Source organism: Azohydromonas lata, assembly GCF_034427735.1.
GTDB lineage: Bacteria > Pseudomonadota > Gammaproteobacteria > Burkholderiales > Burkholderiaceae_C > Azohydromonas > Azohydromonas lata.
The window spans coordinates 1-57,256 of sequence record NZ_JAXOJX010000015.1; the positions used below are offsets into that span (position 1 = coordinate 1).

The window sequence follows — 57,256 nt, forward strand, 5'->3', positions numbered from 1 at the left end:
TGGAGCTGGCCGGCGCGCCGGTGTTCACGGTCACGGGCGGCACCTTCGTGCCGGCCGCGCCCACGTGCACCGCCGGCGGCGGCAGCGTCACTTGCGACCTCACCACCATGCCGGCCAGCGGCACGGCCACGGTGCGCATCCCGGTGCGGCTTGCGGGCGATGTGGCCGGCGCGGCGGTGTTCACCAACACCGCCAGCCTGGTGACCACGGGTTCCGTGGACACCAACGGCGGCAGCAACCCGGGCGCGGGCAACAACTTCAGCAGCGGCAGCGTCAGCGCCGCGTCCCAGGCCGACGTGCAGGTTGCCAGCAAGACGGCCGTCGCCTCGGGGACATCCGTGTCCAAGGCCACCGCCGTCGCCGGCGAGGCGTTCGACTGGCTGGTGGCGGTGAGCAACAACGGCCCGCAGGCGGCGCAGGCGGTGCAGTTCGCCGACGTGCTGCCCAGCGGCATGGTGCTGGCCGGCGCGCCGGTGTTCACGGTGACGGCGGGCACCTTCGTGCCGGCGGCGCCCACGTGCACGGGCGCGGCCGGCGGCGCGGCCGTGGCTTGCGGCATCACGAGCATGCCCTCCGGCGGCACGGCCACGGTGCGCATTCCCGTGCGCCTGACGGGCACGCCGGCGGCGGGCACCGTGTTCGCCAACACGGCCAGCATCGTCACCACCGGCACGCTGGACACCAGCGGCGGCGCCGATCCGCGCGCGGGCAACAACTACGGCACCGGCCGCGTCACCGTCACCACCACGCCCAAGGCGGACGTGCAGGTGCTCAGCAAGGTGGCGGTTGCTCCCGGCACGACCACGGCCAAGGCCACGGCCTTGCCTGAGGAAAGATTTGAGTTCCTCGTGCGCCTTGCCAACAACGGGCCCGAAACCGCTGTGCGCGTGCGCTTCAGCGACACGCTGCCCGCGGGCATGGTGCTCACCGGCACGCCGGTGTTCAAGGTCACCCAGGGCAGCTTCCTGCCCGCGGCACCCACGTGCTCCGGCGTCAGCGGTGGCACCGCCGTGCTCTGCGAAATCTCGCAGATGCCCGCCGGCGGCACGGCCGACGTGCGCATCCCCGTGATGCTCACAGGCGACCTCAACGTGGGCGACAAGCTCACCAACACCGCCACGCTGGTGACCCTGGACACGACGGACACCAACGGCGGTACCGACCCCTTGGGCGGCAACAACTTCGGCCGCGGCAGCGTCACGCTGCAGTACCCCTTCCCGTACTCGTCGGTGAGTGGCCGCGTCTGGTTCGATGCCGATCACAACCGCAGCTACAACCCGTCCTCGGCCAACGCCAGCGAGATCGCCATCCCCGGCTGGACGGTGGAGCTGGCCAACTGTCCGCCCGCACCCACGCAGTGCACGACGGACAACGCCACGGTGGTGCTCACCACCACCAGCGGCAGCCAGGGCGAATACGTCTTCAACGACGTGCCGGCCGGACGCCACGTGGTGCGCTTCCGCAACCTGCAAGGCCACCTCGTGGGCGGCGTGTGGCCCACCGACCCGGCGCTCAACCGCAGCGGCGGCCTGCTGCCGACCCAGACGGGCAGCCTCAACGCCGACTCCATCAAGCTCTACGCCGGCCTCACGCAAGCCGTCGTCCACCAGGACCTGCCGCTGGATCCGGGCGGCGTGGTCTACGACAGCCTGTCCGCCGCCCCCGTGGCCGGCGCCACGGTGCGCATCACCGGTCCCGCGGGCTTCAACCCCGCGGTGCACCTGCTGGAAGGCACCAACACGGTGGTGACGCCGGCGTCGGGCGAGTACCGCTTCATGCTGATGCCCAGCGCGCCGGCGGGCGTTTACACGCTGACGGTCACGCCGCCGGCGGGCTACCGCGTCTCCTCGCTCATCCCGCCCGCGGAAGGCACGTTGAGCATGCAGGACTGCACCGCGCCAGGCGTCACGCTGCAGGACCAGGACCACATCGACCCCTGCACCGTCTCGCCGCAGAGCAGGCCGGCGCTTCCCATCACGGCGCCGTACTTCCTGAGCACGTTCTATCCGGGCACGGGCCGCTCGGCGCAGAGCATCGTCAACAACCACCTGCCGCTGGACCCCGACGGCTCCGCCACGCACCTCATCGAGCTGCGCAAGACCTCGCCCAAGCTCACGGTGAAGAAGGGCGAGCCCGTGCCCTACAGCATCACCGCGCGCTACACCGGCACCGCGTCCATGGGCGGCGTGCTGGTGCTGGACGCGCTGCCGCCGGGCTTCAAGTTCATGGACGGATCGCTGACGGTGCAGTCGCTGCCCAACGGGCCGGTGCAGCCCGCGCGCGCACTGCTGCAGGGTCGCCAGCTCACGCTGGAAGGCGTGCACTTCAACGCGGGGGAAACCAAGCGGATCCAGATGGTGCTGGCCGTGGGTATCGGCGTGAGCGAGGGCGACTACGTCAACAGCGTGGTGGCCCAGCGCGCCGGAGCCGTCGTCTCCAACAACGCCACGGCCTCCGTGCGCGTGGTGCCGGACGCGCTGCTGGACTGCACCGACGTCATCGGCAAGGTCTACGACGACCGCAACGCCAACGGCTGGCAGGACGAGGGCGAGCCCGGCCTGCCCAACGTGCGCATCGCCACCGTCAACGGCCTGCTGGTGAACACCGACGCGCTTGGGCGCTACCACATCGCCTGCGCCGCGGTGCCCAAGGACGGCACGGGCTCCAACCTCGTGCTCAAGCTCGACGAGCGCACGCTGCCCTCGGGCTACCGCGTCACCACCGAGAACCCGGCGGCCGAGCGCATCACGCGCGGCAAGGCGGTGAAGGTCAACTTCGGCGCCACCGTGCACCGCGTGGTGCAGCTGGCGCTGCAGTCCGCCGCCTTCGACGACGGCGCGCTCACGCTCAAGGCCGAGCACGCGCCGCGCCTGGAGCAGGCCCTGGCGGCGCTGCGCGAGCGGCCCTCGATCCTGCGCCTGGCCTACGAGGCCGGCGCCGGCGAGGACGCCGCGCTGGCCGACGCCCGCCTGGCCGCCGTGCGCGAGCTGCTGCTGCAGCGCTGGCGCGCCGAGGGCCAGGCCCAAGGCCAGGCGCTGTTCAACCTGGACATCGAGGTCGAGCGCGTGTCGGCCTCCACCCCGCCCACGCGGCGCTGAGCGGTGGAGGCCCCTGCGATGAAACCCCTGTTCGGTTCCCGTCCCCGTTCCCGTCCCGTCCCCGGCATGACCTCTGTACTCCTGCGCCGCGCGGCGCTGCCCCTGGCCGTGGCCGGCGCCTGCCTGGCCATGGGCCTGGCGGCCCAGGCCGCCCAAGGCGGCCCCTCAGAAGCAAGCTGCGACGCGCAGGAGCGCGGGCGCTTCAGCGACCGCTGCGCCGCCGACCCGCGGGCCCGCGAGATCGACGGCGTGGACCACCTGCCGGCCACTGCCGAGCGTGAGCTGCCCAAGCTCACCGTGCTGCTGGGCGACGAGCGCGCCCCGCGCGTGGAGCGCATCGAGCGCAGCGCCACCGAGCCCGGCGCGGCCGTCACGCGCAGCGACCGCCACACGCCGCGCTTTGCCAGCGGCGAGGACGCGCTGGCCGAGGGCGACCGCGCGCGGCTGGACGCCGTCGTGGCCCAGGTGCGCGGCCGAGCGGGGCTGCGCTTCGAGATCGTCGGCCACACCGACCCGCAGCCCATCGCGCCGGCATTGCGAGCGCGCTTCCCCGACAACCAGGCGCTGGGCCTGGCGCGCGCGCAGCGCGTGGGCCGCTACCTGGTGCAGCAGCTGGGCCTGGACGACGGCGCCTTCCAGGCCACGTCCCGGGGCCCGGACGAGCCCGCGGCCGCGCCGGCCGCCGACCGCGCCAACTGGCCCACGAACCGCCGCGTCGAAGTGCGCGTGTACTGGCAGGAGCAGGCGCCGCCGCGCACCGTCGCGCTGCCGGCCGAAGAGAAGCGCGTGGACCCCACGGTGTGCGCCGCGCTCACGCCGGCGGACCCCGCCGACGTGCCCGTGCGCATCACCGTGGACGGCCAGCCGCTGGAGAACGCCGGCATGTCCAGCGCCGACCACCAGCGCTGCACCGACGTGCGCCTGGAGCACGACCGGCTGCGGCTGCAGTACGACGGCCTCTCGGCCCAGCGCCGGCTCAACGCCACCGCCTGGCCCGCCGCGGCCGTGCCGGGCCAGACGGTGAGCTTTGCCGGCTACAGCAACTACCGGCTGTACCTGGTGCGCGCGGAGCTGCGCATCTTCCGCGCCGACGGCGCGATGCAGCCGCAACTGCTGGAGACCGTGCCGCTGGACGCCGCGCTGCGCGCGCAGTGGCGCGTGCCCGCGGAGCTGGCCGAATTGGCCGGTGCCACGGCGGCGCAGCCGCGGCTGTTCTACCGGCTGCGCGTCTACGACCGCGCCGGCCGCTTCGACGAGACCGACGACATCGTGCTGGGCCTGGCCGAGCGCCGCCGAGCGCAGGACGAGGAGAGCCCGGCCGCGCTGGCCAAGCGCCTGATGGAGGCCTACGGCAGCTCGCGGCTGGCCGTGGCCAACATCGCCGTGCGCGGCGGCACCGTCACCGCCAGCGGGCAGGGCATCGCCAAGGACCAGCGCGTGCGCGCGCTGGGCTTCGAGGTGCCGGTGGACGACAACGGCCGCTTCGCGCTGCAGGAGCTGGTGCCGCGCCAGGTCAGCAGCGGCGAGATCGCCGTCATCGACGCCGACGGCCGCGAGCAGGTCTACCGCCGCGTCTTCGAGTTGCCCAAGCAGGACTTCTTCCTCGTCGGCCAGGCCGACCTCACGCTGGGGCGCAACCACATCAGCGGGCCGACGGCGCTGGTGGCGGCCGACAAGAACCGCTACCAGAACGACGTCTGGAGCGAAGGCCGCATCGCCTTTTACGGCAAGGGCCAGCTCGACGAGCGCTGGACGCTCACCGCCAGCGTCGACACCGAGGAGCGCGCGCTCAAGGACATGCTGCGCAACCTCGACCGCAAGGACCCCGCCTCGCTGTTCCGCCGCATCGACCCGGTGGACAGCTGGGGCACCTTCGGCGACGACTCCACCACCGTCGAGGACGCACCCACCCAGGGCCGCATGTACGTGCGCGTGGACGACGGCCGCTCCCACGCCCTGTGGGGCAACTACAAGCTCACGCTGGGCCAGGACACGACGCTGTCGCAGGTCAACCGCGGCCTCTACGGGCTGCACGCCCGCCACGTGGGCGACGAGACCACGGCCTTCGGCGACGCGCGGCTGCGCGTGGACCTCTACGCCGCCGAGCCCGGCACGCTGGCCGCGCGCGAGGAGTTCCGCGGCACGGGCGGCTCGCTGTACTACCTGCGCCACCAGGACGTGAGCCGCGGCGCGGAGAAGGCCTATGTGGAGATCCGCGACCGCGACTCCGGCATGGTGCTGCAGCGCCGCGCGCTCATCCCGGGCTCGGACTACGAGGTGGACTACCTGCAGGGCCGGCTGCTGCTGACCTCGCCGCTGGCCAGCACGGCCGACGCCAGCGCGCTGCTGGCCACCCTGAGCGGCTACGCCGGCCAGCCCGTGTACCTGGTGGTGGACTACGAGTACCTGGCGGCCAGCAGCGCCTCGCTGGACACGCTGGCCACCGGCGGGCGCGTGGCCTGGTGGGCCAGCGAGGGCGTGCGCCTGGGCGTGACGGCCTCGCGCCAGCGCCAGACCGGCGGCGACCAGCGCCTGGCCGGCGTGGACCTGCTGCTGCGCAAGAGCGAGCTCAGCTACGTCAAGGCCGAGGCCGCGCGCAGCGACGGGCCGGGCACCCTGACGCTGCAGTCGCTGGACGGGGGCTTCAACTTCGGCGGCGCGGCGCTGGGCGAGGGCGTTGCGGCCAACGCCTGGCGCGTGGAAGGGCAGGCCGAGCTCTCGGAGTTCGAGCTGGCCGACCACGGCCGCGTGGCGGCCTACGCGCAGCAGCGCGGCGCGGGCTTCTCCGCGCCGGGGCAGCTGGCCACCAACGAGACGCGCCAGGCCGGCGCCTCGGCCACCTTCCCCGTGGGCGAGGCCACCGAGGTGCGCCTGAAGGCCGACCACAAGGACGAGGTGCACGGCTACAACACCGACGCCGCCGAGGCCCACGCCGCCCGCCGCCTGGACGAGCACTGGAGCGTGAGCGCCGGGCTGCGCGTGGACCGCAAGGGCACGGACGCCGTCAACACCTCGCCGCTGCTGCCCACCACGGGCGTGGTGCTGGGCGAGCGCACCGACGCCGTCGCGCGGCTGGAGCACGACAGCGGCGAGGGCTGGGGCCTCTACGGCTTCGTGCAGAAGACGCTCAACCGCAGCGGCACGCGCCAGGAGAACGACCGCGTGGGCCTGGGCGGGCGCTACCAGGTCAGCGACCGGCTGGCCCTGCGCGGGGAAGTCTCCGCGGGCGACGGCGGGGCCGGGGGCAAGGCGGGCGCGGACTTCCAGTACGACGACCGCACCAACCTGTACATGACCTACGCGCGCGACACCGGGCGCACCGACGAGACGCTCAACGCCCGCGGCGCGGCGCTGGTAGGCGGCGTGAAGTCGCGCGTCACCGACCACCTCAACGTCTACTCCGAGCAGCGCCAGAGCTCCGGCGTGCAAAGCGGGCTGGTGAGCGCCTACGGGCTGCAGTGGGCCGTGGACGACCGCTGGACGCTGGGCGCCTCGGCGGAGCAGGGGCGCATCGAGTACGAGAACGCCGGCGCGCTCAAGCGCGAGGCGCTGGGCCTGACCGTGGGCTACGTGCACGACGGGCTGCGCTGGGCCGGCGGCGCCGAGACCCGGCACGACGCCTCGGCGCTGGAGACGCGGCGCAGCTGGCTGCTCAAGAACTCCGCGAGCCTGCAGGACGGCCCCGACGGCCGCTGGCTGGGGCGGCTCAACTGGGCCGACAGCAACAGCAGCTCCGGCGCGCTGGCCGGGGCCAAGTACACCGAGGCGGTGCTGGGCTACGCCTGGCGCCCGGTGGCCAACGACAGGCTCAACCTGCTGTTCAAGTACACGTGGCTGTACGACCTGTCCTCGCCGGGGCAGCTGGCCGCGGGCCAGAGCGGCAGCGGCCTCACGGGCACCACGGTGGCGGGCACGCTGCCCGTGGTCAGCGGCACGGGGGTGGACTTCCAGCAGCGCAGCCAGGTGCTGGCCGTGGACGCGATGCTCGACCTCAACGCGCGCTGGAGCGTGGGCGGCAAGCTCGCGCGCCGCGTGGGCGAGCTGCGCCCCAGCCGCGACGACAGCGCCGCGTGGTTCAAGAGCACGGCCGACCTGGCCGTGGTGCGCGTGGACTGGAAGCTCGTGCGCCAGTGGGACTGGCTGCTGGAGCTGCGCAGCTTGCGTGCGGCCGAGCTCTCCGAGCGCAAGAGCGGGCTGCTCACCGCAGCCTACTACCACGTCAACGAGAACGTGAAGGTGGGCCTGGGCTACAACTTCACCGACTTCTCCGACAACCTCACGGACCTGAGCTACCGCAGCCGCGGCCTGTTCCTCAACGTGCTGGGCAAGTTCTGAGACCGCTGGCCAAGGGCGGTGGCGCCAGCCGCCGCCCTGAAGCCTAAAGGCCAGACGCTGCAAGTGGGCATTACGCCGCGCCTGCGCGCTTGCCGTGAGGGCCACGGGGCCAAGGCGCATGAATCCATCGGTTACGCTTTTCTTCCGGGCTCAAGTCCTGAGCCATGCTGTTTCATCGGAGTGTTCATGAAGCGAATCATTGCCCTGGCCGCCGCCGCTTTGCTTGGCGTCAGTGCCCAGGCCGCCACCAGCCACCACGCCGCCCACGGCGCTGCCCTGTCGGCCAAGAGCGCCAAGACCGCCAAGGCCCAAAAGGCCGCCCACGCGCACAAGAGCGGCAAGGCCGTCATGGCCCACAAGCACGGTGCGCAAAAGCACCTGGCCAAGACCCAGCGCAAGGGCGCTCACAAGCACGCCTGACGTCCAGGCCGCGCCGCGGGCCCTGCCTGCGGCGCCTTGTACGGCGGCCCGCTGAAGGTGGCCGCCTTGCCCGCGCCGGTTCTTGGGCGGTCGCTGCCCGCTGCCACGGCGCGCACCTTCGCCCCTATAGGGATATAGGGATGCTCATGCCGGCCAGAGGGCGCACAGCCCGGCCGTGGCGGCGCAGGCGGGCATGATCGGCCCTTTGGCCGCCATCGCCCTGGGCGTACTGCTTCCGGGCAAGCCCTTTTCCATGTGTTCCATGGGGCGGGTGGCCGGTACGGCGCGGATGCCGCTGGTCATCGCGCCGCTGGACAAGCGGAGGTAAGGGCACATGGATCTGGGAATTCAAGGCCGCTGGGCACTGGTGTGCGCGGCCAGCAAGGGTTTGGGCAAGGGCTGCGCGCGCGCGCTGGTGCAGGAGGGCGTGAACGTCGTCATCACCGCACGCGGCGAGGAGGCGCTGCAGCGCACGGCCGAGGAGCTGCGCGCCCTGGCGCCGCCGGGCGTGCAGGTGCTGGCCGTGGCCGGCGACATCGCCACGGCCGAGGGCCGCGCCGCCGCGCTGGCGGCCTGCCCGCAGGTGGACATCCTGGTGAACAACGCCGGCGGGCCGCCGCCGGGCGATTTCCGCGACTGGGACCGCGAGGCCTGGATACGCGCGCTGGACGCCAACATGCTCACGCCCATCGAGCTGATGAAGGCGGTGGTGGACCCGATGATGGCGCGCGGCTGGGGCCGCGTGGTCAACATCACGTCCGCGGCGGTGAAGGCGCCCATAGACATCCTGGGCCTGTCCAATGGCGCGCGCAGCGGGCTCACCGGCTTCGTCGCGGGCCTGTCGCGCAAGACGGTGGCGCGCGGCGTGACCATCAACAACCTGCTGCCCGGGCCCTTCGACACCGACCGCATCCGGCAGACCCTGCAGGGTGCCGCCGCCAAGAGCGGCCGCCCGGTGGAGGAGATTGCCGAGGAGCGCCGTGCGCAGAACCCGGCCGGGCGCTTCGGCACTGCCGACGAGTTCGGCGCCGCCTGCGCCTTCCTGTGCAGCGTGCACGCGGGCTACATCACTGGGCAGAACCTGCTCATGGATGGCGGGGCGTATCCGGGCACGTTCTGAGCACGGACGTTGCGGGCGGAAACCTTGCGGGCGGGAGCCGTCTGAAGCCGGTTTCCTTGGCTTTGACGGCCGCAGCGCGTCCTTGGCGTGAACTCTGGCGCCTTTCCCGGCGCGCTCTTGTTGCGCGGCAAGCTGCTTGAAATTACCGACGTTTACACTCGCCGCGCCCTGAGGTGACCGGAGGCTGGTCCGGCCCTCGCGATCTCGCGCGGCCGGGGTTGGCCTGATGCGCCGGCCGCTTCATTTCCACCATTGGTTCTCAGTTCGTGCTGCCGCCCGCTGGCCGGGCCGGCGGTGCCGCCGCGGTTTTCGGCTTCCATGCGCCTGCTGTTCATTCACCAGAATTTCCCCGGCCAGTTCAAGCTGTTGAGCGCCGCGCTGGCCGCGCGCGGCGATTGCGAGGTCGTGGCCCTGGGCTCGGCCGAGCGCGTGCGCGGGCGCACCTATGCGCGCGGCGTGAAGGTGCTGGGCTACCCCGACCGCGCCCCCGGCCCGGAAGACGGCCGCCACACCCACCATTACCTGCGCGAGCACGAGCGCGCCGTGCGCCGCGGGCAGGACGTGGCCCGCGCCCTGTTGGAGCTGCATCGCAAGGGCTTCACGCCGGACGTGGTGGTGGCCCACCCCGGCTGGGGCGAGAGCCTGTTCGTCAAGGACGTGTTCCCGCGCGCGCGGCTCATCAACCTGTTCGAGTTCTTCTATGCCGGCAACGGCGCCGACGTGGGCTTCGACGCGGAGTTCCCGGTCAACGAGGACGACAGGCTGCGCCTGCGCATCAAGAACAACACCCAGCTCCAGGCGCTGGCCTACTGCGACCAGGGCCTGAGCCCGACGCAGTGGCAGCGCTCGCGCTTTCCCGAGCGCTTTCATCCGCTCATCGAGGTGCTGCACGAGGGGCTGGACCTGACCCACCTGCGCCCAAACCCCGACGCGCGCTTCACGCTGCCCAATGGCCGCGTGCTCAGCCGCGGCGACCGGGTGCTGACCTACGTGGCGCGCAACCTGGAGCCGTACCGGGGCTTCCACGTCTTCATGCGCGCCTTGCCGCAGCTGCTGGCGCGCGAGCCTGATCTGCAGGTGGTGGTGGCCGGCGCCACGGGCGTGAGCTACGGCTCGGCGCCGCCCAAGCCGCACGCCACGCACCTGGACTGGCTCGTGGCCGAAGGCGGCCGGCCCGACCCCGAGCGCGTGCACTTCACCGGGCCGCTGCCCTATGGCGAGTACGTGAAGCTGCTGCAGGTCTCCAGCGTGCACTGCTACCTCACGTACCCCTTCGTGCTGTCGTGGTCCATGCTCGAAGCCATGGCCTGCGGCTGCGCGGTGCTGGGCTCGGCCACGCCGCCGGTGCAGGAGTTCATCGAGGACGGCGTCAATGGCCGGCTCCTCGACTTCTTCGACCAGGCCGCGCTGCGCGACGGCGTGAGCCGCCTGCTGCGCGAAGACACCCGCGCGCTGCGCGAGCGTGCCCGCGCCACCGTGGCCGAGCGCATCGATTTCCACCGCCACGTGCTGCCGCGAGCCCTGCAGCTGCTGGGCCTGACCTGAGCCACTTTCCATGACCCGACCCGCGACCCCCCAACCGCCTTCCGCGGCCGCCGCAGCTTCCACCGGCGAGATCGCGCAGGTGCTGCGCGGCCTGCGCGCCAGCATGCTGGCCACGGGCAGCTTCAGCTTCGTGCTCAGCGCGCTGCTGCTGGTGCCTTCCGTCTACATGATGCAGGTCTACGACCGCGTGCTGGGCAGCCGCAACGAGATGACGCTGGCCATGCTCACGCTGCTGGCCGCGGGGCTCTACGCCGTCTATGCCGCGCTGGAGTACTTGCGCTCGGCCGTGCTGCAGCAGGTCAGCCACGCCATAGACAACAAGCTGTCCTCGCGCGTGTTCGAGGCCGCCTTCAGCGACGCCGCGCGCTCGCGCGGCGGCAACCCCAGCCTGGCGATGAACGACCTCACCACGGTGCGGCAGTTCGTGGCCGGCACGGGGCTGATCCTGCTCTTCGACGGCCCCTTCGCGCTGGTGTTCATGGCCGCGGGCTTCATGATCGACCTGTGGCTGGGCCTGTTCCTGGTGGGCTCGTGCATCGTGCTGCTGCTGCTGCTGTGGTGGAGCGAGAAGCGCACGCACGCCCCGCTGCAGGAGGCCAACAAGCTCAACGCCCGCGCCTCCGGCTACATGAACAACAGCTTCCGCAACGCGGAGGTGATCCAGGCCATGGGCATGTTGCCGGCCGTGCAGCGGCGCTGGCAGAAGATGGGCGACCAGGCGCTGGACCTGCAGGCCGAGACCAGCGCCGCGGCCGCGCGCATCACGGCCGTGACCAAGTTCGTGCGCATCTTTTCGCAGTCGCTGGCCTTGGGGCTGGGCGCGCTGCTGGTGCTCGAAGGCCGCATGACGGGCGGGATGATGATTGCCGCCTCCATCCTGCTGGGCCGCGCGCTGTCGCCGCTGGAGATGCTCATCGGCGCCTGGCGCCAGATCGTGGCCGCGCGCGACGCGCAGCAGCGCCTGGAGCAGTTGCTGGCCGTGTCGCCGCCACCCGCGCAGCGCATGACGCTGCCGGCGCCCGCGGGCAAGCTGACGGTGGAAAACGTCTCCGTGGCCGCGCCGGGCTCGCAACTGGCGCTGCTGCGGCAGGTGAGCTTCAGTGCCGAGCCGGGCGAACTGCTGGCCATCATCGGCCCAAGCGGCGCGGGCAAGTCCACCGTGGCGCGCGTGCTGGTGGGCGTGTGGACGCCGCAGGCCGGCAAGGTGCGGCTGGACGGCGCGGACCTCGCCACCTGGCCGCGCGAGCAGCTCGCGCCGCACATCGGCTTCCTGCCGCAGGACGTGGAGCTGTTCGAGGGCACGGTGGCCGAGAACATCGCCCGCCTGGCCGAGCCCGACAGCCAGGAGGTGGTGGCTGCCGCCCAGGCCGCGGGCATTCACGACATGGTGCTGCGCCTGCCCCAGGGCTACGACACGCCGGTGGGCCCGGGCGGCGCGGCGCTCTCCGGCGGCCAGCGCCAGCGCGTGGGCCTGGCGCGCGCGCTGTACGGCAAGCCGCAACTGCTGATCCTGGACGAGCCCAACGCCAACCTCGACGACGTGGGCGAGAACGCGCTGGCCGCGGCGCTGGCCGGCTGCAAGGCCCGCGGCGCCACGGTGGTGGTGGTGTCGCACCGCACCACGCTGCTGCGGCTGACCGACAAGATCCTGCTGATGCGCGACGGCCAGGTCGCCGCCTTCGGCCCGCGCGACAAGGTGCTGCAGGCGCTCAACGCGCAGCAGCCGCAGGGCGGGGGAGCTGTGCAGGCGCCGCCGCAGGGCGCGGCGCCGGCCGCCCCGGTGGCCCCGCAGGGCGCGCCGTCGAGCTTCGTTGTCGTACAGGGCGCGCAGGGTGCGGCCGTTGTCCCGGCCCCCGTGGCCGCCGGCCCGCGCCTGGGCTCTCCCGTTTGAAGGCAGTCCCCAGATGCTGAACCGATTCATTGACGCGCTGTCGCGCGATCCGCAATCGCGCCGCGACGGCAATCCCTGGCCGGCGATCCGCCTGGGCCTGGGCGTGGGCGTGCTGGGCTTTGGCGGCTTCCTGGCTTGGGCGGCGCTGGCGCCGCTGGACCAGGCGGTGCCGGGCATGGGCATGGTGGCCGTGGCCGACCAGCGCAAGGTGGTGCAGCACGTCAGCGGCGGGCGCATCGATTCGCTGCACGTGGCCGAGGGCGACAACGTGCAGGCCGGGCAACTGCTGCTCAAGCTGGACGTGCGCCAGATCCAGGCCGAGCTGGACGCCGCGCAGGCGCAGCAGGCGCTGGCGCGCGCGGCGCTGGGCCGGCTCGAAGCCGCCGCCGGTGGGCGCGACCGGCTGCCCGCCTCGGCGCTGCCCGCGGACGCCCGTTTCCAGGCCATAGGCGTGGCGCAGCAGTCGCTGCTGCAGGCGCAGCAGGGTGCGCGCCATGCCGAGCTGCAGCAGTTGCAGGCCAGCAAGGCGCAGCTCGAAGCCGAGCTGGAGGGCCACCGCCGCCTGGCCGCGGGCTACCGCGACCAGCTCGCCATCCTGCAGCAGCAGCGCGACGCGCTGGTGGAGCTGGTGGCGGAGGGCAACTATCCCAAGCTGCGGCTGCTAGACCTGGACCGCTCCATCTCCGAGCTCAAGACCAACATCGCGCACAGCGAGTCCGACGCGCTGCGCACGCAGCGCGGCATCGAGGAGTCGGCGGCCGCACTGTCGCGGCGCCAGCGCGAGCAGGTGCGCGACCTGGAAACCGAGCGTGCCACGCTGGTGCACGACGAGGCCGCGCTGCAGGCGCGCGTGGTGTCGCTCACCACGGGGCTGCAGCAGGCCGAGCTGCGCGCGCCCGTGGCGGGCCAGGTGGTTGGGCTGGCGGTGCACACCGTGGGCGGCGTGGTGGCGCCGGGCGAGCGGCTGCTGGAGATCGTGCCGCAGGACAACGCGCTGCTGGTGGAAGCCAAGCTGCCGGTGAACATGGCCAACAAGCTCAAGGTGGGCCAGTCGGCGCAACTGCATTTCTCCAGCAGCGACCGGGTGAGGTTGCCCGACCTCAACGGCGAGCTGCTCACCGTGTCGGCCGACAAGCTGGAGGACCAGCGGTCGGGCACGCCCTACCTGCTGGCGCGCATCACCATCCCCGACGGCGAACGCGCCAAGCTGCCCACCGTGAACTCCCCGCTGCGCGCGGGCATGCCGGTGGACGTCCTCGTGCGCGTGGGCGAGCGCAGCTTCCTGGACTACGTGCTGGAGCCGCTGAGGGCGCGGTGGAGGCAGTCGCTCACGGAGTGAGCGCGGCGGCACGCGAAGCGTGCCGGGCAGGTGTCGGGAAATCGGAAAGCTGTTTCCTGATTGATTTTGAAGAATCCCTCATGAGTATTTCATGGGGGATTTTGTTCTTGGGGCTTGTATTTAAATAAGTTTTTGCGGTGGTGGGCGGGACGCAATAGGGAGGCCGCAAATGAAAGGCGTCACCGGGTTGGTCGCTTCGTTGCTTTACGGCATAGGCATGCGTCCGCCTAAAAATGCGAGAGCTTTTGTGTGGCTAATAATTCAAGAAAACCTGCCGTTATAGGATCCGAGGAATTTCAATGAAAAATCCTGAAAAAATAATATTCCTCCCCGGTGCCACCGGCCGCGCCGATTTCTGGCAGCCCATGTCTGATCACGTGAACCATCCCGCGCAAAGGAAGCTGCTCGGTTGGCCGGGCTTCGGCGACGTGCCGGCGCGCTCGGACGTGCAAGGTTTCGACGGCCTGGTGGACTTGGTGCTGGCGGAAATCGACCGCCCCTGCGCGCTGGTGGCGCAGTCCATGGGCGGGGCGGTAGCGCTGCGCGCCGCTCTGGCGCGGCCGGCGCTGGTGACGCACCTGGTGCTGTGCGTGACCTCCGGCGGCGTGGACATGGCCGGCGTCGGCGCGCAGGACTGGCGCCCGGACTTCTTCGCCGCCAACCCATCGCTGCCGCGCTGGTTCGAAAGCTATGCCGAAGACCTGGCGCCGCGCCTGGGCGCGGTCACGGCCCCGGCGCTGCTGCTGTGGGGCGACAACGACCCCATCAGCCCCGTAGCCGTGGGCCAGCGGCTGCAGGGGCTGCTGCCCAACGCGCGGCTACACATGCATCCCGGCGGCGGGCACGACCTGGCGCATCGGCACGCGCAGGTGCTGGCGCCGCTGGTGGACGCGCACCTGCGCGGCTGAGCGGCGCGCTCGCGCGACGGGCTCAGGCCCGGCGCGGTTGCGGCATCAGGCCAGCCACAGGCCGGCGGCGCTCAGGCTGCTCACGCCGGTGAGCTTGAGCACGAATTCGGCGTCGCGGTCGGTGTCGGTGTTGGCGGTGAGCAGGTGCGCTGCGGCATCGAAGTGCAGTTGCCCCGGCGCGCTGAAGGCCACGCTCAATGCGACGAGGCCGCTGAAGTGCTGCACGCCCGCGATGGAAGCGTTGGCGTCCACGTCGCGCAGGTCGATGCGGTCGCCCTGCGCGAGGCTGAAGTCGGAGATGACGTCGCAGGTCGTGGCCGTCGCGCCGCTGTCGGCCAGGGCGTTGAAATCGAACGTGTCGGCGCCCGCGCCGCCGGTGAGCGTGTCCAGCCCGGCGCCGCCGGCCAGGGTGTCGATGCCCGCGTCGCCCAGCAGCACGTCGTTGCCGCCGCCGCCCTGCAGCAGGTTGGCGCCCGCGGTGCCGGTGAGCCTGTCGTTGAAGGCCGAGCCGGTGAGGTTCTCGATGGCGGTGAGGGTGTCGGTGCCCGCGCCGCCGGTGTTCTGGGCAAGGGCCGTCAGCAGGCTCACGGTGACGGCGGCGGTGGCCGCGGCGTAGCTGGCCGTGTCGGCGTCGGCGCCGCCGTCCAGCGCGTCGTTGCCGGCGCCACCGTCCAGGGTGTCGTTGGCCGCGCCGCCCAACAGCGTGTCGTTGCCGGCGCCGCCCTGCAGCAGGTTGGCGCCGGCGGTGCCGGTGAGCTTGTCGTTGAAGGCCGAGCCGGTGAGGTTCTCGATCGCGGTGAGGGTGTCGGTGCCCGCGCCGCCGGTGTTCTGCGCGGTGCCCGGCAGTAGGTTCAAGGTGACGGTGACGGCGGCGGTGGCCGCGGCGTAGCTGGCCGTGTCGATGTCGGCACCGCCGTCCAGCGCGTCGTTGCCGGCGCCACCGTCCAGGGTGTCGGCGCCCGCGCCGCCCAACAGCGTGTCGTTGCCCGCGGCGCCGGAGAGCACGTTGGCGGCGGCGTTGCCGGTGATGCGGTTGGCCAGGGTGTTGCCGGTGCCGTTGATGGCGGCCGAGCCCGTGAGGGTCAGCCACTCCAGGTTGGCGCCCAGGGTCCAGGTCACGGAAGACTGCACCGTGTCGATCTCGGTGGCGGCGGTGGCGGTCTCGGTCACGGTGTCGCCGGTTGAATCCACGGTGTAGACGTCGTTGCCGCTGCCGCCGGTGAGCCGGTCGCTGCCGGCGCCGCCGTCCAGCGTGTCGTTGCCCGCGCCGCCCTGCAGGCTGTCGTTGCCGGCACCGCCCAACAGCAGGTTGGCGGCGTCGTTGCCGATGATCTCGTCGGCCCCGCTGCCGCCGGTGGCGTTCTCGATGACCGTGCCGTAGGCGATCCAGACGTTCTTCACGCCGGTTTGCAGCACGCCGCTGTAGCTCTCGATGTTGACGGCCTGGCCCAGGCGGCTGGCCTGGCCCTCGCGCAGGTCCAGCAGGCCGCCGAGGGTGCTGTCGTAGCGCAGCGTGTCGGTGCCGCCGCCGTCCCAGATCGTCTGGTGGTAGGTGGCCATGCCGGAGAAGGCATAGGTGGTGTTGGCGGCGTTGTACTGGCGGTTGGCGCCGTACAGCGTCTGGATGGCCGCGACGTCCAGCAGCATGGGCGTGGTCGGCTCGAAGGAGTACCAGGTGTCGGTGCGGCCGGGCAGCGCGGAGTAGCTCATGACGGTGAGCGAGCGCGTGTTTTGCGAGGCGGCAATGAGCTGGGCGTTGCTGCTGCCGGCTTCGAAGGGGTGCTTGAGGCCGATCGCGTGGCCGATTTCGTGGATGGCGGTCTGGTATTCGTAGCTGCCCGGCGTCCAGGGGTCGGTGCGCGACGTGCCCTGGGTGTCGAACCAGACGTCGCCGGCGGCGGCGGAGTCGGAGGGCCCGTAGGCCCAGGCCTGCGCGTCGCTCAGGTTGGAGAAGGCGAAGCGCAGGTCGCCCACGGCGGAGGCGGTTTCCGTCACTTCGTTGAAGCGCAGCCCGCTGACGTTGGTCCAGGCGGCCAGCGCCGTGCGCACCGCGGCGCGGTTGTCGGTGGACAGCGCGGCATAGCCCGGGCTCCAGGGCTCCGCGGTGGTGTTGCTGCGCGGGCCATAGCCGCTGTTGGGGTCGGTGGACCACGCGGAGCCCGACCCCGCAAAGCTGTAGGAGAGGTTGGCGGTGGCCCAGCGCTGCCCGTCGATGAGGCTGTTGACGTCGGTGCGGCTGGACAGCGGCGCGCTGTTGTTCGCGGACCAGCCGGTGGGGGTGGGCATCTGTGGGCTTCCGGGTCTCGTTGTTCCATCCCGCGGCGGGACGGGCTGGACCTCTATTCGACCGGCGGGCCCGCGGCTTGAGGCCGCGGCGTGCTGCCGGCGTCAAAAAGCCGCCGCACACGCCGGGCCGGCCTGCGCGGCAGCGATAGGCGCGTCAAAGCACGAAGTTGGCGGTGCTCAGCGAGGCCACGCCGGTGAGGCGGATGGCGAACTCGCTGGTCGCGAAGTTCAGGTCGGTGTTGCCGTAGAGCACGCCGCCCACGAGCTTGAGCTGCGCGGGCGCCGTGAAGTTGGCCGTGGCGGCGATGACGGCGGTGAAGGCGTCGTTGCTGCCCGCGGCGTTGGCGGTGTTGGCGTCCAGCGCGGAGAGGTCGATGAGGTCCTGGCCGGCGACGAAGTCCGTGATCACGTCGCACGTGGCGCTGGTGTTGCCGTTGACGTCGGCCAGCAAGGCGAAGACGAAGCGGTCGTTGCCTGCGCCACCGGTGAGCGAGTCCTGGCCGGCGCCGCCGTTGAGGGTGTCGTTGCCCGTGCCGCCTTCGAGCGTGTCCGTGCCCGCGCCGCCGAGCAGCACGTCGTTGCCGAAGTCGCCGCGCAGCAGGTCGTTGCCGGCGCCGCCGTCGAGGCGGTCGTCGTCGGTGTAGGCGGTGGTGGGGTTGGTCAGCACCGTGGTGGAACCGGTGTAGCCATAGAGACGGTCGTTGCCGTCGCCACCCGACAGGGTGTCGTTGCCGTAGTAGCCGCGCAGTTCCTGGAAGCCGGCACCGCCGGTGAGCGAGTCGTTGCCCAGGCCGCCCTGCACGCCGTAGACGCCGCTGAAGGTCACGGTGCCCAGGCCACCGTCGGTCATGCCGTAGGCGGCGGTGCCGGCCGAGGCGCTGGTGAAGGTGGCGATGACGGACGGCGTGCTGCCGGTGAGCTTTTCCACGCCCATGGAGGCGAAATTCACGCGCGTGGCGCCGTTGCCGATGACGGTGTCGTTGCCGCCCGTGGGCCGGTACTCGTTGAACGCGGTGGAGGCCAGCGTCTCGCCGCTGGGCGCGCCCACGATGCAGTCGCCGTAGTTGGCCGAACGGCCCGTGGTGGCATTGCTCAGCGTGAAGCCGCGGGCGTCGAACACGTCGTCGAGATAGGTGCCGCTGACGGCTTCGATGCCGCGCAGCGTGTCGGTGCCCACCACGATGGCGTCGCCGGTGACGATGCCGCTGGCCAGGTTCACCGTGACGCCTTCGGACATGGGCTGGCCGGTGTTGTATTCGGCACGGTCCAGGCCGGTCTTGCCGTCGATGAGATCGTCGCCGCCGTTGCCCCGGAAGCGCTCGGCGCTGGCGTCGCCCCCCACGGTGGACGTGGCCGCGAAGCCCAGCGTGTTGACGTGGCCGCCGCCGACCAGGGTGTCGTTGAAGTTGCCTCCGCGGATGCCGCTCACGCCCGAGGCCTGGGTACCGGTACTGACACCGTAGCCGCTGGCGCCCGTGGAGGCGGTGTAGGCCAGCACCACGGCCCCCTTGGTGCCGCCCAACGCCTGCTGCGACGCCAAGCTCAGGCTCAGCGAGCCCGCCGCGTTGCTGTAGTTGAGCACCGTCTCGCCGTTGCCCGTGATGACGTCGGCGCCGTTTTGCGTCGTCAGCAGGTTGAAGCCGTCGCCCTCGGAGTTGCGGTTGACGCTGGTGGCGCCGAAGCCGGTGGCGTCAATCGTGTCGACGCCGTTGGTGCCCACGATGATTTCCACCTGGCGCAGCGTGTCCACGCCGCCGGCGCTGCCGTCGACCTTGACCTTGGTGGCCGTGCCGGCGGCCAGGCTCACGTTGACGCGGCCAAAGTCGCCGTAGTTGGCGCTGTCCAGGCCGCCCATGCCGTTGATGGTGTCGTTGCCCAGGCTGGCGCGGAACTCCTCGGAATCGCCCCAGCGCTCGCGTCCGGTGATGGAGTCGTTGCCTGCCGTGCCGACGATGGTGTCCACGCCCACCAGCGTGTCCGTGCCCAGCAGCGTGCCGGCGGCGTTGTACTTGGCCACCGTGCCGGCCTGCAGGTTGGCCACGATGCGGCCCACGCTGCTGTAGTTGACGGTGTCGTAGTCGTTGTAGCCGTAGCGCCAGTAGGCGGCCGATGCGGCGAAGCCGGCATTGATGAGGTCGCTGCCGCCGCTGGCGAAGATGGTGTCGCTGCCGTTGCCGGTGCTGATGGTGTCGTTGCTGGCGGTGACGCGCGAGGCATCAATCATGTCGCCAAAGGCGGTACCCAGAATCTTTGCCACGGTGCTTCCCTCGAATCTGCTGTTGGTGGGCTGGACGCCGTCGCGCAGCACGCGTCAAAACGGCGGGCACTGGGTTTCCTTGGGCAGGAAACCAGCGTTTTCAGTGTATCCAGAGGTTTTGAGCGCAGGCATGGGGCGTCGGCGTGCGCCGATGCATGTAGCGCAGCGTGTGGGCTCGTGAAGTTGCCTCAGCCGCGCCGCCCCGACACCGCGATGCCCGCCAGGATCAGGACGAAGGCCGCCCCGTGGTACCAGCGCGGGGGCTCGCCCAGCACGGCCGCCGACATCAGCGCGGCGAACAGCGGCGTGAGGTTGCTGAAGAAGGCCGCCAGCGCCGGCCCGGCCGTGGCCACGCCCAGGCCCCAGCAGCGGTAGGCCAGCACGGCCGGCCCAACGGCCACGTAGGCCAGCGCCGCCCAGGTCCAGCCGCGGTCCCAGCGTATGGCGTAGGTGCCCGCGGCCTGCTCCAGGGCGGCGGCGGCACCCGCGCCCAACAGGCCGAACAGCACCTGCAGCAGCAGCGCCTCGGCCCAATGCCAGGCAGGCTTGTGGTCGCCGCGCATGGCGCCCGGCGGGCGCGCCAGCAGCCAGCTGTAGAAGGCCCAGGCGATGATGGCCACGATCACGTACAGGTCGCCGCGCACGAAGCGCACGGAGAGCAGCGCGTGGGGGTCGCCCCGCGCGATCACGAACAGCACGCCCGTGAGCGACAGCAGCGCGCCCAGGATCTGCTTGGGTCCCGGGTGCTCGCGGTAGAAGAGGGCACCCACGGCCAGCATCCACACCGGCATGCTGGAGGCGATGAGCGTGACGTTGATGGGCGTGGAGCTCACCAGCGCCAGGTACTGCAGCGCGTTGTACATGCCCACGCCCAGCGTGCCGGTGAGCAGCAGGTAGGGCCAGCGTGTGCGCAGGTCGCCCGGCGCGCGCAGCACGCGCCAGCCCAGCGGCAGCAGCAGCAGCGCGGCCAGCACCCAGCGCAGGAAGTTCATGGTCAGCGGCGGCACGCTGCCCACCACCAGGCGGCCCACCACGGCGTTGCCGGCCCACAGCAGGGGCGGCAGCGTCAGCAGCAAGGCGGTGCGGGGGGACAGCCGCGTCACAGTGCGTCTCCCTGCGGGCGCAGCGCGCCGCAGTTCCAGCACTGGCCGAAGGGGCCGTCCACCTGCTCGCCGCAGGCGGCGCAGCGCCAGTGCTGGGCGGGCAGGTTCTGCTGCGCCCGCAGCAGCGCGCGGGCCTCCTCCAGGCGGTCGTCGTCCATCACCCAGACCTCCGGCAGCGCCTGGTCCGGCGGGATCTCGCCGGCGATGCTGCCGGCCCAGGCGCGCTGCACTTGGGCGTCCACGCCGCACTGCGTCAGCAGCTCGGCCCACAGGGTGGCGATGGCGAGGTTGGGGGCGGTGGTGAGGCGGCGCATGGAGCAGCCGCGTGAAGCGGCCGGTACGTCAGGGCATGGCACCATAACCGGCTGCCGGCGCGCATGCCGGCCGGCGCCCGCCGCGTGGCAAGGCCCAGGCCCGCCCTTTGGGTTGTGCAGGGCTGCATTGGGCCGCGTGGGGCCGCGGCGCCGGGCGCAGCCCGGCGGCACGCCGACCAACCGGAGACTTCCCTGTGACCCATCCCAACGAGAAAGCCATTCTCTTTGCCCGCGCGGGCGGCCCCGAGGTGCTGGAGCTGCAGCCCGTGGCCGTGGGCGAGCCCGGCCCGGGCGAGGTGCGCATCCGCCACCACGCCTGCGGGCTCAACTACATCGACGTGTACTTCCGCCTGGGCACCTACCCGCAGCCGCTGCCCGGCGGCCTGGGCATGGAGGGCGCGGGCGTCATCGAGGCCGTGGGCCCCGGCGTGACGCACCTGCAGCCCGGCGACCGCGCCGCCTACGCCAGCCAGCCGCCCGGCGCCTACTGCACGGCGCGCGTGATGTCGGCCACGCACGTGGTGAGGCTGCCCGACGGCATCGACTTCGAGACGGGCGCGGCCATGATGCTCAAGGGCCTGACGGTGCAGTACCTGCTGCGCCGCACGCTGCCCGCGCAAGGCCTGCAGCCCGGCGACCACGTGCTCTTCCATGCCGCGGCGGGCGGCGTGGGCCTGATCGCCTGCCAATGGGCCAAGGCGCTGGGCCTGCAGCTTATAGGCACGGCCGGCTCCCAGGCCAAGTGCGAGCTGGCGCTGGCCAACGGCGCGGCACACGCCATCGACTACTCCAAGGAGGACTTCGTCGCGCGCGTCAACGAGATCACCGGCGGCGCGGGCGTGAAGGTGGTGTACGACTCCGTGGGCCGCGACACCTTCGAGCGCTCGCTGCAGTGCCTGCGGCCCTTCGGCCTGATGGCGCTGTTCGGCGCCTCCTCCGGCCCCGTGCCGCCGGTGGACATCGGCCTGCTGGCGAAAAAATCGCTGTACCTGACGCGGCCGACGCTGTTCACCCACCTGGCCAGCCGCGAAGCCACGCAGGCCATGGCCGACGAGCTGTTCGAAGTGGTCGGCTCCGGCGCCGTGGCCATTCCCGTGGAGCGCCGCTACGCGCTGGCCGACGCGGCCCAAGCGCACCGTGACCTGGAAGCGCGGCTGACCACCGGCTGCAGCGTGCTCCTGCCATGAGCGCCGTGGCCGACGTGACTCCAGCCCAGGCGCAGGCCCAGCGGTTGCGCTGGCGCTGCGAGCCCTTTGAGGCGCTGGACGTGGCTTCGCTCTACGCGCTGCTGCAACTGCGCTCGCAGATCTTCGTGGTGGAGCAGAACTGCGTGTACCTGGACCCCGATGGGGCCGACCTGCACTGCCACCACCTGCTGGGCTTTGACGGGGAGGGCCGGCTGCAGGCGGCGCTGCGCCTGGTGCCGCCGGGGCTGAAGTACGGCGAGGCCTCCATGGGCCGCGTCGTCACCTCAGCCGCGGTGCGCGGCAGCGGCGTGGGCCACGCGCTGGTGGCGCAAGGCCTGCGCGAGAGTGCGCGCATCCACCCGGGGCATGGCCTGCGCATCTCGGCGCAGGCCCATTTGCAGCGCTTCTACGAGGCGCACGGCTTCCGGGCGGAGGGGGAGACTTACCTGGAGGACGACATCCCTCACATCGAGATGTCGCGCGGCGCGCCGTCGGCGGCCTGAGGCGCATCCGCCGCGGCGTCGGTTGTCGGCTGCTCGGCCGCCACCGCGCCGCGGTAGGCGTGCCAGGAGGCGTGGCCCAGCCAGGGGCCGACCACCAGCAGCCCGGCGAAGAAGGGCAGCATGGCGGCGACCACCAGCAGCGTGATGAGCGCGCCCCAGAACAGCATCACGCCGGGCTGCGTCAGGCACAGCCGCAAGCTGGTGAGGCCGGCGGTGATGGCGTCGGTCTGGCGGTCCAGGATCATGGGGATGGAGACGACGCTGACGGCGTAGATCAGCCCCGCGAACACCGCGCCCACGGCCAGGTAGGTGATGGTGAAGGCGAGGTTCTCCGGCTCGGCCAGCATGGTCAGCGAGCCCTTGAAGTCCGGCATGCCGTCAAAGCTCACGGCAAAGACGATCATGGCCGCGCGGCCCCAGATCATCTCCAGCACCAGCAGCACGCCGCCGAACAGGGCCAGCGTGCCGGTGCGCGTGTCCCAGGCCAGCAGCGAGTCGCCCAAGTCGGGCTGCTCGCCGCGCTCCAGGTGGCGGCTGGCCTGGTACAGGCCCAGGCACAGGAAGGGGCCCACGAGCAGGAAGCCGGCCGAGAGCGCCAGCACGTAGGCCGGCGCTTCCTCGAACACCTTCATGAGCGCGTAGCCCATGGCGACGAAGGCCGCGCCGTAGAACAGCCCCAGGCCCGGGCAGCGCGTGAAATCGCGCCAGCCCAGGGCCAGCCAGCGCAGCGGGTCGGACCAGCGCAGCGTGCGCAGCTCGATGGAGAGGGCCGAGGGTGGCTGCGCGGCGGCGCCGGCAGCGCCTGTTGTTGCCGGCACGGAGCCGCTGTGGAACGGTTCGGACGCCATGAATGCTTCCTCCACGTGATGCTGGTGCGTGGCAGGGTAGGGGACATGGGAAACCCCAGTGCATGGGGTTAGTCCTGGGGGCGCTGCCAATTGCGTCACGCCCACCATGCGCGGCTTGCAGGAGGTTTCAATGGCTTTGCGTTTGTCGTTCGAGCGCGTCTTTCGCGGCACCTGCCGCGCCGCCGGGTGGGCGGTTTTCTCCATGGCGGCCGTGGCCGCGTCGGCCCAGGAGCTGCCCATTGCTGGGCAGGAGCCCGTGCTTGGGCTGCGTTTTCCCGTTGGGCGGGTGCAGTTCGAGCCGCTGCCGGCGGACGTGCTCAAGGCCTGCCCGGCGGCGCTGGCCGTGGAGGGGCGCGAGCGCAGCGGCTGGCTGCTGGCGCAGGCGCAGGAGGGCGGGCACCGCTACGTGGCGTTGGGCGGGTTTCTGGTGCCGCGTGGGGGCGGCGGCGCGGCGCAGGTGGAAGCCGACCTGCGCGGCGCGGTGGTGGACATGACTTCAGCCGGTTGCGAGCTGCTGGGCCCGGCGCGCCGGGTGTTCGACGCGCCGCCGCCGGCGCTACCCGCCGCGGCGCTGGAGCAGCTTGCCGCCGACCTGGCCCGGCGCTACGCCCAGGCCTTCGGCAGCGCCGACGGGCTGCAGGCCGTGATGCGCCGCCAGCGCCTCACGCCTGCGGCCGACGCCAGCCCCGTGCTGCACAAGGCGCTGGGCGTGGTGGACGGGGGCATGGTGCCGGTGCGCTGAAAGCGCGCCGGCCGCTGGGCGGCGCGGGGTGCCGCTACTTGGCCCCGCGCACGCGCCGCAGCTCGTCCACGATCAGGCAGATCGCCCCGAGCGTGATGGCGCTGTCGGCCAGGTTGAAGGCCGGGAAGTGCCGGCCGGCGAGGTGGAAGTCCAGCATGTCCACCACGTAGCCGTGCATGAGGCGGTCGATCACGTTGCCCAGCGCGCCGCCCATGATCATGGTGATGGCGAAGCAGAAGAGCTTCTGCCCCGGGTGCTTCTTGAGCATCCACACGATGAAGGCCGAAGCCGCCAGCGCCAGCGCGGTGAAGAACCAGCGCTGCCAGCCGCCCGCATGCGCCAGGAAGCTGAAGGCCGCGCCCGTGTTGTGCGCGCGCACGAGGTTGAAGAAGCTCGTGATGGCACGGCCCTCGCCGTACTGGAACCAGCCCAGGATCAGCGTCTTGCTGAGCTGGTCGATCACGACCACCAGCACCGCCAGCCCAAGCCACAGCAGCAGCCCCGGCGCGCCGGACGCGCTGGGGGCCGCAGGGCTCTTGACCAGCTTGGGCTTCGCAGCCGCCTTGCCGCCGGCCACGGTCAGGCCACCACGCGCGGCTCGCCCGCGCCGAAGAGGTTGCTCACGCAGCGGCCGCACAGCGTCGGGTGCGCTTCGTCCGCGCCCACGTCGGCCCGCCAGTGCCAGCAGCGCTCGCACTTCTGGTCGGACGAGGGCGTGACCTCGATGGCCAGCTCCGCGCCGCGCACCAGCTCGACCACCGACACGATGAGCACGAACTTCAGGTCGTCGCCCAGCGAGGACAGCAGCGCGAAGTCCTCCTCGTTGACCGTGAGCTTCACGTTGGCCTGCAGGGAGGAGCCCACGCCGCCGGCGCTGCGCACGGCTTCGATGGCCTTGTTCACCGCGTCGCGGATCTCGCGCACGCGCTGCCAGCGCGCCAGCAGCGCCTCGTTGGCCTGGGTGAAGGGCCAGTAGGTCTCGGTGAAGATGGTTTGTCCGCCGCCGAAGTGCTTCCACGCCTCCTCGGCCGTGAAGCTCAGGAAGGGCGCCATCCAGCGCAGCATGGCGTGCGTGATGTGCCACAGCGCCGTCTGCGCGCTGCGCCGCGCGTGCGACTTGGGCGCGGTGGTGTAGAGCCGGTCCTTGAGCACGTCCAGGTAGAAGGCGCCCAGGTCTTCCGAGCAGTACACCTGCAGCTTGGACACCACGGGGTGGAACTCGTAGCGGTCGAAGTGCGCCAGGATCTCGCTTTGCATCTGCGAGGCGCGGCTCAAGGCGTAGCGGTCCACCTCCAGCAGCTCCTCCAGCGGCACGGCGTCGGCCTTGGGGTCGAAGTCCGAGGCGTTGGCCATCAGGAAGCGCAGCGTGTTGCGGATGCGGCGGTAGGCATCGACGACGCGGGCGAGGATCTTGTCGTCGATGTTGAGGTCGCCCGAGTAGTCGGTGGAGGCGCACCAGAGGCGGATGATTTCCGCGCCCAGCTTGTTGCTCACCGACTGCGGCTCGACGATGTTCCCGAGGCTCTTGGACATCTTGCGGCCCTGGCCGTCGGTCGCGAAGCCGTGCGTGAGCAGCCCCTTGTAGGGCGCGCGGCCCTCCAGCGCGCAGGCGATCAGCAGCGAGCTGTGGAACCAGCCGCGGTGCTGGTCGTGGCCTTCAAGGTACAGGTCGGCCTCGGGGCCGCTGGCGTGGCCCTGGCCGGCGTGGCTGCCGCGCAGCACGTGGAAGAAGGTGGAGCCGGAGTCGAACCACACGTCCAGGATGTCGGTGCTCTTGGCGTAGTCGGCGGCCTCGTCGCCCAGCCATTCGGCCGGGTCCAGCTTGCTCCAGGCCTCGATGTTGCCGGCCTCCACCAGTTGCGCCGCGCGCTCCACGAACTCCAGCGTGCGCGGGTGCAGCTCGCCCGTGACCTTGTGCAGGAAGAAGGGCAGCGGCACGCCCCAGCTGCGCTGGCGGCTGATGCACCAGTCGGGGCGGTTGGCGATCATGTCGCGCAGCCGCGCGCGGCCGTTCTCGGGGTAGAAGCTCGTCGCGTCGATGGCCTGCAGCGCGATCTGGCGCAGCGTGCCCGGGGCCTTGTTGACGGTGCACACGCCTTCGCCCTCGTCCATGCGCACGAACCACTGTGCCGCGGCGCGGTAGATCACCGGCGTCTTGTGGCGCCAGCAGTGCGGGTAGCTGTGCTGCAGCTGCGAGGTGGCCATGAGGCGCCCGGCGTCCTGCAGCGCCTGGACGATGTGGGGGTTGGCCTTCCAGATGAACTGGCCACCGAACAGGGGCAGGTCGGCCGCGTACACGCCGTTGCCCTGCACGGGGTTGAGGATGTCGGTGGACTTCATCCCGTGCGCGAGGCAGGAGTTGAAGTCGTCCACGCCGTAGGCGGGCGCGGAGTGGACGATGCCGGTGCCGTCCTCGGCCGTGGCGTAGTCGGCCAGGATGACGGTGGCCGTGCGCGCGAAGCCCGGGTCCACGTCCGCGAACGGATGGTGGAACTGCAGCCCCTCCAGGTTGCGGCCGGCGGTGGTGGCGAGCACCTCGCCTTCCAGGCCGTAGCGCGCGAGGCACTTCTCCACCAGCGCCTCGGCCAGTACCAGCAGCCCACGCGGCGTGCGCACCAGGGCGTAGGGCAGCTCGGGGTTGAGGTTGAGCGCCTGGTTGGCCGGGATGGTCCAGGGCGTGGTGGTCCAGATGACGATGAAGGCGTCCTGCGCCAGCGCGGGCAGGTCGGGGTCGGCCAGGCCGAAGGCGGCGGCCAGCCGGGCCGGGTCGGCGGCCTTGAAGGCCACGTCGATGGTCGGCGACGTTTTATCCGCGTACTCGATCTCGAACTCGGCCAGCGAGCTGCCGCAGTCGAAGCACCAGTACACGGGCTTGAGGCCGCGGTAGACGTAGCCGCGCTCCATGAGCCTGCCCAGCACGCGGATCTCGCCGGCCTCGTTGCCGCGGTCCATGGTGCGGTAGGGGTGCTCCCAGTCGCCGATGACGCCCAGGCGCTTGAAGTCGGCCATCTGCTGCGCGATCTGCTCGCCGGCGTAGGCGCGGCTCTTGGCCTGCACCTCGTCGCGGGGCAGGCCGCGGCCGTGGGTCTTCTCGATCTGGTTCTCGATGGGCAGGCCGTGGCAGTCCCAGCCCGGCACGTACAGCGCGTCGAAGCCGCCCAGCTGCTTGGACTTGACGATCATGTCCTTGAGGATCTTGTTGACCGCGTGGCCGATGTGCAGCTTGCCGTTGGCGTAGGGCGGGCCGTCGTGCAGGACGAAGCGCGGGGCGCCGCAGCGCGCCTCGCGCAGCCGCTTGTAGAGGCCCTGGCTTTCCCACTCCTTCACCCAGCCCGGCTCCCGCTTGGGCAGGTCGCCCCGCATCGGGAAGCTCGTATCGGGCAAGTTCAGCGTGGCGCGGTAGTCCGTGGCGGGGGCCGTGGAGGTGTCGGGAGCAGCGGCGGTGGAGTCGTTCATGGCGGTGGCGCGGTCGCGGCCGGCGTGTCTGGGTGGCTTTGGGCGGGCGCGCACAAGAGGAAGGCGCTCCCGCCGCGGGCGGTGTTCAGCGGTGCGGCGCGTGCGTGTTGCCCTGGGGGCAGGGCCGACGCGCCGATGGGCGGCCGGCTTTTAAATTCGGTCGCGCGTGGCCTGGCGCCGGGTGCAGGCGTGCCAGCGGCGCAGTTGCGTCAGGAAGAGGCAAGAGGGCATCCCCTGATTTTAAGGGCTGCCCCGGTGGCGCGCCGGGTGCGCGGCGGTCAGAAGGAATCGAAGCCCGGGAAGTCCGGCTGGTTCAGCCGCCGACGCTCGGCTTTGAGCATGCGCTTGACCGCGGCCTTGTCCTGCAGCCGCATCAGGTCACGGGCCGCCTGCGCCATGCTGGCCTGCAGCTCGTGGCGCTGGCCCTCCAGCAGCGGGCCAAGCTGGCGAGGGTGGGTGACCTGTCCGGGCAGGAGGCCGAACTCCACGCCGAACCCGGCCTCGACGTGCAGCAGCTCGGCCTGCAATTCGTCGAGCTGCTCTGCCAGCACCTTGTTGTAGTGCTTCAGGCGCTGCGGGTCGGCGCGGGCGACGTGGTCGTCGTCTATCTGCTCGATCTGCAACTGCAGCTCCAGCAGCGTGAGCAGGTCGCCGGCCTCGTGCGCCTGGTTGACCTTCTGCATGAGGGCGGTTTTCTCCGCGCGCCGCTCGGGGTCGGCCTCGCGGTCCGGGTGCAGCGCGCTGGCGAGCTTGCGGTAGATCTCGCGCACGGACTGCGTGGCCTGCTGCGCCTCGGTCTCGCGCTTGAGCTGCGCGGCCGTCTTGCGCTTGGCCGGGCGGGCGGCGCGCGCGGCTTCCTGCTCGTCCTGACGGACCGCCTCTTCGGCCGCCTGCTGCTGCAGGCGCTGGCGCATGCGCTCGATCAGATCCTCCTGGCTGCGGATGTCGTCGCCGTCGCCCAGGTCCAGCCCCGTCATGTGCTCGGCCATTGCCTTCAGGGCGTGCACCGACTCTTGCTGTTCGTCGTCGAAGCTCAGGTCCGCATGCTTGTCGAACAAAGCCTTGATCTCGTCGTCGCCCTCATCCATGTCGAGCAGGCCACCGGCGGCTTCGCAGATCAGCTCGGCCATCGTTTCGCGCTCCACCTTGGTCCAGCCGCGCTGTTCCAGCAGGGCGTCCAGCGCGAAGGCCCATTGCCGCTGGGTGCCGCTGAGCGAGTCCAGCAGCGGGCGCAACACCTGCTCGCGCGAGCCCCGGTACGCGGCAATGGCCTGCGGCCAGTCCTGCAGCGTCTTGCGCGCCTCGGCGATGCGCCGCACCAGGCTGTTGAAGCGCTTGTGCTGCGCAGACAGCGGCGCGCCAGCCTGGCCTTCCCGTACTTGCAGACCCGTTGCACGTGCCATGGGTCGTACCTCCGATGAAGGCGGTGAGCCTGCCGGCTCAGGGCGCCGGATGCGCCGCGAACCACGCGCGCGCGTCGGTCTCGTCCTGGGCTATGGCCGCGCGCAGCGCGTCCAGCGAGGGGTAGCGGCGCTCGTCGTGCAGCTTGTGCAGCAGCTCCACGCGGATGCACTTGCCGTAGCCTGCCTCCAGCCCAAGCGGCCACTCCAGGCAGTGCGTTTCCAGCAGCACGCGCCCGGCGTCCTCCACCGTTGGGCGCACGCCCAGGCTGGCCACGCCGGGCAGCGGCTGGTCGGTGAGGCCGTGCACGCGGACCACGAAGATGCCCATGGCTGCCGGCTTGGGATGGTCGAAGCGCAGGTTGAGCGTTCTGAAGCCCAGGTCGCGGCCGAGCTTGCGCCCGTGCATCACGTGGCCGCTGATGCTGTAGGGGCGCCCCAGCAGCACGGCCGCCTGCTCCATGTTCCCCTGCGCCAGCGCCTCGCGCACCGCGGAGCTGGACACGCGCAGCCCATGCACCTCGTAGCTGAGCATGCGCGCCACGTCGAAGCCGGCGGCGTCGCCCGCGGCGTCCAGCGTGGCGTAGTCGCCGGCGCGCCTGGCGCCGTAGCAGAAGTCGTCGCCCACCAGCACGTAGCGCGCGTGCAGGCCCTGCACCAGCACCTCGTCCACGAAGGCCTGCGGCGAGAGGGCGGCAAAGCGCTGGTCGAAGCGCAGGATCACCACCTGGTCTATGCCGCAGCGCTCCAGCTCGGTGAGCTTGTCGCGCAGGTTGGCGATGCGCGCCGGCGCCAGTTGCGGCTGCCCCGTGCGCTGCGCGAAGAAGTCGCGCGGATGCGGCTCGAAGCTCAGCACGCAACTGGGCACGCCGCGATGGCGGGCCTCGTTGGTGAGCAGCGCCAGCATGGCCTGGTGGCCGCGGTGGACGCCGTCGAAGTTGCCGATGGTGAGCGCGCAGGCGCTCGCTATGCCGGGATGGTGAAAACCGCGGAAGACGCGCATGGGGGCGATTATCGCGGTCCGCCACGGCCTGCCCGCGCGGCCGCAGGGCCATACCGGCCGGGACACGCCCGCCACGGGGCCTGGAGCGGGTCGCCATGCCTTCCGAATTGGGCCGCAATGGCGCCGCAGCGCCCGCACCGGGGCGGTGCGCACGGCGCTTAAGCTTATGCGCCATGGCTTTGAACACCCCGCTTGCCGCTGCCGCCGCCGATGCGCCCGTGCCGCGGCGCATCCTGCCCGTGATCACCGTGTCGCAGTTCGCCAGCACCTCGCTGTGGTTCGCCGTCAACGCCGTGATGCCGGACCTGCAGCGCGAGCTGGGCTTGCCCGCGCAGGCCGTGGGCAGCCTGACCTCCGTGGTGCAGATGGGCTTCATCGCCGGCACGCTGGTGTTCGCGCTGCTGGCGATCGCGGACCGCTGGTCGGCGCGGTTGGTGTTCCTGCTGTGCGCCCTGGCCGGCGCGGCCTGCATGGTGGCCGCGGCGCTGCTGCCGCCGTCGTGGACGCTGCTGCTGGCACTGCGCGGCCTGACCGGCTTCTTCCTGGCCGGCATCTACCCCGTGGGCATGAAGATCGCGGCGAGTTGGTGGACGCGCGGCCTGGGCAACGCGCTGGGCCTGATGGTGGGGGCGCTCATGCTGGGCACGGCCGCGCCGCACGCCATGCGCGCCCTGGGCACGCACTGGCCGTGGCAGCAGGTGATGCTTTGCGTCGCCGCGCTGGCCGCCGCTGGCGGGCTGCTGCTCTATGCGCTGGTGCCGGACAAGCCCCGGCCGCCGCGCCCGGCCGGCCTGCACTTCACCGGACTGTCGTGCATCTGGCGCGATGTGAAAGTGAGGGCCTCGGCCGGCGGCTACTTCGGCCACATGTGGGAGCTCTACACCTTCTGGGTGCTGGTGCCGGCCATCGTGGGCACGCGCCTGGCGGGCGCGGCGCAGTCGTGGATGTCCTTTGCCGTCATCGGCCTGGGCGCCGTGGGCTCGGTGCTGGGCGGGCTGGCGGTGCGGCGGCTGGGGTCCACGCGGGTGGCGTGCTGCTTCATCGCCTGCAGCGGCGCGTGCTGCCTGCTCTCGCCCTGGGCGATACAGGCGTCCGACGCCGTCTTCGCGCTGTGGCTGTTCGCGTGGGGCTTCACCGTGTCGCCGGACTCGCCGCAGTTCTCGGCGCTCACGGCGGCCAACGCGCCGCGCGAGGCCGTGGGCAGCGTGCTCACGCTGGTCAACTGCGTGGGCTTTTCCATCTCGGTGCTGAGCATCGAGCTGTTCGTCCGGCTGGCGCAAAGCGTGCCGCTGGCGCAGTTGCTGCCCTGGCTGGGGCTTGGGCCCATCGCTGGCCTGGTGCTGATGCGTCCGCTGCTGCGCGCGCGGCACTGAAGCGCGCTGCACCCAACCGGGCCGCTGCGCGTGGCCGCGTCCGGCGCCGTGAAGTGCTGCACGCCGCGAAGTGTCCTCGCGCAGGTCCTGGGTACGCAGCGAAGTGGCGCTGCGCCTGCAGGGCGCCGTCAACGCCGCGCGGACTGCGGGGACGGGCAACACGGCGCAGAACATGCAGGTGGCGCGCGAGACGCTGGCCAAGGCGCAGGCCGTCTACCTGGACGACATGCAGGCCAAGAGCCGCGTGATCTATCTCTCCGGGCTGGTGCTGGGCGTGGCCCTGATGGTGTTGCTGCCGCTGGTGCTGCTGTGGTTCCTGGGCCTGGCGGCACGGGGGCTGGAGGGCATGCAGGACAAGGTGCAGGAGACCGTGTTGGGCACGCTGGAGTGGTTCTCCAAGGCCGCGCCGCTGACCACCACGGCGCCGCTGTTCTTCTTTGCCGGGTTGGGCGCCTGCGCCAGCGTGCTGTCGCGGCTCACCACCATCGACCTCAAGGGCGAAACCAGCCGCGCGATGGTGCTGCTGGCCGCGGCGATACGCCCGGCGCTGGCGGTGATCTTCGCCTGCGTGATGTCCGCGGCCACATCGCCTGCCGCGGGTGCCACGGCTGCGTCGGCTGCCGCCGCCGCGATTGCCGCGGCCGCCGCGACCAGCGCGGGCACGTCCGGCGTGGATGGGTCGGACGCCGCCCAGGCGCCCACCCCGGCCCCCGCCCCGAGCGCCACCGTGGACCCGCGCGGCAGCTGAGGCCCCGCGCTCGCTGCTGCCGGCGCCGCCTTCCGGCCCAGGCCGGAACGGCGGCGTTTTTATTTCCGGCCGCTCAAAGCCGTCTCGCGGCGGCAAATGATTGTGGAATGATGCGGGCTGGTTATTGGGTGTCTGGTTGCTCAATTCGAATTGCCGGGAATTTCAATATATGCAGATCAAGCCTCTTTCCCTTGCGTCGATTTCCGTGGTTCTGGCGCTTTCAGCCTGCACGGCCGTGCCGCTGCAGGGGCCGGCCCCCCTGGTGACCGCACCGACGCAACCCGCCGGCGGGTTGCCGTCCAACGTCACCGTGGCCAGTATGGAAGAGGCGAGGCTGCCCGCCGTCATTGCCACCGCGCCAGTTTCCCCACGCCCGGTCAAGGTTTTGATCGTCACCCTTTACGGCCCCGAAGCCCAGGCCTGGCAACCCAAATTGACCTGGACCCAGACCTACAAGGTGCCGGGTTTGTCGGCCAATTTTCCCACCGTGCAATGCACGGCCGACGACATTTGCCTCATGACCACGGACATGGGGCATTCGAATGCGGCGGCCTCGGCCATGGCCATCGCGTTCAGCAATTTCTTCGACCTGAAAAAGGCCTACATATTCATCACCGGCGTGGGCGGGATCAACCCCAACGTGGGCAGCGTGGGCTCGGCCACTTGGGCGCGCTACGTCGTGGATTTCGGCCTGGCGCATGAATTCGATGCACGCGAGAAACCCGACCACTGGCAGGTCGGCTATTTCGGCATCAAGTCGCCGGACTCGGACACCAAACCCCCGCTGCGCTACGGCACGGAGCTGTTCCAGGTTGACGAGGTGTTGCTGCAAAAGGCACTGCAACTCTCACGGCGGGCCATGCTGGCGGATACGCCGGAAGCGCAGGCCTACCGCGCCAAATATCCGCAGACTTCGGCCCAGGCGGCGCCGTCCGTCATTCAATGCGATACGGCCAGCGGCGACACTTACTGGCACGGAGACATATTGGGCTCCTGGGCGTCCAAGTGGGTATCGCTGCTCACCGACGGCAAGGGAAATTACTGCACCACGCAGCAGGAAGACAACGCGGTATTCGAAGGCCTCAAGCGTGGTGCCGCTGCGGGGCGGCTGCAAATGAACCGCGTGGCGGTGCTGCGCACGGGGTCCAATTTCGAAAGGCCGTATCCGGGCCAGTCGGCACTGGATTCGCTCAATACCAAGTCCGGCGGTTATCCGGCAGCCACGGCCAATTTGTACAACGCGGCCTGGCCGGTGGTGTCCGATATTGTGAAGAACTGGGCGCAGTGGAAGGACGGCGTGCCTGGGCTGTGAGCATGGCTGAATCGTTCTTGCAAATGCGCCGACTCCTGTTGAATCTCTCCCTTTTGGGAACCAGTTCCGCCGCCTTCGCCTGGGGCGCGGTGGGCCATGCCGCCGTGGCCGAGCTGGCCAGCCGCCGGCTGACGCCGCAGGCCGCGGCCACCGTGGCCCAAGTGCTGGAGCCGGGGCAGAGCATGGCCTCGGTAGCGAGCTGGCCGGACGAGATTCGTGCCGACCCCAAGACGACGCCGGACGTGAAGGCCACGGGCCTCTGGCACTTCGTCCGCATCCCGGGCAGCGCCGCCGTGTACGACGCCCGCCAGCATTGCGGTCCGCCCAACCAGCCCCAGGCCTGTGTCGTTGAGCAATTGGAGCGGCTGCGCAACGATCTGCGCTGCGCGCCCACGCCGCAGGACAGGAAGGAAGCGCTGATGTGGGCCATCCACCTCGTGGGCGACCTGCACCAGCCGCTGCACGCCTACGACGACCTGCGCGGCGGCAACGACATGCCGGTGGTCCTGCGCGCCCATGGGCCGTATTGCGGGCCGGGCTGCGCGCCCTGGCCGGAACGCACCAACCTGCACGCGGCCTGGGACTACGGGCTGCTTGGAAAACTGGTGCCGGACCACGCCACGCTGGTGGCGCGCATTGAAGACGGCTGGATGCGCACGAGCGAGGCCCAGGCGCCCAATTTGGATGGCGGCACGCCCGTGGCTTGGGCCAACGCCAGCCACGCGCTGGGCGCGCAGGTCTGGCGCATGACGCAGGACACGCAGGTGCTGGACGACGACTACATCCGCCAAGCCGAGCCCATCGTGATGCGGCAAATCGGCCTGGCCGGGATGCGGCTGGCGCGCTTCATCAACGAGGCCTATGCCTCCGGGGCGTGCCCGCGGCGCTGAACAGCGCTCACCCCGCCTTCAACCCCAGCGCCACCCGCTCGTCCGCCTCCACCCAGCGCCACTTGCCCGGCGCGAGGTTGTCCAGCGTGAGGCCGCCCATGGCGCTGCGGTGCAGCGCCTCCACCCGGTTGCTCACGGCGGCGCCCATGCGCTTGACCTGGTGGTACTTGCCCTCGGTGAGCGTGAGCCGCAATGAATGCTCGCCGGTGGCTTCGCAGGCCGCCGCGCGCACGGGGGCGGGGTCGTCGTCCAGCACCACGCCGTCCAGCAGCCGCTGCACCTGCGTGGCGTCCACCGGGTGTTTCATCGTCACCTCGTAGACCTTGGGCACGTGGTGCTTGGGCGAGGTGAGCTTGTGCAGCAGCGTGCCGTCGTCGGTGAGCAGCAGGAAGCCGGTGGTGTCCTCGTCCAGCCGGCCCACGGGCTGCACGCCGCGCGTGCGCAGCGGCGTCGGGAGCAGGCTCAGCACGCTGGGGTGGTGCTTGGGTTTCATGGAGCACTCGTAGCCCGCGGGCTTGTGCAGCAGCACCAGCGCCTTCTCGAAATAGCGCCAGGGCTCGCCGCGCACGCTGAAGCTCAGGCCGTCGGTGGGAAAGTCGGCGTCGGGGTCGTCCACCACGCGGCCGTCCACCTGGACCAGTTCGGAATAAATCAGCCCCGCGCACTCGCGCCGCGTGCCGAAGCCTTGGGAAAAGAGGATCTGTGCCAGTCGCATGCGCGGGACTGTAGCTGCCGCGACTTATGCACTGACGCGCATATCGCCGCTGTCCAGGCGCTCGCGGACAATTCCGCCCGCACGCGTTGGCAGGCTGCGGCAGCGGCGCGCAATCCCCCAAAGAAGTAGATGAACGGTTTCTCGGACTCCCTGCAGGCGGCCGCCGCCCTCATTGCCCAGGCCGACCCCAAGCTGTGGCAGGTGGTGCTGCTGTCGCTTGCCGTCAGCGGCAGCGCCAGCGCCCTGGCCGCCGTGCTGGGCCTGGCCGGCGGCGCCTGGCTGGCGGTGAGCCGTTTCCCCGGGCAGCGCGTGCTGCTGCTGGTGCTCAACACGCTGCTGGCGCTGCCGCCGGTGGTGGTGGGCCTGACCGTCTACCTGCTGCTGTCGCGGTCGGGCCCCTTGGGCGCTTACGGGCTGCTGTTCACGCCGGGCGCCATGGTGGTCGCGCAGACCGTGCTCGTGCTGCCGCTGGTGATGGCGCTCACGCGGCAGCTCGTGGCCGACGCCATGCGCGGCAACGGCGAGCAGTTGCGCTCCATGGGCGCGGGCCCGTTCAGGAGCGCGCTGCTGCTGCTGGTGCACGAGCGCATGGCGCTCGTGACGGTGCTGCTCACGGGCTTTGGCCGCGCCATCAGCGAGGTGGGGGCGGTGATGATCGTGGGCGGCAACATCGACGGCCTCACCCGCGTCATGACCACCGCCATCGCGCTGGAAACCAGCAAGGGCGACCTGGCCCAGGCGCTGGCGCTGGGCCTGCTGCTGCTGCTGCTGGTGGCGCTCATCAACCTCTTCATCGCCACGCTGCGCCGCCTGCAGCCGGCCGAGGGCATGGCGCGATGAACGCACCGCTGCCACTGGGCCTGCTGCCCACCGATGCCGCCGCCCCCGCCGCCGTGGCCGCGGGCCAGGTCGAACCCTTGATCGAGCTGCGCCAGGCCGGCGTGCGCTTTGGCGAGCGCCAGGCGCTGCAGCTGCTGGACCTGGCCGTGCACGCGGGCGAGCGGCTCATGCTCATCGGACCCAACGGCAGCGGCAAGACCACGCTGCTGCGCCTGCTGCACGGGCAACTGCCCAACAGCGGCGGCGAGCGCCGCGTGCGCCTTGCGGCCGACGGCCGCGAGCCGCGCCAGGCCATGCTGTTCCAGCGCCCGTTCCTGCTGCGCCTGTCGGCGCGGCGCAACCTGCTGCTGGCGCTGTGGCTGGCCGGGGTGCCGCGGCGCGAGCGCGCGGCGCGGGCCGATCTGGCGCTGCGCCGCGTTGGGCTGGAAGCACATGCCGACCGCCCGGCGCGCGTGCTCTCCGGCGGCCAGCAGCAGCGCCTGGCGCTGGCGCGGGCCTGGGCCGTGCACCCGCAGGTGCTGTTCCTGGACGAGCCCACGGCCAGCCTGGACCCGGCCGCCAAGCGCGAGGTGGAGGCCCTGGTGCTGGACTTCGCCGCCGAGGGCATGTCGGTCGTGATGAGCACCCACAACCTCGGCCAGGCCAAGCGCATGGCCACGCGCGTGATCTACATGGAAGACGGCCGCCTGGTGGTGGACCGCCCCGTCGAGAGTTTCTTCAACGACCCGCTGCCGCATGAAGCGGCGCTCTTTCTGAAAGGCGAACTGCCATGGCATTGACGAGCATTCCGCGCCGGCACCTGTTGCGCACCATCGCCGGCGCCGCCGTGCTGCTGGCCGCCGCCGGCGCGGTGCAGGCGCAACAAGGGCCGTTCATCGTGATGGCCTCCACCACCTCCACCGAGCAGTCCGGCCTCTTCAGCCACCTGCTGCCGGCCTTCACCAAGGCGTCCGGCATCGAGGTGCGCGTGGTGGCCCAGGGCACGGGCCAGGCGCTGGACATGGCGCGCCGCGGCGACGCGGACATCGTCTTCGTCCACGACCAGCCGGCCGAGGAGAAGTTCGTGGCCGAAGGCTTCGGCCTCAAGCGCCAGGCCGTCATGTACAACGACTTCGTGCTGGTCGGCCCCAAGTCCGACCCGGCCGGCGTCAAGGGCGCCGACGTGGTCGCCGCCATGGGCAAGCTGGCCGCGGCCGGCGCGCCCTTCATCTCGCGCGGCGACAAGAGCGGCACGCACGCGGCGGAGCTGCGCTTTTGGAAGGTGGCGGGCGTGGACATGGCCGCCAAGCATCCCGCCGGCTACAAGGAATGCGGCTGCGGCATGGGCCCGGCGCTGAACATCGCCGCCTCCAGCGGCGCCTACGTGCTGGCCGACCGCGGCACCTGGCTGAGCTTCAAGAACCGCGCCGACCTGGCGGTGCTGGTGGAGGGCGACAAGCGCCTGTTCAACCAGTACGGCGTCATCGTGGTGAACCCCGCCAAGCACCCGCACGTCAAGGTGAAGGAGGCGCAGCGCTTTGCCGACTGGGTGGTGTCGCCCGCGGGGCAGTCCACCATCGCCGCCTACAAGATCAACGGCGAGCAGCTCTTCTTCCCCAACGCCAGCGCGCAGTGAGCGGCTGGAGCCCGCCATGAGCGCCACCCGCAGCGGCCAGCTGCTCGCCGCGCTGCCGGCGCGGCTGGATGGCGAGGTGTTCGAGACGCTGCTGTCGCACGGCAGCGTGCGTTTCGAGCGCATCGTCTCCCTGGGCCACACCGCGCCGGCCGAGGGCTGGTTCGACCAGGACGAGCACGAGTGGGTGATGGTGCTCGAAGGCGCGGGCCGGCTGCGCTTCGAGGACGGCCGCGAGCTGGAAATGCGCCGCGGCGACTGGGTCAACATCCCCGCCCACGTAAAGCACCAGGTGGTGTGGACCGACCCGCACCAGCCCACGGTGTGGCTGGCGGTGTTCTACGCCTGACGGGCGGGCTGGAGTCCGGGGCCTTGCCGTTTCAGGCGCCGCCGTGCGGCTTGGGCGTCTTGAAATGCCACCAGGGCAGCGCCTTGGTCAGCGACAGCACCTGGCCCGCGCCCGGCGCGCCGTAGCCGGCGAGCTGCTGCAGCGCGGCGGGCCACTCGGCGCTCTCCAGCACGGCGCGCAGCGCGCGCACCGGGGGCGTCTCCAGCGCGTCCTTCAGGCAGACGAGGAAATAGTCTTCCTCCACCAGCGGGACGAAGTCCAGGCCGAACTCGCGCGCGGCGGCCTCTATGCCCGGGCCCACGTCGGCCTGGCCGGCGGCAATGGCGGCGGCCACGGCGAGGTGCGAGTCCTCGGGGCGGGCGGTGTAGCCGGTGATGGCCGCGGCGTCCACGCCGGCGGCCTGCAGCAGGTGGTCCATGAGCAGCCGCGTGCCGGAGCCGCTCTGGCGGTTGACGAAGCGCAGGCCTGAGCCCGGCAGGTCGGCGAGCGACAGCCGCCGGTCCGACGCGCCGCTGGCGCGCAGCATCAGCCCCTGCATGCGGCGCGAGCAGCCAATGAGCTTGTGAATGCCCGGCTTGAGCAGCGGCTTGAGGGCCGAGGAGAACACCGGCGAGCCCGCGGGCAGGTGCGGCACGTGAAAGCCCGCCACCGTGCAGCGGCCCTGGGCCAGCGCGCGCAGCGCGTCCACGCTGCCCGCGAAGCGCAGGCCCACATGCAGCTGCTGCTTTTGCGCCAGCTCGCGCAGCAGCGGCAGGCCCAGGTCGTGGCTGGCGAAGATCTCCAGGACGAGCTGCCCGCCGTCCAGCGCCTGCGCCAGCACGTGCTCCAGCTCGGCGCGCAGCGCCTCGATGTGCGGCGTCATGCGCGTGCGCGCCTGGCGCTCGGCGGCCAGCAGCCGCTGCGCAAAAAGCGTGAGCCGCGCGGCCTGGCCCTGCGTCCAGTGCACCAGCGGCTCGCCCATCACTTCCTCCCAGTGCTTGAGCGAGCCCCACACGTGGCGGTAGGAGGCGCCCATGGCCGTGGCGGCGTGGCGTATGGATCCGTGCTCCTGCAACTTGTTGAGCAGGTCGAATAAGGGGTTCTCGACTTCGGGGCCGCGCTGGCCGCGCGACTCGAAGCTGTACTGCAGATGAATGCCACGGGTTTGCATGGCATCAAATTGTGCCCGCCGCAACTGCTCCAACGCGGCGCAGCCGCAACAGGGGTTTGTGCTCCCTTGGCACGGCAAGCGCTTGCCGGTCTGATCGCGCCCTGAATTTCGAGCCTTGTTTCCCTTGATATGAACATCCGAGTTTTCCCTTCGACCCCCCGTTTGCGTCCTCTGGCACTGGCTTACGCCGGGGCGCTGTTGTCCATGGCCGCCTCGGCGCAGCAGGCGGCCGATGCCGCGCAGGGCGAGGCGGCGCAGGTGGTGGTGACGGGCTCGGTGCGTGAGCGCGTGGCCGCGGAGGTGCCTTACGCCATCGGCGTGGTCACGCGCGAGGAGCTGCGCGCGGCCGGGCCCATGATCAATTTGTCCGAGGCGCTGGCGCGCGTGCCCGGCCTGGTCGTCAACAACCGCAACAACTACGCGCAGGACCTGCAGATCAGCTCGCGCGGCTTCGGCTCGCGCGCGACCTTCGGCGTGCGAGGCCTGCGGCTGTACAGCGACGGCATCCCCGCCACCATGCCGGACGGGCAGGGCCAGGTCTCGCACTTCGACCTCGCCGGCGCCTCGCGCATCGAGGTGCTGCGCGGGCCCTTCTCGGTGCTCTACGGCAACAGCTCCGGCGGCGTGATCGCCCTCTTCAGCTCACCGGTGCGCGAGCGCCAGGGCGAAGTGGGCCTGGACGTGGGCAGCGACGGGCTGCGCCAGTTGCGCGCCAGCGTCGAGACGCCGTTGGGCGAGGGTTTTGACCTGCGCGTGAGCGGCTCCACCATGGAGTTCGACGGCTACCGGCCGCAGATGGAGGCCAAGCGCCACACCGCCAACGTGCGCCTGGGCTGGCAGGGCGCCAGCGACCGCGTGGTGGTGCAGGCCGGCTACTTCAACCAGCCCGCGCAGGACCCGCTGGGCCTCAAGCGCGAGGAGTTCGCGGCCAATCCCTATGGCACGACCTCCGACACCGTGCCCGGCCGCACCGGCGTGCAGCCGCTGCCCGCGAGCTACGACACGCGCAAGAACGCCGAGCAAAGCCAGGTGGGCGCGAGCTGGAAACACAGCTTCGGCGACGACAGCGTCGTGCGCGAGACCCAGTTGGCCGCCTACACGGGCCGGCGCAGCGTGACGCAGTGGCAGTCCATCCCGCCCTCCACGCAGCGCAGCTCCACGCGCCAGAGCGGCGGCGTGGTGGACTTCGACCGCGAATACCACGGCATGGATGCGCGGGTGCGCTGGAACTTCGGCGACGTGGACCTGCTCACCGGTGCCTCCTACGAGACGCAGGGCGATGACCGGCGCGGCTATGAAAACTTCCTGGGCGATCCCGCCAACCCCACGGCGCTGGGCGTGACGGGCCTGCAGCGCCGCGACGAGCGCAACCGCGCCACCACGCACGACGCCTATGCGCAGCTCGACTGGCAGATCAACCCCGCGCTCACCGCCAGCGCCGGCGTGCGCAGCGGCCGGGTGACGCTCACCACCAGCGACCGCTACCCCGTGCAGGCCGGCTGCGCCGCCAACCCCAACAGCGGCACGCTCAACTGCGACGACTCCGGCGACCTCGCCTTCAACTACACCAACCCCGTGCTGGGCCTGCGCTGGCAGGCGCTGCCCTCGCTGCAGCTGCACGCCAGCGCGGCGCGCGGCTTCGAGTCGCCCACGCTCACCGAGCTGGCCTACCGCCGGAGCGGCGAGGGCGCGGGCTTCAACACCGCGCTCAAGCCGCAGACCAGCCGCCAGTTCGAGATCGGTGCCAAGTGGCGCGCCAACCCGTGGAGCGTGGACGCCACGCTGTTCCGCGCCGACGTGGACGACGAGATCGGCGTGGACTCCAACCGCGGCGGCCGTGCCACCTACCAGAACGTGGGCCGCACGCGGCGCCAGGGCGCGGAGCTCTCGGCCAGCTTCCAGCCCGCGGCCGCGTGGCGCGCGCAACTGGGCCTGACCTACCTGGATGCCGCCTACCGCGACGCCTTCACCACCTGCACCACGGTGCTGCCCTGCAACCCGGTCACGGGCCAGAACACCGCCCAAGTGGCCGCGGGCAACCGCATCGCCGGCACCCAGCGCACCAGCGCCTTCGGCGAGGTCGCCTGGCGTGATGCGGCCTTGGGCGAGTGGGCGCTGGAGGCGCGCGCCCTGGGCCGCACCGCCGTCAACGACCTCAACAGCGACTTCGCCGACGGCTACGTCATCACCAGCCTGCGCTGGATCAAGAGCTGGCCGCTGGGCGGCGGGCGCAAGGTGGAGCTGCTGGCGCGCGTGGACAACCTGGCCGACAAGGTCTATGCGGGCAGCGTGATCGTCAACGAGGGCAACGCCCGCTACTTCGAGACCGGTGCCCCGCGCAGCTTCCTGCTCGGCGTGCGCGTGTACGGCGGCTTCTGAGGCCGCTGCCGCCCGGGACTTGCTCCAGCCTGGAGCAAATCCCGGGTTGATACCGAATGGCGCTTGAGCCCATACCCCCAGCAAAGTCAAGCCCATGAAAAGACGTCATGCGGTTTGCGGGGCGCTGGCGTGTCTGGCGGCCCCGCTGGGGGTGCTGGCGCAAGGCCAGGCCCAGGGGGCGCGGGACCCGTTGGGCTCCGCGCAGTGGGAAGACATCCGGCGCGAGTTCCTGGGCAAGGCGCCCGTGGTGTTCGACGAGCGGGTGCAGGTCAGCGGCCCGGCTTTCGCCGAGGACCCGATGGCCGTGCCGGTGAGCGTCTCGGCGCTGGGCCTGGGCGGGGTCACGCACATCGCCGTGATCGTGGACCGCAACCCCATCCGCAAGGTGCTGGACTTCTATCCGGGCCAGGCGCTGCCGGCGCTGAGCTTTCGCTTCAAGCTTGAGCAGGCCAGCCCCGTGCGCGCGGCCGCGCGCACGGCCGACGGCGTGTGGCACGTGGGCGGCACCTTCGTGGAGTCCAGCGGCGGGGGCTGCACGCTGCCCGGCGCCACGCGCTCCGACGGCAGCTGGGCGCGCACGCTGGGGCAGGTCAGCGGTGCGCTGTTCGAGAGCCCGCTGGACGCGCAGGCCACGCGGCTGCGCGTGCGCGTGATGCACCCCATGGACACCGGGCTGGTGGCCGGCGTGCCGGCCTTCTATATCAACCGGCTGGCCGTGCTCGACGGTGCCGGGCACGAGCTGCTGGTGTTCAACGGCCACGAGCCCCTGAGCGAAAACCCGGTGCTCAGCTTCGAGCTGCCCGGGCGGCAACAGGAGTCGCTGCGCGTGCGCGGCAGCGACAACAACGGCAACCGGATCGACGCGGCCATCGGCCGCCGCCTGCTGCCATGAAGCGCGTCCGACTTGCTTGCGCCGCCGCGCTGCTGGCGCTTTCCGCTCTGGGCAGCGGGCCGGCCCACGCCGCCCAAGCCGACCTGGCCACGCTGGACTACAGGCTGCAGGCGCGCGCGCTGGCGCCTGGCGTGTGGGTGGTGGAGGGCGCCAACGCGGACTTCGAGCCCGCTAACGGCTGCAACATCATCAACACCGGCTTCATCGCCACCGGCGAGGGCGTGCTGGTGATCAACACCGGGCCCTCGTTGAAGTACGGGCAGCAGTTGCGCGCGCTCATAGAGCGCACGGCCGGCGAGCCGGTGAAGCAGGTGCTGCACCTGAACCTGCATCCCGACTACTTCCTGGGCAACCAGGCCTTTGCCGACGTGCCCCGCCTGGCCACGCCCGCCACGCGCGCGGGCATGGCGCGCGAGGCCACGGCCTACGAGGACAACCTCTTTCGCACTTGCGGCGACTGGATGAAGGGCACGCAGGCGCTGTTGCCCGATACCGACGCCGCGCCGGGGGTGCTGCGCCTGGGGGGCCGGGAATTCGAGCTGCGCGAATACCAGGGCCACACCGGCAGCGACCTCGTGCTCGTGGACCGCAAGAGCGGCGTGGTGTTCGCCGGCGGCCTGGTCTTCGTGCAGCGCATCCCCACCACGCCGCATGCGCAGCTGGCGCAGTGGCAGGCCAGCCTGCGCGCGCTGCAGCAGGCGTTGCCCGCGCAACTGGCGGCGCTGGTGCCCAGCCACGGCCCCGTGCGCGCCGACGCGCAGGGCATAGGCATGACGCAGCGCTACCTGGGCTGGCTGGACGGCACGCTGCAGCGCGCCGCCGCCCAGGGGCTGGAGATGACCGAGGTGCTGCACCGCCCGCTGCCCGCGGAGTTCGACGCCTGGGGCGCCCGCTCCACCGAGTTCACCCGCAACGTCGTGCACCTGTACCCGCGCTACGAGCAGGCCGCGCTGCTGCCGGCTTGTGACAGCAAGGCGCGCGAGGCCTGTTCAAACCTGGGACAACTCTCGGATAAACCCTGACTCCGAGGGGCCATTTTCGGGGCCGATACCCCGTCTGGAGCTTGACTGCGGCATGGCACGCTTGTTGCGCAAGGAGTCCCCGCGCAGCGGCCGCCGAACCCGGTCGAACACCGCATCCACTCACGAAGGAGACAACATGCGCTTCAAGATGATCACGACCATGGTGGCCCTCGCCATGGGCTCGATGGCTGCCCAAGCCGTCGTGACCGACAAGATGATCCAGGACGACGCCAAGACCACCGGGGACGTGCTGTCCTGGGGTCTGGGCACGCAAGGCCAGCGGTACTCGCCGCTCAAGCAGATCAACACCACCACCGTCGGCAAGCTGGTGCCGGCCTGGTCCTTCTCCTTCGGCGGCGAAAAGCAGCGCGGGCAGGAGTCGCAGCCGGTGGTCCATGACGGCGTCATGTTCGTCACGGCGTCCTACTCGCGCATCTATGCGCTGGACACCAAGACCGGCAAGAAGCTGTGGAAGTACGAGCACCGCCTGCCCGAGGGCATCATGCCCTGCTGCGACGTGATCAACCGCGGCGCCGCGCTGTACGACAACCTGGTGATCTTCGCCACGCTGGACGCCCAGCTCGTGGCCCTGGACCAGAAGACCGGCGACGTGGTCTGGAAGGAAAAGATCGACGACTACAAGGCCGGCTACTCCGCTTCGGCCGCGCCCATCATCGCCGAGGGCCTGCTGCTGACGGGCGTGTCCGGCGGCGAATTCGGCGTGGTGGGCCGCGTCGAGGCGCGCGACCCCAAGACCGGCCAGCTGGTCTGGACGCGTCCGACCGTCGAAGGCCACATGGGCTACAAGTACGACAAGAACGGCAACAAGACCGAGAACGGCATCTCCGGCACGCAAGGCAAGAGCTGGCCTGGCGACCTGTGGCAGACCGGTGGCGCCGCCACCTGGCTGGGCGGCACCTACAACCCCAAGACAGGCCTGGCCTACTTCGGCACGGGCAACCCCGCGCCGTGGAACTCCAACCTGCGCAAGGGCGACAACCTGTTCTCGTGCTCCACGCTGGCCATCGACATCAAGACCGGCCAGATCAAGTGGCACTACCAGAACACGCCCAACGACGGCTGGGACTTTGACGGCGTCAACGAATTCGTGACCTACGAAGACGGCGGCCGCATCCTGGGCGGCAAGGCGGACCGCAACGGCTTCTTCTACGTCAACGACGCCAAGACCGGCGAGCTGGTCAACGCCTTCCCCTTCGTCAAGAAGATCACCTGGGCCACGGGCATCGACCTGAAGACGGGCCGTCCGAACTACGTGCCGGAAGGCCGTCCTGGCGATCCCACCGCCAGCCCCGATGGCAAGAAGGGTCAGACCGTGTTCGCTGCGCCGGGCTTCCTGGGCGGCAAGAACCAGATGCCCATGGCGTACTCGCCCGAGACCAAGCTGTTCTACGTGCCTTCCAACGAGTGGGGCATGGACATCTGGAACGAGCCCATCACCTACAAGAAGGGCGCGGCCTACCTGGGCGCCGGCTTCACCATCAAGACGCTCAACGAGGACTACATCGGCGCGCTGCGCGCAATCGACCCGAAGACCGGCAAGATCGCTTGGGAAGTCAAGAACAACGCGCCGCTGTGGGGCGGTGTGCTGACCACCGGCGGCAATCTCGTGTGGTGGGGCACGCCTGAAGGCTACCTGCAGGCCGCCGATGCCAAGACCGGCAAGGTGCTGTGGCAGTTCCAGACCGGCTCCGGCGTCGTGGCGCCCCCGGTCACCTGGGAAGACAAGGGCGAGCAGTACGTGGCCGTGGTTTCCGGCTGGGGCGGCGCCGTGCCGCTGTGGGGCGGCGAAGTCGCCAAGCGCGTGAACTACCTTGAGCAGGGCGGCTCCGTCTGGGTGTTCAAGCTGTCCAAGTAATTTCGATTGCAACCGGGGTGGCCGGGCTAAGCTGTCAGCAATGACATACAAGCTCGGCTTTCAGCCAGGGTTCGCGCTTTGCGCGGCCCTGGCTTTTTGTTTTTCGGCGCTGCCCGCGCGTGCCACCGACCGTCCCTACCTCGTGCTGCGCACCGCGGCCATGGAGGACGACGAGCAGTCATGGATGTTGGGCGGGCGATGGATTCGCACCGGCGCGGACAACGCGCTGCAGATGGGCCTCGAATACGACTTCACCCGGGCCACGTCCATGGAGCTCGAATGGACGGCCGAGCGCGCCGGCGGCGGTGAACGCAGCCGTGAGGCCGAGCTGGAATTCAAGCACCTCTTCAACGACATCGCGCGCGACGGCTGGGGCGTGGGCATCAGCATGATGCTGGGCCTCAACCGCGAGCGCGCGGACGAGCGCGCCGGCGAGGCCGCCGAGGACGGGCCGTGCCGCGGCCGCCGCGGCGCCCTGGTGCAACTGCCGCTGAGCCTGTCGCTGTGGGAAGAGCAGGGCCAGGCCCACTTCAACCTGGGCTGGCAGCGCCGGCCCTTCAATGGCGACCAGGGCTTCGTCGCCGCCGGCCTGGAGCGCCGCCTCGCGGGCCGCACCTGGGGCTTCACGGAAGCCGTCTACCAGCCCGGGCAGCACCTGCTGCACGCCGGCGTGCGCCACTGGCTGCGCCGGGACCGGCTGGCGCTGGACATCAGCGTGCAGCGCCAGCAGGGGGGCGAGGGCTGGCGCAACGGCGTGGTCATCGGCCTGGTCGCCTACGACCTCTAGTCCCGGCGGCGGTGGGGCGCCGCTGCCTTATGGGACCATGGGACTTGGGTCCTGGGCGAAAATCCCCATTCGTGTGGATGTGTGAAAGCTTTTGTGAGTTATGCATGATGGCTTTTCACAACTACATGAACGTGGGAGGACGTCGTGAAGAAGTTTTTGCTGGTGCCGGCACTGGCCCTGGTGACCGCGGCAAGCGCCTGGGCCAGTCCGCTGACGGGCAGCCAGGTCCGCCTGGAGTACCGCGTCGGCACGATCTCCAGCAGCCCGTACCCCACGGGCGGCAACGGCGACTACCTGGTGGGCGCGGGCGTGGAAGTCGCCGACGTGGCCGACGGGGCCGCCACCATGGACATTTCGGATGACCGCATCGTCATCCGCTTCCGCTATACCAACGCCTTTGGCTTGGGCGACTCGGCGGGACCCTTCCAGTTCAACGGCTGGGTGCTGTCCGACGTGCTGGGGCAGGTGGACGCCTTCAGCGCCGTCAGCGTGGACACTGCCGGCACGACGCTGGCCGACTTCAGCCCGGTGCAGTTGAGCTTCAACGCCAACGCCATCACCGTGAACTGGAAGGGGCTGAACTTCGAGGAAGGCCAGCAACTGGTGCTCGATCTGCGCACCAACCCTGTCCCGGAGCCGGGCGGCCTGCCGCTGATGCTCGCGGGGCTGCTGGGCATTGCCCTGGTCCGGCTCAAGCGCTGATGCGTCCCGGCGGCCAGCCCGGGCCGCCCGGCCTGGCTCAACTGCCCTTGGCCAGGCCCAGCTTCTCCACGGCGCGCCGCTCGGCGGCGTAGGTCTCGCGCATGCTGCGCGCGTAGTCCTCGGGGCCCAGGTAGGCCAGCTCCTGGTCGTACTTGGCCAGCTCCGCGACGTGCTGCGGGTCGAACATGGCGGCCTTGAACGCGTCGTGCAGCACCTGCACCACGGGCCTGGGCAGGCCGCGCGGCCCGGCCAGCCCGTAGGGCGACATGGCCACGATGCCGTAGCCCAGCTCCTTGAGCGTGGGCACCTGCGGCCAGCGCCGCGTGCGGTGCTCGCCGAAGGTGGCCAGCAGGCGCAGCTTGCCGCCGTCCACGAAGGGAGCGAAGCCGTTGGAGGTCACGCCCGCCATGAGCTGCCCGGAGGAGACGGCAATCATCTGCTCGGCCACGCCCTTGTAAGGCACGTGCACCCACTGCACGCCGCGCTGGCCGCAAAGGTCGTCCATCACCAGGTGCGGCGTGGTGCCCGTGCCGTTGGTGGCGATGGTCAGCTCGCCCGGGTGCGCGTGGCCCCAGGTGAACAGGTCTTCCAGCGAACGAAAGGGGCTGTTGGCGGGCACCACGATGCCGAAGGTCACGCCGCTGACCTGGATGATGGGCGTGGTGTCGCGTATCGGGTCCCAGGCGACCTTTTGTATCCAGGGCGCGCGGAACACCGGCTGCGGCAGTTGGGCGATGGTGTAGCCGTCCGGCTGGGCCTGCTGCAGCACCGGCATGGCCAGGGTGCCGCCGGCGCCGCCGCGGTTTTCTGTCAGCACCTTCTGCCCAAGCTGGCGGCCGGCCAGCTCAGCCAGCAGCCGCATGGTCAGGTCCGTGGCGCCGCCGGCGGCCCAAGGCACCCACAGCGTCACCGGGCGGCTGGGAAAGCGGTCCGGCGGCTGCGCCAGCACGGCGGCACTGGCCGCGCCGGCCATGGGCCCAAGCAGCGTGCCGGCGATGCGGCGCAGGGCTCCGCGGCGGCCGGTGGAATCTTGATTCATTGCCATGACAACAGCTCCATGGTCAGGGTGCCGCCGAGCAGCATGGGCGAGCCCGCGCTCTCCTCACGCTGCAGTTTCACCAGGCCCACTGCGGGGCAGTACCACTCGGTGGTGAGCAGCGGCAGGTCCTTCCAGCCGCTGACCGGATCGGCAAAGAGCTTCAAGGCCGCCTTGCCCCCGACGCGCAGGCAGCCCTCGAAATGCCCGGCGCGCGTGTCCACGGCCTGGCCCGTCGCCTCGATGGCGTAGTTCATGAGCACCGGGGCCACGCCGTGGCGCACCTCGGCGGGAAAGCCCTGGCGGCGCTGCAGCAGGTAGGCCACGGTGGAGGCCGCCCACTGCGTGCCCACCGCCAGCGGCGCCTTGAGCACGTAGCGGCGCGTGTCGTCGTCCTGCGGCTCGGCCTGCACCAGGCTGCGGCTGGCCACGCGGTAGATGCCCGACTCGTCGGTGCGCAGCCAGTAATCCATGCCGGCGTCGCTGCGGCGCAGCCAGGCCTGGCCGCTGGCCAGGGTGTCGTCGCGGCCCAGGGATTCGAAGACGCGCGTTTCGCGCTCCACGCGCTGGTCTTCCCAGTCGGTGCGCACTTCGTAGGTCCAGCGGTGGCCGGATTCCAGCGGGAAGAGGTCGGCCCCGGGCGAGCGCGCGCCGCAGCCGGCCAGCAGCGCCAGCGCGGCAGCGGCCAGCGCGGCGTGCAAGGCGTTGGAGGAGGGGGATGGCGCGCGCATCATTTCTCCGGCAGTTGCGGCGCGGGAATGTCGCGGATGGTGATGCGCTGCTCGTCGCTGCCCGGGCGCAGCCACGACACGCCGCCCTTGCCCGCGCGCGGCTCGGCGCTGCCGATCTGGCTCACGCCCTGGCGCACCTTCTTCATGCCCTCGTCCAGCAGCGCGTGCAGGTCCTTGGCGTAGGCCAGCTTGTAGGCGCGCGGCTGGCGTGCGGGCTTGCCGTTGTCCAGCGCGTTGACCCACACGTACAGCGCGCCGGGCGTGGTCTTGCCCGGCTCCTCGATCACGGCGGCCAGCAGCACGAATTTCTCCGGCAGCGGGTCCGCGTTGGGCCAGCCCGCCAGGCCGTGGGCCGTGTCGTCGGCGAAGAAGTAGAAGACCGTCACCGCCGCCACCAGCAGCCCCTTGAGCCAGGCGGGCCAGCGCGACCACACCAGCGCCAGCGTGCACAGCAGCACCAGCACCACGAGGGAAAGAATCAGGGCGAGCGTCATATCCGTTGGACCAGGGTCTTGGGCAGGGTGTTCACGTTGGAGACGTTGCCGTCTGGGGTTACGGTGAAGCGCACGGCCGTGGCCTCGTCGCCCTTGCGGGCGAGCTGGACCTGTCCGTAGAACACCACGTCGGCACGGGGATTGACCTTGATGACGGAGACGGTCACTTCCACCGGCTTGCCGTTCTTGGACTCGTAGTAGTGGACGTTGACGGTGAACTCGCCGGGCTCTATGCCGCGCAGCGTCACCACTTCCTGGTTGAGCGGGTTGACCACCTGCTTGCCGTTGACGATGACCACGTCGTTGGACATGCCGCGGTCGTCGCGGTCCAGGTGCATGAGCCCGGCCTCGCGGGCGCGGAACCACACCATCTCGCCGGCCGGGTCCTGCACCCAGGTGTCGATGTCGTTGGGGTCCATGTCCGGCCAGGACACGTTGATGATGAATTCGGCCTTGGCCGGGATGTCGCCCGTCTTGAGCGCCTTCGGGTTCATCGCCAGCAGCGCCACGATGAAGCAGAAGACGAAGGCGATGAGCATGTTGAACAACATGTCATAGAAGGGGTCGACCTCGGCTTCGCGGGCCGTGCGGCGGCGGCTGCGCATGGCGGGGCCTTACTGCCGGGCCGTGGCGGCGCCGGTGTCGCCCTGGGCCAGGCCCGCGCGCTGGACGTCGGCCACCAGCGCGTCGGCGTAGCGGTCCAGCCGCGTGAGCTGCAGGCCCAGCAGGATGTTGCCCACCAGGCCCACCATGGTCGTGAGCAGCGCCACGCCCAGGCCCGTGGTGAGCTGGCGCAGCAGCTCCTGCGACTGCGTCGGGTCGAAGTTCTGCAGCTTGCCGATCTGCAGCGCCAGGATGGAAAAGCCGATCACCTTGCCCAGCAGGCCCAGCTTGAGCTGTATGCCGTTGACCCACCACGCCGTGCCGTGCGGGCCGTGCGTGTGCTCCAGCAGCAAGTCCATGGGTGCGCCGCTGTCCGTGGGTTGGGAGCGCAGCGCCTGCAGGTACTCCGCCGCCCAGCCCGCGCCGCGCGGGCCCTGCGCCAGCGCCGCGCGCTCGCGCTGCAGCACGCGGGTGCGCGTGCCGCACCACAGCGACGCCGTGAAGAACACCGCGATGATCACCAGCGTCAGCCCGGTCGGGTCGGCCGACAGCAGCAGCGCCCACACGCCGCGCACGCCCAGCAGCCAGGTGGCGAAGGCCAGCAGCCCGGCCAGCGCCAGCCACTCGAAGGCCAGCGGCTCCACCGACGTGGCGGCGTCGGCCTTGGCGCCGCCGCGGCGCGGGGCGGCCAGGCCGGAGAGGAAGGGGATGCGCACGGCCACGCTCGCTCACCCGCGCTTGGTCAGGGCGCCGAAGCCGCGCTGCGGGTCATAGCCCCAGCTCGCGACCATGAAGCACAGGGCCAGCGTGCCCAGGACGATCCAGGGCGAGATGCCCGCGTCCTTGCCGTACAGCGCAAAGCGCATCCACTCCACCGCGTGCGTGAACGGGTTGAAGCGGGCGATCTGGTACACCCACTCGGCGCCGGACTCCTCCAGCTTCCACAGCGGGTACAGCGCCGTGGACATGAAGTACATGGGGAAGATGACGAAGTTCATCGTCCCGGCGAAGTTCTCCAGCTGCTTGATGTGCACCGACAGCAGCAGGCCCAGGGCGCCCAGCATCAGCGCGCCGCACACCGCCGCCAGCAGCACGGGCCCCAGGTGCTCCAGCACCGGCAACTCCGTGCCCAGCAGTGCCGCGACGATGACGAAGGCCGCCGCCTGCGCCAGCGACAGCACGGCCGTGGCCATGAGCTTGGACAGCAGGATCCACGGCCGCGGCAGCGGCGCGGTCAGCAGCAGCCGCATCAGGCCCATCTCGCGGTCGTAGACCATGGCCAGGCTGGACTGCATGCCGTTGAACAGCAGCACCATGCCCACCAGGCCCGGCGCGATGTAGACGTCGTAGGGGATGTAGCTGTCGTAGGGCTCGACCACCGCCACGCCGAACACGTTGCGAAAGCCCGCGGCGAACACCGCCAGCCACAGCAGCGGCCGCACCAGCGCCGACACCAGGCGCCCGGACTGCCGGGAGAATTTCAAGAGCTCGCGCCACACGATGGCGCGCATGGCCAGCAGCGCGTGCGCCACCACGCCCAAGCGCTCGCGGCCTGCGGAGGTCAGGGTCGGACTTTGCACAGCTTCTCCGGAGCATCGGCACCCAGGGTGTCGAGCACGTTCTTGGGATGGAGCACGCCTTCGATCGGCGCGGTGGAGATCACGCCCTGCCCGTCGGTGAGCAGCAGTGGCTGGCGCAACTGGCCGTCCCAGGGGCGAAAGCTCATCACCACGCCCTTGGAGCCGTCCACGCTGCCCTCGGCCAGCGCCTTCTCGAAGTTGGCCTGCGGCCCCTTGGGGACGGCCACGGCCGCGGCCACCAGGGCTTTGCCCGCCATCCAGGCCGCCCAATCGGCGCCCGTCATGGGCCGGTTGGCGGCCTTCTGGAAGCGGCGCGAGACCTGCGGCGCGCCGAAGCGCTCGAACTGCGCATGCCAGGCCACGGGCACCAGGCCGCCGTCGCCCACCACGGGGCGCGGCAGCGCGGTGCGGTAGGGCAGCGTGCGGGCGAACTCGCCGTCGCTGTCCACCACCCACACGGCGTCGTAGGCGACGCCGCCGGTGAGCAGCAGCGGGTTGGCCAGGTTGCGCTCGCGCGGGTCGGCCGAGAGCTTGAAGGGCTTGACCGCCGCGAGCTTCAGGCCGTAGCGCTTGATGGCGGCCTGCGCCACGGCGCTGCGCTCGGCGTCCAGCGGCGAGGGGCCGGTGAGCAGCAGCACCTGCGGCCACTTGCGCGCGGCCAGGGTCTGCGCCAGGGCGTCGGCGCGCATGCGCTCGCTGGGCGCCAGGTGCAGGAGCTTGGGCCGGCAGTCGGGGCCGCGCAGCCGGTCGTCGGCCGCGCCCAGGTTGAGCACGGGGCGCTGCACGGCGTCGGCCACGGCCAGCGTCGCTGCGGCGTCCAGGTCGGTCAGCAGCACGGCGGCGCCGGCTTTTTCCGCCTTCTGCGCCGCGGCGCGGGCGGCGGCGGCATCGGCCACCGGCACGGTGTCCACGGTGATGGCGGTGCCCGCGGCGTCGAGCTCGAAGGCGGCTTCCTTGAGGGCGACGCCCAGGCCGTCGCCGGCCGGCCCGCCCGGGTGGCCCAGGTAGGCGCGCTCGACGCGGTTGCGCTCCAGGCGGGCGTCGTCGGCGCGCACCAGCAGCGTGACCTTGTACGGCGCGGCCTGCGCGGTGGCGGCGGCCAGCAGCGCCGCGGCGGCGGCCAGCAGGGAAAGGGGCGGGCGCAACCTCATTCGACGATCACCGACATGTAGGGCACGCGGCCCACGGGCACGCTCTTGAGCGCCTTGGCGCCGGCCACGTCCACGATGGTCACGTCGTCGCTCAGGCCGTTGGTGACGACCAGGCGGCTGTCGTCCTTGGTGGTGGCCACGTGCCAGGCGCGGCGGCCCACCAGCACCGTCTTGACCAGCTTGCGGCTGGCCACGTCCACGAAGCCGACGTGGTTGGCGCGGCCCATGCCGACGAAGAGCGTCTTGCCGTCGCGCGCCATGGCCACGCCCACGGGCGTGATGTCCTCGGCGCGCGCGCCCTTGAGCTCCAGCGGCACGGTGGCGAGCACGCTGTGGTCCTTGGTGTTGATGACGCTGAGCGAGGCGCCGAGCTCGTTGCTCACCCACAGTTGCGCCCCGTCGGGGCTGAAGGCCATGCGGCGCGGGCGCTTGCCCACGGCAATGTTCTTGACGAGCTTGCCGCTGGCCGCATCGATGACGTGGACCATGTTGGCGACCTCGGAGGTCACATACACCAGCTTGCCGTCCGGCGAGGTCTTCACGCCCTCGGGCTCCTTGCCCACGGGCACGGCGGCGATCTTCTTGCCGGTGGCCGCGTCCAGGGTCTGCAGCTCGCCCTCGTCCTCCGCCGACACGTACAGCGCCTTGCCGTCGGCCGAGAAGTCGAAGGCCTCGGGGTCGTCGCCCAAGGGAATGCGGGCGACGGACTTGCGCGTGGCCACGTCGATGATGTCGGCCTCGCTGGAGTCGCCGCAGGCCACATACAGCCGCTTGCCGCCCGGCGCGAGCTGCATGTGACGCGGGCGCTTGCAGGTGTTGATGACGCCGGCAACGGCCTGCGTCTGCAGGTCCACCAGCGTGATGGCATGGTCCTTCTCGCTGGAAACCCAGGCGGTTTGGGCCGAAGCCCCCGCGGCGGCCAGCGCCATCAGGCTGGCCAGCGTCAGCTTGGTCACGTTCTTGTCTCCTTGTACCTATGGAGCCTCTTGAGCGGGCTGGTCAGGGCGGATCGCGCGCCGGTGCGTTGGGCTTTGGGCTGCCGGCCGCAGCCGTGGATTCAGGCCGTGGCCTTCACGAAAGCCTCTTCGAGCGATCCGCCGCCCAGTTGTTGCGTCACCGCGGCCGGCGTGCCGTCGGCCAGCAGCACGCCCTTGTGCAGCACCAGCACGCGGTCGGCGGCCTCGGCCTCTTCGACCAGGTGCGTGGCCCACAGCACGGTGCTGCCGCGCGCGGCCACGTCGGCGCGTATGGCGGCCAGCAGGTCGCGGCGCGACTTGGGGTCCAGGCCCACGGTGGGCTCGTCCATCAGGATGAGCCCCGGGCGGTGCAGCAGCGCGCGCGCGAGCTCCACCTTGCGCCGGTTGCCGCCGGAGAGCTCGCGCACGGCGCGCTGCATGTCCTTGGTGAGGCCGAAGGTCTCGGCGGTCTGCTCGATGCGCTCTCGCGTGAGGGCCGAGGGCAGGCCGTGCAGTTGCGCATGGAACTGCAGGTTGCGCTTCACGCTCAGGTCCAGGTCCAGCGACATCTGCTGGAACACCACGCCTATGCGCGCCAGCGCCTGGCGGGTGTGGCGGCCGAAGGACAGCCCGTCGATTTCCACCGTGCCCGCGTCGGCCGCGAACAGCCCCGTGAGCAGCTGGAACAGCGTGGACTTGCCTGCGCCGTTGGGCCCAAGCAGCGCGACGAAGCTGCGCGGGGCCAGTTGCAGGTCCAGCGACTTGAGCGCCACGCGCTCGCCGTAGCGCTTGTGCAGCCCGGCCAGGCGCAGCCGCGGCGCGGCCATGCCGTCGGCCGGCAGCGAGGTGGTGGTGGGGGAGGTCAGCGGCAGGCTGCTCAAAGTTCGATCTCCATGCCGTCGAAGGCCAGCTCCATGCCCTGGCTGCAAAGCGAGGGCGCGGGCGCGGGTGCGGCCGGGTGCAGCAGCACGCGGCGCGCGGCGTCGTCGCCGGGGCGTGCCGCGCCGCAGTCGCCCAGCAGCAGGCAATCGGCGCCATGGTTGGGCGGCAGCGGCCAGGGGCCGGGCCAGTAGAGCAGGCGGCGGCCGTCGCGCACGTCCTCGACTTCCAGGGCCAGCGTGGCGCCGGGGGCATGCTCGTCGCCGGCGGCAAAGGCCGTGAAGCGCAGCCCGGGCAGGGCCTCGATGCGGAAGGACGCCGCGGCGCTGTCGCCGGCCACGGGCAGCAGGTGCCAGCGCACGCCGCAGCAGCGGTCCACGACCTGCAGCAGCGGCAGCTCCGTGGTCAGCGTCTCGAACACGGCCGGCGTCGCGTAGAGCTCCACCGGCGGGCCCTCGCGCAGGCCCAGCAGGCCGGCGACATGGTCCATTTGGGCGTCCATGAGCACCACGCCCGCCAGCGGCTGCGCCTGCAGTTGCGGGTGGCGCTGGAGCTGGCGCTCCAGGTCGGTCGGGGCGTTGAGCAGCACCCAGCGGCTGCCATCGGACAGCGCGGCGGCGCGCGCGGCGCTGCCCTCGGCGCCGAGCAGCAGCAGCTTCATCATGCGGCGGCGCTGCGGGCCAGCGCGGCGCGGATGAGGTTGATCATCGGCACGGGGGTGTCTCCTTGTGATCCGGGACTGTTGGGGGAGCCAGGCCTGGACTGGTTTTGAAGCCGAATCGCAAGACCCGTGCCGTGGTCTATTTATCGCGATTGCGGACCAAAAAGGCCTTGCGGCCCAGGGTGTTTGTGGCGGCCTGAAGCAACGCCGCTTCAGGCTGACACAGTGCAAACCCTGGAGCGTTCAGGAAACGTCACTCTCCGGTCGATTCCAGCGCAGTTTGCGGTAGATGGTGTTGCGGCTGATGCCCAAGCGCTTGGAGGCTTCGGAGATGTTGCCGCCGGCGGCGTCCAGCGCGGCCTGGATCATGGTGATTTCCTGCTCGTGCAGCGTGCGCGCGCTGGGCGGCTGGCCCGGCAGGGCCGCAGCCGGCGTGCCCGCCATGGGAGTGGCCGGCTGGCCGCCCAGGACCGTGCCGGCAGGGTAGCCGCCGGGGTAGCCGGCGCCGGCATAGGCCGCCACGGGCGGCACGGCGCCGCCCGGCGCGGCAAAGGGCGCGGCCGCCGGGCCGGCCGGCATGGCCACGGCCACCGGCTGCGCCATGGCCGGCTGCGCCTGTGCCTGCGCCGCCGCGGCCAGCGCGGCAGCCTGCTGTTGCTGCGCCAGACGGCGCACGTCTTCCAGGAAATCGTCCGAAAGATGGGCCTGCGTGATCTGCGGTTCGCCGGCGGCCATGACGGCGGCGGTGCGCAGCACGTTGGCGAGCTGGCGGATGTTGCCCGGCCAGTCGCAGCGCTGGAACAGCGCCATCACCTCGGCGCTGATGCGCGGCGCGCCCTGCGGGCATTCGTTGGCCAGGATGCGCTGCGCCACCAGCGACAAGTCGCTGCGCTCGCGCAGCGGCGGCAGCCGCAGCACCAGGCCGTTCAGGCGGTAGTACAGGTCTTCGCGGAACTCGCCGCGCTGGATCATCTCGCGCAGGTTGCGGTGCGTGGCGCCGATGACGGCGATGTCCACCGCGATGGACTTGCCGCTGCCCAGCGGCGTGACGCAGCGCTCCTGCAGCACGCGCAGCAGCCGCGCCTGCAGCGGCAGCGGCATGTCGCCGATTTCGTCCAGGAACAGCGTGCCGCCGTTGGCCTGCACGATGCGGCCGGTGGCCCCCTTGCGCCGCGCGCCGGTGAAGGCGCCTTCCTCGTAGCCGAAGAGCTCGGCCTCGATCAGCGACTCGGGGATGCTGGCGCAGTTGACGGCCACGAAGGGCTGCTTGGAGCGGTTGGACTCTTGGTGCACGGCATGGGCCAGCAGCTCCTTGCCCGTGCCCGTCTCGCCCAGGATGAGCAGCGGGATGTCGCGGTTGATGATGCGGCGGGCCTTCTGCACCACGGCCTCGATCTGCACGTCGCCGGTCTGCAAGTAGGCCAGCCCGGTGGGCAGCGGGCCGCTGGGGGCCTGCGGCGGCGCCGCCACGCCGGGCTGCGCGAACACCTGCGTGGCGCCGGGCGGCTGCGGCTGGGCCTGCGGCGGCTGCGGCGTCAACACCAGCGGCGCCGATTCCGCGGACTGCGGCCCGGGCGGCATGAAGGCCAGGGTCGCCCAATCCATGCGCGCGTTGGCCAGGAACTGGCGCCCGTCGGCCAGCATGAGCTTCATGGGCAGCGCCAGCGGGCTGCGGAAGTGGTCCACGAGGGCGGCCACGGTGGTGCCGAACAGCGAGGTGAGCGTCTGGTTGCGCAGCGCCACGCCGGAGAGGCCCAGCTGGTCCAGCGCGCTGCGGTTGGCGCCCTGGAGCTTGCCGTCCGCGCCCACCACCACGATGCCTTCGAGCAGCGTGCCGATGAATTCCGGGCGGCTGTGGAAGTGCAGCCGCAGCCGGTTGGCGCAGTGGTCGTTGAGCCAGTGGTTCTCGATCATGCGCGCCGACATGCGCACCAGCCCCATGGTGTGCTGGTGGTAGGCGCGGTGGTCGCCGCTGACGTCCAGCACGCCCAGCATGTTGCCGCGCGGGTCGAAGATGGGCGCGGCCGAGCAGGTGAGGAACTGGTTGGCGTGCATGAAGTGCTCTTCGGCATGCACGAGGGTGGGCCGCTCGGCGAACAGCGCCGTGCCGATGGCGTTGGTGCCCTTGGAGTGCTCGGCCCAATTCACGCCCGGCGACAGCGCCACCTTGCCCGCGCGCGTGACGAACTCCTCGTCGCCCACGCTGTGCAGGATGGTGCCGTGCGCATCGGTGAGCACGATCATGCTTTGCGTGCCGGCGATCTGCTCCAGCAGCAGCTCCATCACCGGCGCGGCGTGCGTGTGCAGCTTGCGATTGCGCTCGCGCGCGTCGTTGAGGTCGCTGCGCATGAGCGGCTCATAGTCTGGCCGCTCTATGCGCGTGAGGCCCAGCGCAGTGCAGCGCTCGTGCGACTCCTTGATCAGGTCGACGTGGGCTGCGGGACCGTCCGGCGGCGCCGCGATGCTGCTGCGGTGGATCGACATGGGTGCTACGTCTCCGAGGCCGTACTTCTGGAACACGGCCATTTGTGGGGCCGCGGGGGCTGTGGGCTTGTCACAGGCCAACGCGGCATTGTTTCATTCTTGAGCAGGCACGCTTCAGCGGGCGCAATGCTGGAGCAATCGACCCCTGCTGTCCACCCGGCTTACCCGAATCCTTACCAAGCTCCGAGCGACAAAAGTCACGTCGGCCGGCTTGTGGCATGGGCCTTGCAAAAGTCCGGCCCGTTCCGAGTCACAACCCCCAGGAGACAAACACATGCG

General features: G+C 71.0%; 48 protein-coding genes and 1 pseudogene (1 of these 49 cut by a window edge). 27 read left to right on the plus strand and 22 right to left on the minus strand.

The window, feature by feature from the left end; genetic code table 11:
* The 9 genes and pseudogenes from SM757_RS11185 to SM757_RS11225 form a co-directional block, all read left to right on the plus strand.
* Positions 1–3,098: pseudogene (locus SM757_RS11185) on the plus strand (hypothetical protein); the annotation flags it as partial.
* A gap of 66 nt (positions 3,099–3,164) precedes the next feature.
* Complete coding sequence (locus SM757_RS11190; protein WP_322465532.1) at positions 3,165–7,433, plus strand: OmpA family protein; 4,269 nt, start codon at positions 3,165–3,167, stop codon at positions 7,431–7,433.
* A 186-nt stretch (positions 7,434–7,619) separates the two neighbouring features.
* Positions 7,620–7,853, plus strand: coding sequence for a hypothetical protein (locus tag SM757_RS11195; RefSeq protein WP_322465533.1), 234 nt, complete (start codon positions 7,620–7,622; stop codon positions 7,851–7,853).
* Between the two features lie 193 nt (positions 7,854–8,046).
* Positions 8,047–8,181, plus strand: coding sequence for a hypothetical protein (locus SM757_RS11200; protein WP_259375532.1), 135 nt, complete (start codon positions 8,047–8,049; stop codon positions 8,179–8,181).
* Between the two features lie 6 nt (positions 8,182–8,187).
* Complete coding sequence (locus tag SM757_RS11205) at positions 8,188–8,973, plus strand: SDR family oxidoreductase (protein ID WP_322465534.1); 786 nt, start codon at positions 8,188–8,190, stop codon at positions 8,971–8,973.
* Between the two features lie 318 nt (positions 8,974–9,291).
* Positions 9,292–10,518: a glycosyltransferase family 4 protein gene (locus tag SM757_RS11210; RefSeq protein ID WP_322465535.1), complete on the plus strand. Its 1,227-nt coding sequence runs from the start codon at positions 9,292–9,294 to the stop codon at positions 10,516–10,518.
* A 10-nt stretch (positions 10,519–10,528) separates the two neighbouring features.
* On the plus strand, positions 10,529–12,409 hold the full coding sequence (locus tag SM757_RS11215; RefSeq protein WP_322465536.1) for a type I secretion system permease/ATPase: 1,881 nt from the start codon (positions 10,529–10,531) through the stop codon (positions 12,407–12,409).
* 13 nt (positions 12,410–12,422) lie between these two features.
* On the plus strand, positions 12,423–13,748 hold the full coding sequence (locus tag SM757_RS11220) for an HlyD family type I secretion periplasmic adaptor subunit (protein WP_066339864.1): 1,326 nt from the start codon (positions 12,423–12,425) through the stop codon (positions 13,746–13,748).
* A 299-nt stretch (positions 13,749–14,047) separates the two neighbouring features.
* The gene (locus tag SM757_RS11225) at positions 14,048–14,656 is read left to right on the plus strand and encodes an alpha/beta fold hydrolase (RefSeq protein ID WP_322465537.1); all 609 of its coding nucleotides are present in this window, start codon (positions 14,048–14,050) and stop codon (positions 14,654–14,656) included.
* 45 nt (positions 14,657–14,701) lie between these two features.
* On the opposite strand, the gene SM757_RS11230 is transcribed toward SM757_RS11225, so the two are convergent.
* From SM757_RS11230 to SM757_RS11245, 4 genes are all read right to left on the minus strand, one after another.
* Positions 14,702–16,942 carry a M10 family metallopeptidase gene (locus SM757_RS11230; RefSeq protein ID WP_322465538.1) on the minus strand — a complete coding sequence of 747 codons (2,241 nt, stop codon included), beginning with the start codon at positions 16,940–16,942 and terminating at the stop codon, positions 14,702–14,704.
* Between the two features lie 154 nt (positions 16,943–17,096).
* Positions 17,097–19,199, minus strand: coding sequence for a calcium-binding protein (locus tag SM757_RS11235; RefSeq protein ID WP_322465539.1), 2,103 nt, complete (start codon positions 19,197–19,199; stop codon positions 17,097–17,099).
* 188 nt (positions 19,200–19,387) lie between these two features.
* Positions 19,388–20,302: a DMT family transporter gene (locus SM757_RS11240; protein WP_322465540.1), complete on the minus strand. Its 915-nt coding sequence runs from the start codon at positions 20,300–20,302 to the stop codon at positions 19,388–19,390.
* The gene (locus tag SM757_RS11245; RefSeq protein WP_066339876.1) at positions 20,299–20,616 is read right to left on the minus strand and encodes a putative signal transducing protein; all 318 of its coding nucleotides are present in this window, start codon (positions 20,614–20,616) and stop codon (positions 20,299–20,301) included. Before SM757_RS11245 ends, SM757_RS11240 begins: the two co-directional genes overlap by 4 nt.
* A 194-nt stretch (positions 20,617–20,810) precedes the next feature.
* Between SM757_RS11245 and SM757_RS11250 the strand changes: the two genes are divergently transcribed.
* A complete protein-coding gene (locus SM757_RS11250; protein WP_322465541.1) occupies positions 20,811–21,803 on the plus strand; it encodes a quinone oxidoreductase family protein in 993 nt (330 codons plus the stop codon).
* On the plus strand, positions 21,800–22,306 hold the full coding sequence (locus SM757_RS11255) for a GNAT family N-acetyltransferase (RefSeq protein ID WP_322465542.1): 507 nt from the start codon (positions 21,800–21,802) through the stop codon (positions 22,304–22,306). Before SM757_RS11250 ends, SM757_RS11255 begins: the two co-directional genes overlap by 4 nt.
* Here the strand turns inward: SM757_RS11255 and SM757_RS11260 are convergent.
* The gene (locus tag SM757_RS11260) at positions 22,267–23,154 is read right to left on the minus strand and encodes a DUF2189 domain-containing protein (protein WP_322465543.1); all 888 of its coding nucleotides are present in this window, start codon (positions 23,152–23,154) and stop codon (positions 22,267–22,269) included. The genes SM757_RS11255 and SM757_RS11260 overlap by 40 nt on opposite strands.
* Before the next feature lie 130 nt (positions 23,155–23,284).
* On the opposite strand from SM757_RS11260, the gene SM757_RS11265 reads away from it, so the two are divergent.
* The gene (locus SM757_RS11265; RefSeq protein WP_322465544.1) at positions 23,285–23,896 is read left to right on the plus strand and encodes a hypothetical protein; all 612 of its coding nucleotides are present in this window, start codon (positions 23,285–23,287) and stop codon (positions 23,894–23,896) included.
* A 34-nt stretch (positions 23,897–23,930) separates the two neighbouring features.
* On the opposite strand, the gene lspA is transcribed toward SM757_RS11265, so the two are convergent.
* The 4 genes from lspA to SM757_RS11285 all read right to left on the minus strand — a co-directional run bounded on the left by lspA (position 23,931) and on the right by SM757_RS11285 (position 29,755).
* Positions 23,931–24,440, minus strand: a complete 510-nt coding sequence (gene lspA, locus SM757_RS11270) for a signal peptidase II (protein WP_066339923.1) — start codon at positions 24,438–24,440, stop codon at positions 23,931–23,933.
* Positions 24,441–24,475: 35 nt separating this feature from the next.
* A complete protein-coding gene (ileS, locus tag SM757_RS11275) occupies positions 24,476–27,352 on the minus strand; it encodes an isoleucine--tRNA ligase (protein ID WP_322465545.1) in 2,877 nt (958 codons plus the stop codon).
* A gap of 278 nt (positions 27,353–27,630) precedes the next feature.
* Positions 27,631–28,755 (minus strand): J domain-containing protein, encoded by a 1,125-nt coding sequence (locus SM757_RS11280; RefSeq protein WP_322465546.1) that lies wholly within the window; start codon positions 28,753–28,755, stop codon positions 27,631–27,633.
* Positions 28,756–28,792: 37 nt separating this feature from the next.
* On the minus strand, positions 28,793–29,755 hold the full coding sequence (locus SM757_RS11285; RefSeq protein WP_066339883.1) for a bifunctional riboflavin kinase/FAD synthetase: 963 nt from the start codon (positions 29,753–29,755) through the stop codon (positions 28,793–28,795).
* 173 nt (positions 29,756–29,928) lie between these two features.
* On the opposite strand from SM757_RS11285, the gene SM757_RS11290 reads away from it, so the two are divergent.
* From SM757_RS11290 to SM757_RS11305, 4 genes are all read left to right on the plus strand, one after another.
* Positions 29,929–31,128 (plus strand): MFS transporter, encoded by a 1,200-nt coding sequence (locus SM757_RS11290; RefSeq protein ID WP_322465547.1) that lies wholly within the window; start codon positions 29,929–29,931, stop codon positions 31,126–31,128.
* A gap of 70 nt (positions 31,129–31,198) precedes the next feature.
* Positions 31,199–31,876 carry a hypothetical protein gene (locus tag SM757_RS11295; RefSeq protein ID WP_322465548.1) on the plus strand — a complete coding sequence of 226 codons (678 nt, stop codon included), beginning with the start codon at positions 31,199–31,201 and terminating at the stop codon, positions 31,874–31,876.
* 169 nt (positions 31,877–32,045) lie between these two features.
* Positions 32,046–33,188, plus strand: coding sequence for a purine-nucleoside phosphorylase (locus SM757_RS11300; protein WP_322465549.1), 1,143 nt, complete (start codon positions 32,046–32,048; stop codon positions 33,186–33,188).
* A 53-nt stretch (positions 33,189–33,241) separates the two neighbouring features.
* Positions 33,242–34,078, plus strand: a complete 837-nt coding sequence (locus SM757_RS11305) for a S1/P1 nuclease (protein ID WP_322465550.1) — start codon at positions 33,242–33,244, stop codon at positions 34,076–34,078.
* Positions 34,079–34,085: 7 nt separating this feature from the next.
* Here SM757_RS11305 and SM757_RS11310 read toward each other — a convergent pair whose 3' ends face one another.
* Positions 34,086–34,793 carry a pseudouridine synthase gene (locus SM757_RS11310; protein ID WP_322465551.1) on the minus strand — a complete coding sequence of 236 codons (708 nt, stop codon included), beginning with the start codon at positions 34,791–34,793 and terminating at the stop codon, positions 34,086–34,088.
* Between the two features lie 129 nt (positions 34,794–34,922).
* Here SM757_RS11310 and SM757_RS11315 point away from each other — a divergent pair, with 129 nt between their 5' ends.
* From SM757_RS11315 to SM757_RS11330, 4 genes are read left to right on the plus strand one after another with little or no spacing between them, the layout of a single operon-like run.
* A complete protein-coding gene (locus SM757_RS11315) occupies positions 34,923–35,633 on the plus strand; it encodes an ABC transporter permease (RefSeq protein WP_066339897.1) in 711 nt (236 codons plus the stop codon).
* Complete coding sequence (locus tag SM757_RS11320) at positions 35,630–36,412, plus strand: ABC transporter ATP-binding protein (protein ID WP_322465552.1); 783 nt, start codon at positions 35,630–35,632, stop codon at positions 36,410–36,412. Before SM757_RS11315 ends, SM757_RS11320 begins: the two co-directional genes overlap by 4 nt.
* On the plus strand, positions 36,403–37,248 hold the full coding sequence (locus tag SM757_RS11325; protein WP_322465553.1) for a substrate-binding domain-containing protein: 846 nt from the start codon (positions 36,403–36,405) through the stop codon (positions 37,246–37,248). The genes SM757_RS11320 and SM757_RS11325 overlap by 10 nt, the downstream gene beginning before the upstream one ends.
* A gap of 16 nt (positions 37,249–37,264) precedes the next feature.
* On the plus strand, positions 37,265–37,594 hold the full coding sequence (locus tag SM757_RS11330) for a cupin domain-containing protein (protein WP_322465554.1): 330 nt from the start codon (positions 37,265–37,267) through the stop codon (positions 37,592–37,594).
* A 31-nt stretch (positions 37,595–37,625) separates the two neighbouring features.
* Here SM757_RS11330 and SM757_RS11335 read toward each other — a convergent pair whose 3' ends face one another.
* Positions 37,626–38,744, minus strand: a complete 1,119-nt coding sequence (locus SM757_RS11335) for a substrate-binding domain-containing protein (RefSeq protein ID WP_322465555.1) — start codon at positions 38,742–38,744, stop codon at positions 37,626–37,628.
* Between the two features lie 162 nt (positions 38,745–38,906).
* On the opposite strand from SM757_RS11335, the gene SM757_RS11340 reads away from it, so the two are divergent.
* From SM757_RS11340 to SM757_RS11365, 6 genes are all read left to right on the plus strand, one after another.
* Positions 38,907–41,123, plus strand: a complete 2,217-nt coding sequence (locus SM757_RS11340) for a TonB-dependent receptor family protein (RefSeq protein WP_322465556.1) — start codon at positions 38,907–38,909, stop codon at positions 41,121–41,123.
* Between the two features lie 94 nt (positions 41,124–41,217).
* The gene (locus SM757_RS11345; RefSeq protein ID WP_066339907.1) at positions 41,218–42,015 is read left to right on the plus strand and encodes a quinoprotein dehydrogenase-associated SoxYZ-like carrier; all 798 of its coding nucleotides are present in this window, start codon (positions 41,218–41,220) and stop codon (positions 42,013–42,015) included.
* Positions 42,012–43,037 (plus strand): quinoprotein relay system zinc metallohydrolase 1, encoded by a 1,026-nt coding sequence (locus tag SM757_RS11350; RefSeq protein WP_084267738.1) that lies wholly within the window; start codon positions 42,012–42,014, stop codon positions 43,035–43,037. Before SM757_RS11345 ends, SM757_RS11350 begins: the two co-directional genes overlap by 4 nt.
* Before the next feature lie 136 nt (positions 43,038–43,173).
* A complete protein-coding gene (locus SM757_RS11355; RefSeq protein WP_066339910.1) occupies positions 43,174–44,913 on the plus strand; it encodes a PQQ-dependent methanol/ethanol family dehydrogenase in 1,740 nt (579 codons plus the stop codon).
* A 40-nt stretch (positions 44,914–44,953) separates the two neighbouring features.
* Positions 44,954–45,700: a hypothetical protein gene (locus SM757_RS11360; protein ID WP_322465557.1), complete on the plus strand. Its 747-nt coding sequence runs from the start codon at positions 44,954–44,956 to the stop codon at positions 45,698–45,700.
* A 144-nt stretch (positions 45,701–45,844) separates the two neighbouring features.
* The gene (locus tag SM757_RS11365; RefSeq protein ID WP_322465558.1) at positions 45,845–46,402 is read left to right on the plus strand and encodes a PEP-CTERM sorting domain-containing protein; all 558 of its coding nucleotides are present in this window, start codon (positions 45,845–45,847) and stop codon (positions 46,400–46,402) included.
* 37 nt (positions 46,403–46,439) lie between these two features.
* On the opposite strand, the gene SM757_RS11370 is transcribed toward SM757_RS11365, so the two are convergent.
* From SM757_RS11370 to SM757_RS11420, 11 genes are all read right to left on the minus strand, one after another.
* Complete coding sequence (locus SM757_RS11370; RefSeq protein WP_066342285.1) at positions 46,440–47,447, minus strand: tripartite tricarboxylate transporter substrate binding protein; 1,008 nt, start codon at positions 47,445–47,447, stop codon at positions 46,440–46,442.
* Positions 47,438–48,169, minus strand: coding sequence for a hypothetical protein (locus tag SM757_RS11375; protein ID WP_322465559.1), 732 nt, complete (start codon positions 48,167–48,169; stop codon positions 47,438–47,440). Before SM757_RS11375 ends, SM757_RS11370 begins: the two co-directional genes overlap by 10 nt.
* Complete coding sequence (locus tag SM757_RS11380; RefSeq protein WP_066342283.1) at positions 48,169–48,663, minus strand: hypothetical protein; 495 nt, start codon at positions 48,661–48,663, stop codon at positions 48,169–48,171. The genes SM757_RS11375 and SM757_RS11380 overlap by 1 nt, the downstream gene beginning before the upstream one ends.
* Positions 48,660–49,268 (minus strand): hypothetical protein, encoded by a 609-nt coding sequence (locus SM757_RS11385; RefSeq protein WP_066342282.1) that lies wholly within the window; start codon positions 49,266–49,268, stop codon positions 48,660–48,662. The genes SM757_RS11380 and SM757_RS11385 overlap by 4 nt, the downstream gene beginning before the upstream one ends.
* A gap of 9 nt (positions 49,269–49,277) precedes the next feature.
* Positions 49,278–49,988, minus strand: a complete 711-nt coding sequence (locus SM757_RS11390) for a MotA/TolQ/ExbB proton channel family protein (RefSeq protein ID WP_322465560.1) — start codon at positions 49,986–49,988, stop codon at positions 49,278–49,280.
* 6 nt (positions 49,989–49,994) lie between these two features.
* Complete coding sequence (locus tag SM757_RS11395; RefSeq protein WP_322465594.1) at positions 49,995–50,777, minus strand: ABC transporter permease; 783 nt, start codon at positions 50,775–50,777, stop codon at positions 49,995–49,997.
* Between the two features lie 50 nt (positions 50,778–50,827).
* Entirely contained in the window at positions 50,828–51,997 is a 1,170-nt protein-coding gene (locus tag SM757_RS11400) for a type 1 periplasmic-binding domain-containing protein (RefSeq protein ID WP_322465561.1), read from the minus strand.
* Complete coding sequence (locus SM757_RS11405; RefSeq protein WP_322465595.1) at positions 51,994–52,926, minus strand: PQQ-dependent catabolism-associated beta-propeller protein; 933 nt, start codon at positions 52,924–52,926, stop codon at positions 51,994–51,996. Before SM757_RS11405 ends, SM757_RS11400 begins: the two co-directional genes overlap by 4 nt.
* 128 nt (positions 52,927–53,054) lie before the next feature.
* Complete coding sequence (locus tag SM757_RS11410; protein ID WP_066342288.1) at positions 53,055–53,780, minus strand: ATP-binding cassette domain-containing protein; 726 nt, start codon at positions 53,778–53,780, stop codon at positions 53,055–53,057.
* A 50-nt stretch (positions 53,781–53,830) separates the two neighbouring features.
* Positions 53,831–54,496 carry an MBL fold metallo-hydrolase gene (locus tag SM757_RS11415; RefSeq protein ID WP_066342280.1) on the minus strand — a complete coding sequence of 222 codons (666 nt, stop codon included), beginning with the start codon at positions 54,494–54,496 and terminating at the stop codon, positions 53,831–53,833.
* Positions 54,497–54,736: 240 nt separating this feature from the next.
* A complete protein-coding gene (locus SM757_RS11420) occupies positions 54,737–56,977 on the minus strand; it encodes a sigma-54-dependent Fis family transcriptional regulator (RefSeq protein WP_322465562.1) in 2,241 nt (746 codons plus the stop codon).
* Positions 56,978–57,251: 274 nt separating this feature from the next.
* On the opposite strand from SM757_RS11420, the gene pedF reads away from it, so the two are divergent.
* Positions 57,252–57,256 carry the start of a cytochrome c-550 PedF gene (pedF, locus tag SM757_RS11425; protein WP_066342278.1) on the plus strand. The gene runs 472 nt beyond the window's last position, so the window shows 5 of its 477 coding nt (coding positions 1–5); it begins with the start codon at positions 57,252–57,254; the stop codon falls past the right edge of the window.

Coding starts and splice junctions, on each gene's coding strand:
- SM757_RS11205 (WP_322465534.1), top strand. CDS start 8,188: ATGGATCTGGGAATTCAAGGCCGCTGGGCACTGGTGTGCGCGGCCAGC.
- SM757_RS11195 (WP_322465533.1), top strand. CDS start 7,620: ATGAAGCGAATCATTGCCCTGGCCGCCGCCGCTTTGCTTGGCGTCAGT.
- ileS (WP_322465545.1), bottom strand. CDS start 27,352: ATGAACGACTCCACCGCCGCTGCTCCCGACACCTCCACGGCCCCCGCC.
- SM757_RS11245 (WP_066339876.1), bottom strand. CDS start 20,616: ATGCGCCGCCTCACCACCGCCCCCAACCTCGCCATCGCCACCCTGTGG.
- SM757_RS11280 (WP_322465546.1), bottom strand. CDS start 28,755: ATGGCACGTGCAACGGGTCTGCAAGTACGGGAAGGCCAGGCTGGCGCG.
- SM757_RS11330 (WP_322465554.1), top strand. CDS start 37,265: ATGAGCGCCACCCGCAGCGGCCAGCTGCTCGCCGCGCTGCCGGCGCGG.
- SM757_RS11290 (WP_322465547.1), top strand. CDS start 29,929: ATGGCTTTGAACACCCCGCTTGCCGCTGCCGCCGCCGATGCGCCCGTG.
- SM757_RS11415 (WP_066342280.1), bottom strand. CDS start 54,496: ATGATGAAGCTGCTGCTGCTCGGCGCCGAGGGCAGCGCCGCGCGCGCC.
- SM757_RS11350 (WP_084267738.1), top strand. CDS start 42,012: ATGAAGCGCGTCCGACTTGCTTGCGCCGCCGCGCTGCTGGCGCTTTCC.
- SM757_RS11400 (WP_322465561.1), bottom strand. CDS start 51,997: ATGAGGTTGCGCCCGCCCCTTTCCCTGCTGGCCGCCGCCGCGGCGCTG.
- SM757_RS11220 (WP_066339864.1), top strand. CDS start 12,423: ATGCTGAACCGATTCATTGACGCGCTGTCGCGCGATCCGCAATCGCGC.
- SM757_RS11355 (WP_066339910.1), top strand. CDS start 43,174: ATGCGCTTCAAGATGATCACGACCATGGTGGCCCTCGCCATGGGCTCG.
- SM757_RS11265 (WP_322465544.1), top strand. CDS start 23,285: ATGGCTTTGCGTTTGTCGTTCGAGCGCGTCTTTCGCGGCACCTGCCGC.
- SM757_RS11320 (WP_322465552.1), top strand. CDS start 35,630: ATGAACGCACCGCTGCCACTGGGCCTGCTGCCCACCGATGCCGCCGCC.
- SM757_RS11200 (WP_259375532.1), top strand. CDS start 8,047: ATGATCGGCCCTTTGGCCGCCATCGCCCTGGGCGTACTGCTTCCGGGC.
- SM757_RS11225 (WP_322465537.1), top strand. CDS start 14,048: ATGAAAAATCCTGAAAAAATAATATTCCTCCCCGGTGCCACCGGCCGC.
- SM757_RS11380 (WP_066342283.1), bottom strand. CDS start 48,663: ATGACGCTCGCCCTGATTCTTTCCCTCGTGGTGCTGGTGCTGCTGTGC.
- SM757_RS11210 (WP_322465535.1), top strand. CDS start 9,292: ATGCGCCTGCTGTTCATTCACCAGAATTTCCCCGGCCAGTTCAAGCTG.
- SM757_RS11395 (WP_322465594.1), bottom strand. CDS start 50,777: ATGCGCGCCATCGTGTGGCGCGAGCTCTTGAAATTCTCCCGGCAGTCC.
- SM757_RS11370 (WP_066342285.1), bottom strand. CDS start 47,447: ATGGCAATGAATCAAGATTCCACCGGCCGCCGCGGAGCCCTGCGCCGC.
- SM757_RS11325 (WP_322465553.1), top strand. CDS start 36,403: ATGGCATTGACGAGCATTCCGCGCCGGCACCTGTTGCGCACCATCGCC.
- SM757_RS11190 (WP_322465532.1), top strand. CDS start 3,165: ATGACCTCTGTACTCCTGCGCCGCGCGGCGCTGCCCCTGGCCGTGGCC.
- SM757_RS11385 (WP_066342282.1), bottom strand. CDS start 49,268: ATGCGCAGCCGCCGCCGCACGGCCCGCGAAGCCGAGGTCGACCCCTTC.
- SM757_RS11300 (WP_322465549.1), top strand. CDS start 32,046: ATGCAGATCAAGCCTCTTTCCCTTGCGTCGATTTCCGTGGTTCTGGCG.
- SM757_RS11360 (WP_322465557.1), top strand. CDS start 44,954: ATGACATACAAGCTCGGCTTTCAGCCAGGGTTCGCGCTTTGCGCGGCC.
- SM757_RS11410 (WP_066342288.1), bottom strand. CDS start 53,780: ATGGCCGCGCCGCGGCTGCGCCTGGCCGGGCTGCACAAGCGCTACGGC.
- SM757_RS11260 (WP_322465543.1), bottom strand. CDS start 23,154: ATGGCGTCCGAACCGTTCCACAGCGGCTCCGTGCCGGCAACAACAGGC.
- SM757_RS11345 (WP_066339907.1), top strand. CDS start 41,218: ATGAAAAGACGTCATGCGGTTTGCGGGGCGCTGGCGTGTCTGGCGGCC.
- SM757_RS11310 (WP_322465551.1), bottom strand. CDS start 34,793: ATGCGACTGGCACAGATCCTCTTTTCCCAAGGCTTCGGCACGCGGCGC.
- SM757_RS11230 (WP_322465538.1), bottom strand. CDS start 16,942: ATGCCCACCCCCACCGGCTGGTCCGCGAACAACAGCGCGCCGCTGTCC.
- SM757_RS11255 (WP_322465542.1), top strand. CDS start 21,800: ATGAGCGCCGTGGCCGACGTGACTCCAGCCCAGGCGCAGGCCCAGCGG.
- SM757_RS11405 (WP_322465595.1), bottom strand. CDS start 52,926: ATGGCGCTGGCCGCCGCGGGGGCTTCGGCCCAAACCGCCTGGGTTTCC.
- SM757_RS11420 (WP_322465562.1), bottom strand. CDS start 56,977: ATGTCGATCCACCGCAGCAGCATCGCGGCGCCGCCGGACGGTCCCGCA.
- SM757_RS11335 (WP_322465555.1), bottom strand. CDS start 38,744: ATGCAAACCCGTGGCATTCATCTGCAGTACAGCTTCGAGTCGCGCGGC.
- SM757_RS11315 (WP_066339897.1), top strand. CDS start 34,923: ATGAACGGTTTCTCGGACTCCCTGCAGGCGGCCGCCGCCCTCATTGCC.
- SM757_RS11285 (WP_066339883.1), bottom strand. CDS start 29,755: ATGCGCGTCTTCCGCGGTTTTCACCATCCCGGCATAGCGAGCGCCTGC.
- SM757_RS11215 (WP_322465536.1), top strand. CDS start 10,529: ATGACCCGACCCGCGACCCCCCAACCGCCTTCCGCGGCCGCCGCAGCT.
- SM757_RS11375 (WP_322465559.1), bottom strand. CDS start 48,169: ATGCGCGCGCCATCCCCCTCCTCCAACGCCTTGCACGCCGCGCTGGCC.